This is a genomic window from Actinotalea alkalitolerans (assembly GCF_023369855.1).
Classification (GTDB): domain Bacteria; phylum Actinomycetota; class Actinomycetes; order Actinomycetales; family Cellulomonadaceae; genus Actinotalea.
Window position 1 is genome coordinate 169,703 of the sequence record NZ_JAMBPP010000005.1, and the last position, 55,233, is coordinate 224,935.

At 73.8% G+C, this 55,233-nt stretch carries 55 protein-coding genes and 3 riboswitches (2 of these 58 only partly in view); of the genes, 32 read left to right on the forward strand and 23 right to left on the reverse strand.

Annotation, left to right across the window (positions count from 1 at the left end; all coding sequences use genetic code 11):
• The 5 genes from M1R94_RS07750 to M1R94_RS07770 all read left to right on the forward strand — a co-directional run.
• On the forward strand, window positions 1-312 hold the 3' portion of the coding sequence (locus tag M1R94_RS07750; protein WP_249381097.1) for a chemotaxis protein CheX. It extends 159 nt beyond the left edge of the window; 312 of the gene's 471 nt are visible here — the last part of the coding sequence; its start codon lies beyond the left edge, outside the window; its stop codon occupies window positions 310-312.
• Between the two features lie 58 nt (window positions 313-370).
• A complete protein-coding gene (locus M1R94_RS07755; RefSeq protein WP_249381098.1) occupies window positions 371-733 on the forward strand; it encodes a response regulator in 363 nt (120 codons plus the stop codon).
• Entirely contained in the window at window positions 730-1,230 is a 501-nt protein-coding gene (locus M1R94_RS07760; RefSeq protein ID WP_249381099.1) for a hypothetical protein, read from the forward strand. The genes M1R94_RS07755 and M1R94_RS07760 overlap by 4 nt, the downstream gene beginning before the upstream one ends.
• 105 nt (window positions 1,231-1,335) lie before the next feature.
• Window positions 1,336-2,001, forward strand: a complete 666-nt coding sequence (locus M1R94_RS07765) for a SigE family RNA polymerase sigma factor (RefSeq protein ID WP_283253072.1) — start codon at window positions 1,336-1,338, stop codon at window positions 1,999-2,001.
• On the forward strand, window positions 1,988-3,022 hold the full coding sequence (locus M1R94_RS07770) for a hypothetical protein (protein WP_249381100.1): 1,035 nt from the start codon (window positions 1,988-1,990) through the stop codon (window positions 3,020-3,022). Before M1R94_RS07765 ends, M1R94_RS07770 begins: the two co-directional genes overlap by 14 nt.
• Window positions 3,023-3,033: 11 nt before the next feature.
• Here the strand turns inward: M1R94_RS07770 and M1R94_RS07775 are convergent, their stop codons facing one another.
• Complete coding sequence (locus tag M1R94_RS07775; RefSeq protein WP_249381101.1) at window positions 3,034-4,044, reverse strand: helix-turn-helix transcriptional regulator; 1,011 nt, start codon at window positions 4,042-4,044, stop codon at window positions 3,034-3,036.
• A 93-nt stretch (window positions 4,045-4,137) separates the two neighbouring features.
• On the opposite strand from M1R94_RS07775, the gene M1R94_RS07780 reads away from it, so the two are divergent.
• Entirely contained in the window at window positions 4,138-5,178 is a 1,041-nt protein-coding gene (locus M1R94_RS07780) for an ATP-binding cassette domain-containing protein (protein WP_249381102.1), read from the forward strand.
• Window positions 5,175-6,017: an ABC transporter permease gene (locus tag M1R94_RS07785; RefSeq protein WP_308199887.1), complete on the forward strand. Its 843-nt coding sequence runs from the start codon at window positions 5,175-5,177 to the stop codon at window positions 6,015-6,017. The genes M1R94_RS07780 and M1R94_RS07785 overlap by 4 nt, the downstream gene beginning before the upstream one ends.
• 3 nt (window positions 6,018-6,020) lie before the next feature.
• Here the strand turns inward: M1R94_RS07785 and M1R94_RS07790 are convergent, their stop codons facing one another.
• Window positions 6,021-6,659, reverse strand: a complete 639-nt coding sequence (locus M1R94_RS07790) for a M15 family metallopeptidase (protein WP_249381103.1) — start codon at window positions 6,657-6,659, stop codon at window positions 6,021-6,023.
• Window positions 6,660-6,817: 158 nt separating this feature from the next.
• A riboswitch (cyclic di-GMP riboswitch) is annotated at window positions 6,818-6,893 on the forward strand.
• A gap of 13 nt (window positions 6,894-6,906) precedes the next feature.
• On the opposite strand from M1R94_RS07790, the gene M1R94_RS07795 reads away from it, so the two are divergent.
• Complete coding sequence (locus M1R94_RS07795; protein ID WP_249381104.1) at window positions 6,907-7,080, forward strand: hypothetical protein; 174 nt, start codon at window positions 6,907-6,909, stop codon at window positions 7,078-7,080.
• 31 nt (window positions 7,081-7,111) lie between these two features.
• On the opposite strand, the gene M1R94_RS07800 is transcribed toward M1R94_RS07795, so the two are convergent.
• A complete protein-coding gene (locus tag M1R94_RS07800; protein ID WP_249381105.1) occupies window positions 7,112-8,917 on the reverse strand; it encodes a hypothetical protein in 1,806 nt (601 codons plus the stop codon).
• Between the two features lie 129 nt (window positions 8,918-9,046).
• Here M1R94_RS07800 and M1R94_RS07805 point away from each other — a divergent pair, with 129 nt between their 5' ends.
• Window positions 9,047-9,439: an SdpI family protein gene (locus tag M1R94_RS07805; RefSeq protein ID WP_249381106.1), complete on the forward strand. Its 393-nt coding sequence runs from the start codon at window positions 9,047-9,049 to the stop codon at window positions 9,437-9,439.
• 278 nt (window positions 9,440-9,717) lie between these two features.
• On the opposite strand, the gene M1R94_RS07810 is transcribed toward M1R94_RS07805, so the two are convergent.
• Window positions 9,718-10,155: a hypothetical protein gene (locus M1R94_RS07810; protein ID WP_249381107.1), complete on the reverse strand. Its 438-nt coding sequence runs from the start codon at window positions 10,153-10,155 to the stop codon at window positions 9,718-9,720.
• A gap of 48 nt (window positions 10,156-10,203) precedes the next feature.
• Here M1R94_RS07810 and M1R94_RS07815 point away from each other — a divergent pair, with 48 nt between their 5' ends.
• From M1R94_RS07815 to M1R94_RS07825, 3 genes are read left to right on the forward strand one after another with little or no spacing between them, the layout of a single operon-like run.
• Window positions 10,204-10,719, forward strand: a complete 516-nt coding sequence (locus M1R94_RS07815; protein WP_308199888.1) for a low molecular weight protein-tyrosine-phosphatase — start codon at window positions 10,204-10,206, stop codon at window positions 10,717-10,719.
• Between the two features lie 4 nt (window positions 10,720-10,723).
• Entirely contained in the window at window positions 10,724-11,920 is a 1,197-nt protein-coding gene (locus M1R94_RS07820; protein ID WP_249381108.1) for a pyridoxal phosphate-dependent aminotransferase, read from the forward strand.
• Entirely contained in the window at window positions 11,917-12,288 is a 372-nt protein-coding gene (locus M1R94_RS07825) for a DUF2200 domain-containing protein (RefSeq protein WP_249381109.1), read from the forward strand. Before M1R94_RS07820 ends, M1R94_RS07825 begins: the two co-directional genes overlap by 4 nt.
• A gap of 31 nt (window positions 12,289-12,319) precedes the next feature.
• Here the strand turns inward: M1R94_RS07825 and M1R94_RS07830 are convergent, their stop codons facing one another.
• On the reverse strand, window positions 12,320-12,937 hold the full coding sequence (locus M1R94_RS07830; RefSeq protein WP_249381110.1) for a LysE/ArgO family amino acid transporter: 618 nt from the start codon (window positions 12,935-12,937) through the stop codon (window positions 12,320-12,322).
• A gap of 71 nt (window positions 12,938-13,008) precedes the next feature.
• On the opposite strand from M1R94_RS07830, the gene M1R94_RS07835 reads away from it, so the two are divergent.
• The gene (locus tag M1R94_RS07835) at window positions 13,009-13,890 is read left to right on the forward strand and encodes a LysR family transcriptional regulator ArgP (RefSeq protein ID WP_249381111.1); all 882 of its coding nucleotides are present in this window, start codon (window positions 13,009-13,011) and stop codon (window positions 13,888-13,890) included.
• Here the strand turns inward: M1R94_RS07835 and M1R94_RS07840 are convergent.
• The 6 genes from M1R94_RS07840 to M1R94_RS07865 all read right to left on the reverse strand — a co-directional run bounded on the left by M1R94_RS07840 (window position 13,856) and on the right by M1R94_RS07865 (window position 17,579).
• The gene (locus M1R94_RS07840) at window positions 13,856-14,485 is read right to left on the reverse strand and encodes a class I SAM-dependent methyltransferase (protein WP_249381112.1); all 630 of its coding nucleotides are present in this window, start codon (window positions 14,483-14,485) and stop codon (window positions 13,856-13,858) included. The two genes, M1R94_RS07835 and M1R94_RS07840, sit on opposite strands and share 35 nt — an antisense overlap.
• Before the next feature lie 17 nt (window positions 14,486-14,502).
• Window positions 14,503-15,228, reverse strand: a complete 726-nt coding sequence (locus tag M1R94_RS07845; protein ID WP_249381113.1) for a nucleoside/nucleotide kinase family protein — start codon at window positions 15,226-15,228, stop codon at window positions 14,503-14,505.
• A complete protein-coding gene (locus M1R94_RS07850) occupies window positions 15,228-15,596 on the reverse strand; it encodes a hypothetical protein (protein ID WP_249381114.1) in 369 nt (122 codons plus the stop codon). Before M1R94_RS07850 ends, M1R94_RS07845 begins: the two co-directional genes overlap by 1 nt.
• Before the next feature lie 41 nt (window positions 15,597-15,637).
• On the reverse strand, window positions 15,638-16,522 hold the full coding sequence (locus M1R94_RS07855; protein ID WP_249381115.1) for a prenyltransferase/squalene oxidase repeat-containing protein: 885 nt from the start codon (window positions 16,520-16,522) through the stop codon (window positions 15,638-15,640).
• A gap of 122 nt (window positions 16,523-16,644) precedes the next feature.
• Window positions 16,645-16,941 carry a sulfurtransferase TusA family protein gene (locus M1R94_RS07860; RefSeq protein ID WP_249381116.1) on the reverse strand — a complete coding sequence of 99 codons (297 nt, stop codon included), beginning with the start codon at window positions 16,939-16,941 and terminating at the stop codon, window positions 16,645-16,647.
• A 32-nt stretch (window positions 16,942-16,973) separates the two neighbouring features.
• Window positions 16,974-17,579, reverse strand: a complete 606-nt coding sequence (locus M1R94_RS07865) for an aminotransferase class V-fold PLP-dependent enzyme (protein WP_374109444.1) — start codon at window positions 17,577-17,579, stop codon at window positions 16,974-16,976.
• 245 nt (window positions 17,580-17,824) lie between these two features.
• Between M1R94_RS07865 and M1R94_RS07870 the strand changes: the two genes are divergently transcribed.
• Both M1R94_RS07870 and M1R94_RS07875 read left to right on the forward strand, forming a co-directional pair.
• On the forward strand, window positions 17,825-19,198 hold the full coding sequence (locus M1R94_RS07870) for an ATP-binding protein (protein WP_249381118.1): 1,374 nt from the start codon (window positions 17,825-17,827) through the stop codon (window positions 19,196-19,198).
• A gap of 69 nt (window positions 19,199-19,267) precedes the next feature.
• A riboswitch (guanidine-III (ykkC-III) riboswitch) is annotated at window positions 19,268-19,330 on the forward strand.
• A 10-nt stretch (window positions 19,331-19,340) separates the two neighbouring features.
• Window positions 19,341-19,655: a DMT family transporter gene (locus M1R94_RS07875; protein ID WP_249381119.1), complete on the forward strand. Its 315-nt coding sequence runs from the start codon at window positions 19,341-19,343 to the stop codon at window positions 19,653-19,655.
• On the opposite strand, the gene M1R94_RS07880 is transcribed toward M1R94_RS07875, so the two are convergent.
• Window positions 19,639-21,129 (reverse strand): CoA transferase, encoded by a 1,491-nt coding sequence (locus M1R94_RS07880; RefSeq protein WP_249381120.1) that lies wholly within the window; start codon window positions 21,127-21,129, stop codon window positions 19,639-19,641. The two genes, M1R94_RS07875 and M1R94_RS07880, sit on opposite strands and share 17 nt — an antisense overlap.
• Window positions 21,130-21,249: 120 nt before the next feature.
• A riboswitch (glycine riboswitch) is annotated at window positions 21,250-21,347 on the forward strand.
• Window positions 21,348-21,553: 206 nt separating this feature from the next.
• Here M1R94_RS07880 and M1R94_RS07885 point away from each other — a divergent pair.
• The 6 genes from M1R94_RS07885 to M1R94_RS07910 all read left to right on the forward strand — a co-directional run bounded on the left by M1R94_RS07885 (window position 21,554) and on the right by M1R94_RS07910 (window position 27,927).
• A complete protein-coding gene (locus M1R94_RS07885) occupies window positions 21,554-24,571 on the forward strand; it encodes a beta-eliminating lyase-related protein (protein ID WP_283253074.1) in 3,018 nt (1,005 codons plus the stop codon).
• Complete coding sequence (gcvT, locus tag M1R94_RS07890) at window positions 24,568-25,776, forward strand: glycine cleavage system aminomethyltransferase GcvT (protein ID WP_249381121.1); 1,209 nt, start codon at window positions 24,568-24,570, stop codon at window positions 25,774-25,776. Before M1R94_RS07885 ends, gcvT begins: the two co-directional genes overlap by 4 nt.
• A 66-nt stretch (window positions 25,777-25,842) precedes the next feature.
• Window positions 25,843-26,214: a glycine cleavage system protein GcvH gene (gcvH, locus tag M1R94_RS07895; RefSeq protein ID WP_249381122.1), complete on the forward strand. Its 372-nt coding sequence runs from the start codon at window positions 25,843-25,845 to the stop codon at window positions 26,212-26,214.
• 281 nt (window positions 26,215-26,495) lie between these two features.
• Complete coding sequence (locus M1R94_RS07900) at window positions 26,496-26,729, forward strand: LuxR C-terminal-related transcriptional regulator (protein ID WP_249381123.1); 234 nt, start codon at window positions 26,496-26,498, stop codon at window positions 26,727-26,729.
• Between the two features lie 153 nt (window positions 26,730-26,882).
• Entirely contained in the window at window positions 26,883-27,416 is a 534-nt protein-coding gene (locus M1R94_RS07905; protein ID WP_249381124.1) for a GIY-YIG nuclease family protein, read from the forward strand.
• A 25-nt stretch (window positions 27,417-27,441) separates the two neighbouring features.
• The gene (locus M1R94_RS07910; protein WP_249381125.1) at window positions 27,442-27,927 is read left to right on the forward strand and encodes a (deoxy)nucleoside triphosphate pyrophosphohydrolase; all 486 of its coding nucleotides are present in this window, start codon (window positions 27,442-27,444) and stop codon (window positions 27,925-27,927) included.
• A gap of 184 nt (window positions 27,928-28,111) precedes the next feature.
• On the opposite strand, the gene M1R94_RS07915 is transcribed toward M1R94_RS07910, so the two are convergent.
• From M1R94_RS07915 to M1R94_RS07925, 3 genes are all read right to left on the reverse strand, one after another.
• On the reverse strand, window positions 28,112-28,315 hold the full coding sequence (locus tag M1R94_RS07915) for a heme biosynthesis protein HemY (RefSeq protein ID WP_249381126.1): 204 nt from the start codon (window positions 28,313-28,315) through the stop codon (window positions 28,112-28,114).
• 81 nt (window positions 28,316-28,396) lie between these two features.
• Window positions 28,397-28,963 (reverse strand): DNA-3-methyladenine glycosylase I, encoded by a 567-nt coding sequence (locus M1R94_RS07920; protein WP_249381127.1) that lies wholly within the window; start codon window positions 28,961-28,963, stop codon window positions 28,397-28,399.
• Window positions 28,960-29,790: a TetR/AcrR family transcriptional regulator gene (locus tag M1R94_RS07925; RefSeq protein ID WP_249381128.1), complete on the reverse strand. Its 831-nt coding sequence runs from the start codon at window positions 29,788-29,790 to the stop codon at window positions 28,960-28,962. The genes M1R94_RS07920 and M1R94_RS07925 overlap by 4 nt, the downstream gene beginning before the upstream one ends.
• 103 nt (window positions 29,791-29,893) lie before the next feature.
• Between M1R94_RS07925 and M1R94_RS07930 the strand changes: the two genes are divergently transcribed.
• Together M1R94_RS07930 and M1R94_RS07935 are read left to right on the forward strand one after the other, a co-directional pair.
• Window positions 29,894-30,808, forward strand: a complete 915-nt coding sequence (locus M1R94_RS07930; RefSeq protein WP_249381129.1) for an ATP-binding cassette domain-containing protein — start codon at window positions 29,894-29,896, stop codon at window positions 30,806-30,808.
• Window positions 30,805-31,572 carry an ABC transporter permease gene (locus M1R94_RS07935; protein ID WP_249381130.1) on the forward strand — a complete coding sequence of 256 codons (768 nt, stop codon included), beginning with the start codon at window positions 30,805-30,807 and terminating at the stop codon, window positions 31,570-31,572. Before M1R94_RS07930 ends, M1R94_RS07935 begins: the two co-directional genes overlap by 4 nt.
• Before the next feature lie 66 nt (window positions 31,573-31,638).
• On the opposite strand, the gene M1R94_RS07940 is transcribed toward M1R94_RS07935, so the two are convergent.
• From M1R94_RS07940 to M1R94_RS07950, 3 genes are all read right to left on the reverse strand, one after another.
• Entirely contained in the window at window positions 31,639-31,833 is a 195-nt protein-coding gene (locus M1R94_RS07940; RefSeq protein ID WP_249381131.1) for a hypothetical protein, read from the reverse strand.
• 74 nt (window positions 31,834-31,907) lie between these two features.
• Window positions 31,908-36,278, reverse strand: coding sequence for an ATP-dependent RNA helicase HrpA (gene hrpA, locus M1R94_RS07945; RefSeq protein WP_374109445.1), 4,371 nt, complete (start codon window positions 36,276-36,278; stop codon window positions 31,908-31,910).
• Window positions 36,279-36,501: 223 nt separating this feature from the next.
• The gene (locus M1R94_RS07950) at window positions 36,502-37,371 is read right to left on the reverse strand and encodes an SDR family oxidoreductase (protein ID WP_249381260.1); all 870 of its coding nucleotides are present in this window, start codon (window positions 37,369-37,371) and stop codon (window positions 36,502-36,504) included.
• Between the two features lie 188 nt (window positions 37,372-37,559).
• Between M1R94_RS07950 and M1R94_RS07955 the strand changes: the two genes are divergently transcribed.
• From M1R94_RS07955 to M1R94_RS07965, 3 genes are read left to right on the forward strand one after another with little or no spacing between them, the layout of a single operon-like run.
• Window positions 37,560-38,582, forward strand: coding sequence for a 3-oxoacyl-ACP synthase III (locus M1R94_RS07955; protein WP_249381132.1), 1,023 nt, complete (start codon window positions 37,560-37,562; stop codon window positions 38,580-38,582).
• The gene (locus M1R94_RS07960) at window positions 38,579-41,308 is read left to right on the forward strand and encodes an alpha/beta fold hydrolase (protein ID WP_249381133.1); all 2,730 of its coding nucleotides are present in this window, start codon (window positions 38,579-38,581) and stop codon (window positions 41,306-41,308) included. Before M1R94_RS07955 ends, M1R94_RS07960 begins: the two co-directional genes overlap by 4 nt.
• Entirely contained in the window at window positions 41,305-42,303 is a 999-nt protein-coding gene (locus M1R94_RS07965) for an NAD-dependent epimerase/dehydratase family protein (RefSeq protein WP_249381134.1), read from the forward strand. The genes M1R94_RS07960 and M1R94_RS07965 overlap by 4 nt, the downstream gene beginning before the upstream one ends.
• 35 nt (window positions 42,304-42,338) lie before the next feature.
• Here the strand turns inward: M1R94_RS07965 and M1R94_RS07970 are convergent, their stop codons facing one another.
• The 3 genes from M1R94_RS07970 to M1R94_RS07980 form a co-directional block, all read right to left on the reverse strand.
• On the reverse strand, window positions 42,339-43,094 hold the full coding sequence (locus M1R94_RS07970; RefSeq protein ID WP_249381135.1) for a hypothetical protein: 756 nt from the start codon (window positions 43,092-43,094) through the stop codon (window positions 42,339-42,341).
• The gene (locus tag M1R94_RS07975) at window positions 43,091-43,411 is read right to left on the reverse strand and encodes a PadR family transcriptional regulator (RefSeq protein WP_249381136.1); all 321 of its coding nucleotides are present in this window, start codon (window positions 43,409-43,411) and stop codon (window positions 43,091-43,093) included. The genes M1R94_RS07970 and M1R94_RS07975 overlap by 4 nt, the downstream gene beginning before the upstream one ends.
• 76 nt (window positions 43,412-43,487) lie before the next feature.
• A complete protein-coding gene (locus tag M1R94_RS07980) occupies window positions 43,488-44,267 on the reverse strand; it encodes an alpha/beta hydrolase (RefSeq protein ID WP_249381137.1) in 780 nt (259 codons plus the stop codon).
• A 366-nt stretch (window positions 44,268-44,633) separates the two neighbouring features.
• Here M1R94_RS07980 and M1R94_RS07985 point away from each other — a divergent pair, with 366 nt between their 5' ends.
• The 4 genes from M1R94_RS07985 to M1R94_RS08000 all read left to right on the forward strand — a co-directional run bounded on the left by M1R94_RS07985 (window position 44,634) and on the right by M1R94_RS08000 (window position 48,041).
• Window positions 44,634-45,482 (forward strand): universal stress protein, encoded by an 849-nt coding sequence (locus tag M1R94_RS07985; protein WP_249381138.1) that lies wholly within the window; start codon window positions 44,634-44,636, stop codon window positions 45,480-45,482.
• A 76-nt stretch (window positions 45,483-45,558) separates the two neighbouring features.
• On the forward strand, window positions 45,559-46,074 hold the full coding sequence (locus M1R94_RS07990) for an aminoacyl-tRNA deacylase (protein WP_374109446.1): 516 nt from the start codon (window positions 45,559-45,561) through the stop codon (window positions 46,072-46,074).
• A gap of 92 nt (window positions 46,075-46,166) precedes the next feature.
• Window positions 46,167-46,607, forward strand: a complete 441-nt coding sequence (locus M1R94_RS07995) for an STAS domain-containing protein (RefSeq protein WP_249381140.1) — start codon at window positions 46,167-46,169, stop codon at window positions 46,605-46,607.
• Between the two features lie 9 nt (window positions 46,608-46,616).
• Window positions 46,617-48,041 carry a serine hydrolase gene (locus M1R94_RS08000; protein ID WP_249381141.1) on the forward strand — a complete coding sequence of 475 codons (1,425 nt, stop codon included), beginning with the start codon at window positions 46,617-46,619 and terminating at the stop codon, window positions 48,039-48,041.
• Between the two features lie 16 nt (window positions 48,042-48,057).
• Here M1R94_RS08000 and M1R94_RS08005 read toward each other — a convergent pair whose 3' ends face one another.
• Complete coding sequence (locus tag M1R94_RS08005) at window positions 48,058-50,253, reverse strand: alpha/beta fold hydrolase (RefSeq protein WP_374109447.1); 2,196 nt, start codon at window positions 50,251-50,253, stop codon at window positions 48,058-48,060.
• Between the two features lie 214 nt (window positions 50,254-50,467).
• On the opposite strand from M1R94_RS08005, the gene M1R94_RS08010 reads away from it, so the two are divergent.
• Window positions 50,468-51,736 carry an exonuclease SbcCD subunit D gene (locus M1R94_RS08010; RefSeq protein WP_249381142.1) on the forward strand — a complete coding sequence of 423 codons (1,269 nt, stop codon included), beginning with the start codon at window positions 50,468-50,470 and terminating at the stop codon, window positions 51,734-51,736.
• Complete coding sequence (locus M1R94_RS08015; RefSeq protein ID WP_249381143.1) at window positions 51,736-54,768, forward strand: AAA family ATPase; 3,033 nt, start codon at window positions 51,736-51,738, stop codon at window positions 54,766-54,768. Before M1R94_RS08010 ends, M1R94_RS08015 begins: the two co-directional genes overlap by 1 nt.
• 21 nt (window positions 54,769-54,789) lie before the next feature.
• Here the strand turns inward: M1R94_RS08015 and M1R94_RS08020 are convergent, their stop codons facing one another.
• On the reverse strand, window positions 54,790-55,233 hold the 3' portion of the coding sequence (locus tag M1R94_RS08020) for a hypothetical protein (protein ID WP_249381144.1). Its footprint extends 81 nt past the window's final position; only the last 444 of its 525 coding nucleotides appear in the window; its start codon lies off the right edge, out of view; it ends in the stop codon at window positions 54,790-54,792.

Here is a 55,233-nt window from a genome sequence, read left to right on the forward strand (position 1 = left end):
GACGTCCACGGCGCGACGAACGGCCGGGTGCTGCTGAGCACCGAGCGCTCGACCGCCGACGACCTGGCCCGCGCGCTGCTGCAGATGGGGCCGACCGAGCCGGTCAGCGACGAGGACTTCGCCGACGCCCTGGGTGAGGTCGCGAACATCGTCGGCGGCAACGTCAAGGCGCTCGTCCCCGACCCCGGGGTGCTCACCCTGCCCCAGGTCACCCACGAGAGGCCGCACACCGACCCCGAGGCGCTCATCTACGAGCTGCCCCTGGACTGGCGCGGGTCCCTCGTCGTGATCGGCCTCTGGAGGCTCCTGTGAGCCAGGGCCAGTCGCTCAGCACGGTCAGTGAAGGCACAGCACGGGCAAGGTGGTACTGATGAGAGTCCTGGTCGCCGACGACAGCCGCGTGATGCGGCAGATCGTCATCCGCACCCTGCGTCAGGCGGGCTACGACTGGTGGGAGATCACCGAGGCCGCCGACGGCGCGGTCGCCCTGGACCTGGTGCGCTCCGAGCAGCCCGACCTGGTGCTCTCGGACTGGAACATGCCCGAGATGACGGGCATCGACCTGCTGCGCCGGATGCGCGCCGAGGGCATCGAGATCCCGTTCGGCTTCGTCACCTCGGAGGGTTCGAACGAGATGCGTGAGGCCGCCGACGCCGCGGGTGCCCTGTTCCTCATCGCGAAGCCCTTCACGGCCGAGGTCTTCAGCGACACCATCGACCCCTTCCTCGCATGAGCGCCCAGGTGACGCGGCCGACGCCGCTGCCCGCGGCCCTCGAGGTGCGTGAGCTGATCGAGGGGCTGCTCGGCCGGGACGTCGGCGGGACCGTCGGCACCGGTGCGGTCGACCCGGCCCAGCACCCGGGAGCGGTGGTGGGTGTGTACGTGGACAACCTGCTCAAGCTCAAGGCACTGGTGGTCCTGGACATGCCGCTCGCCGCGCACGTCGGCGCCGCGATCGCGCTCATCCCCGCCACGGGTTCCCGTGCCGCGGTCGAGGACGGTCTGCTCACCCCCGCGCTGTACGACAACACCGCCGAGGTCCTCAACGTGGCCGCGTCGCTGTTCAACGCCGACGGGGCGCCGCACCTGCGTCTCTACGAGGCCTATGCGCCCCGTGAGGCTCTGCCCCCGGACGTCGCGAAGTGGGTGCTGGCCTACGTCCAGCGCCTCGACCTCGAGCTCGAGATCTCCGGCTACGGCTCGGGGCGGGCGTCGGTCCTGGTCCTCTGACCGGTCCGGGGACGGGTCTGCGGGCTGCTCGCACCCGTCGCCGGTACGAGAGCACCTGCCGGGACTCAACCGGCGGGTGCTCTCGTGCGTGTACACATCATGAGCATGTCGATCACCGAGCACGGGTCACCGCCCGGCGGCACCGCCCCGGCCGACGGCGTCCTGCCGGTCGGCGTCGAGGCGGAGACCGTCACCGTCGACCTCGACCGACGCGGCGAGGCTGATCGCGAGTCGGAGTTCGCGGCCTTCATGGCCGGCTCGGCGCCGCAGCTCGCGCGGACGGCATGGCTGCTCTGCGGCGACGCGCACCTGGCGGACGAGCTCGTGCAGCAGGCGCTGGTGCGCACCTACCTGGCGTGGCCGCGTGCTCGTCAGGGCGACCCGTTGGCCTACGCACGACGCACCCTGGCGAACCTGCGCATCGACCTGTGGCGGCGGCGCCGTCGTGAGGTGCTGACGGCGCCGGCGGAGATGCCCGAGGGCGGTCACGCGTCGGGTGCCGACCGGCATGCCGAGCGTGACGAGCTGGTCCGCGCACTCGCGACCCTGAGCACGCGCCAGCGGCGGATCGTCGTCCTGCGGCACTTCGTCGGGATGACCGACGCCGAGGTGGCCGACGACCTCGGCGTGTCGGTGGGCACGGTCAAGTCGACGGCCTCGCGGGGCCTGGTGCGTCTGCGGACGGTGCTGGACGGCGAGAGAGCGGACGGGCGCCACGACGGCGACCACGCGGTGGGAACCACGAAGGGAGCGACCGATGGCGCGCGATGAGGACCTGGGGTCGTTGAGCACCTGGTTCGACGAGACCTCGGCCGAGGGTCGAGCGGCGGACGCCCTGGCGCAGGAGCGTCGTGCAGCGCAGGCGGAGGCCGAGGAGGACTTCGCCCGCGGTCTGCGGGAGAGGGTCGACCTGGTGGCGCCGCCGGTCCCGGTGCGTCTGGACCGGGTGGTGCCGCGCGCACGCCGTCGACGCGCCTTGGTGCGCGGGGTCGCGTCGTGCGCGGCGGCTGCTGCGGTGCTCGGGGGGGTCGCGGTGGTGCAGGCGCTCCCGTGGGAGTCGACGGCCGTGGCGCCCGCGTCCCAGGAGACCGAGGACCCGTCGCAGGGGGCGGCGACCGACGACGTCGCGGAAGAGGTCAGCACCGGCGAAGAGGCCGTCAGCGCCACGGGCGGCACGTTCTGGTACGTCCTGAGCGAGAGTCGCGACCCCGGGACCACGGATGCCCCGGAGGTCATGGAGTCGTGGTCGAGCCTCGACCAGCCCGGTCTCCTGGTCTGGGGCGGTGACCTGTCGACCGCTGCGGGGAAGGGTCCCTCAGACGTCGTCGGGCGGTTCCGCATCGACGGGGAGTGGGTCGACATGCTGCGCGAGCCCGAGCGGCTGCCCACCGACGCCGCGGGCCTGGGTGAGGTGCTGCGGGCCAGCGTCGAGCCGGACCGCCGCAGCGGGTCCGACGACGAGAAGGTCTTCGGCATGGCCCGGGACCTGATGACGGCGGGCGGGTTGGTCCCCGACGCGCTGCGCCGCGCGGCCTGGGAGGTGGCGACCGGTCTGCCGGGTGCGCAGATGGCTCCGGGCGAGGACTCCACCGGCCGGGCAGGTCAGGTCGTCGAGTACACGCAGGACGGCGCGCCCGTCAGGATCGTGTGGGACGAGGATGCGGCGCTGAAGCTCGAGGAGACGAGCGACGGGTGGACCTCGATCCTCCTGGAGCAGCGCTTCTCCACCGACCCGCTCCCGGTCGAGCCCACCCTGGAGAACGCCGGCTGCGCCCAGTGGTCCACCTGCTGAGCGGACGCCCGTCACCCTGGGTCGGTCGACGCCCGTCCGTAGCGTGCGGCGAGCCGTCGGGCGGCCTCGTGCAGCGGGGGCGGCCCGACGACGTCCAGGTCGCACCCGAACAGCCCGAACCAGGCGGCGAGCCCGTCCCACGACCAGGAAGCGGCGACCACCCGGCACCGGTCCTCGGCGAGGGGCTCGACCACGGCCTCGCGGCCGGCCCATCGGGCGATCGACTCGGCGGGGGCGTGCAGCACGGCTTCGCCGGTGCACGGCAGCGGGTCGTGGTGGGTGAAGCTCCGGGCGACGTAGGTCGCGACGTCGGGGTCGGGCAGGGTGCGGGGGGTGAACCGGGGGCCGGTCGGTGTGCGGGGAGTCATCCGGTCGACCCGGAAGGTGCGCCAGTCGGCACGGTCCAGGTCCCAGGCGACCAGGTACCACCGCCCGCGCCAGGTCACCAGGTGGTGGGGCTCGACCCGGCGTGGGGGACGCGGGGGCTGCTCGTCGGGCGGCGGGTCCTGGCCGGCCGCCGGTCCTGCGGACCCCGCGTAGTCGAACCGCAGCACCTCGCGGGCCCGGACGGCGCCGCCCACCGCGACGAGGCGCTCGCTGTCGACCGCCACGGCGTCGCGCCGGGTGCTCACCGAGGTGACCTGGAGGGCGTCGATCCGGGGTCGTAGCCGCGTGGGCATCACCTGGCGCACCGTGGCCAGGGCGCGCAGCGCGGCGTCGTCGACCCCGTCGACGCCGGTCGACGCGGTCTGGAGCACCACCGCCAGGGCCACGGCCTGCTCGTCGTCGAAGAGCAGCGGGGGCAGGTGCGTCCCGGCGTCGAGCCGGTAGCCGCCGTCGGGCCCCTTGGTGGCCAGCACCGGGTAGCCGAGCTCGCGCAGGCGGTCCACGTCCCGGCGCACCGTGCGGGGGGTGACCCCCAGACGGTCCGCGAGCACCGCCCCGGGCCAGTCCCGGCGCGCCTGGAGCAGGGACAGCAGCGTCAGCAACCTGCTCGACGGGTCGGTGCTCTCGGGGTGCATGCCTCCCAGGATGCCCCAGGTGGCGGACAGGATCTGACCTCTACCACCGACAGGCTCGGAGGGTCCGCAGCGACCACCCGAACTGGAGCACCCATGATCCGCACCCGACAGCTGACCAAGACCTTCGAGGTGAGTCGCACCGAGACGGTGCACGCCGTCCGCGACCTCGACCTCGACATCGCCCCCGGGGAGCTGGTCGCCGTGCTGGGCCCCAACGGCGCCGGCAAGACCACGACCCTGCGCATGCTCACCACCCTGATCCGGCCGACGGCGGGATCGGCGACCGTCGCCGGCCACGACGTCACCACGCACCCCGCGCAGGTGCGCCGCAGCATCGGCTACGTCGGGCAGGGCAACGGGGCGGGTCACACCCAGCGGGTGCTCGACGAGCTCGTCACCCAGGGCGTGGTCTACGGTCTGCCCCGCCGCACGGCCCGTGACCGCGCCCACGAGCTCGCCGACTCCCTGCACCTGACCGACCTGGCCCGGCGCAAGGTCAGCGACCTGTCCGGGGGACAACGTCGGCGGCTCGACGTCGCGCTGGGTCTGGTGCACGCACCACGGCTCCTCTTCCTCGACGAGCCCTCGACCGGACTGGACCCGCACAGCCGCGCGAACCTCTGGGAGCACATCCTGCGGCTGCGGCGCGAGCACGGGATGACCCTGGTGCTGACCACCCACTACCTCGACGAGGCCGACCAGATGGCCGAGCGCGTCGTGGTCGTCGACCACGGCCGGATCATCGCCGACGACACCGCCGACGCCCTCAAGCGCGACCTGGCCGGGGACCGCGTGCACGCCGAGGTCCCGCCCGGACCGCAGGCCGCGGCCGACGCCTCCCGGCTCGCCGAGGTCGTGGGCCGGCTGCCCGGGGCACGCGAGGTGCAGGTCGAGGGCCACACCGTCCAGGCGCGGGTGACCGACGGCCCTGCAGGGGTGGTGGAGCTGGTCCGCGCGGCCACCGCCGGGGGCCTGGACCTGGCCAGGGTCCAGGCCGTCCAGCCGACCCTCGACGACGTCTTCCTCGAGCTCACCGGTCGCAGCCTGCGGGAGCAGGCCGTCACCGACCCCCTCACCACCGACCCACTCACCACCCAGGGCGACGCACCCGTCGCCGGGAAGGACGCAGCATGACCGCCGAGACCACCCCCGTCGCCACCCGCAGGGGCGTCATGCCCGAGCCGACCACGCCCGACGCCCCGGACCGCAGGAGCTGGTTCGCCGACACCTGGACCGTGATGGTGCGTGAGCTGCGCCCCGTGGCCCGCGAACCCTTCAACCTCGTCTTCGGCCTCGTGCAGCCCCTGGTCTTCCTGGGGCTCTTCGGCCCGCTGCTCGCGGGCTCCCTGGGTGACACCGGTGTGCTGGGGCCCGACGTCTGGCAGTGGTTCGTCCCCGCGATCCTGGTGATGCTCACCCTGTTCGGGTCCTCGACCACGGGGGCGAACCTGCAGCTCGAGATGCAGACCGGCGCCCACGAGCGGCTGCTGGTCACACCCTTGCCGCGCTCCTCCCAGCTGGTCGGCCGCTCGCTCAAGGAGATGGTGCCGATCGTCGCGCAGGCGGTCGTCATCGTCCTGGTGATGCTGCCGTTCGGGTTCGCCCTGCACGGGACGGGCGCCGTGCTCGGCCTGCTGCTCCTGGGGGTGCTCGGGGTGGGCCTCGGCTCGTTGAGCTACACCCTGGCGCTCGCGGTGCGCTCGCAGGAGTGGATGTTCTGGGCCGTCCAGCAGACCGTGCTCTTCCCCGCGATGATCCTGTCCGGGATGCTGCTCCCGCTCGAGAACGGACCCGGCTGGATGCAGGTCGCGGCACGGGCCAACCCGGTCGCCTACGTCGTGGACGCCGAGCGGGCGCTCTTCGCCGGTGAGGTGTGGTCCTCGACGGTCGCGTGGGGCTGGGTCGCAGCCCTGCTGACCGCAGCGGTGGGGCTGGCGGCCGGGGTGCGGGCGATCTCCCGCAGCACCGACTGAGGATCAGCTCGTGGGGCGGTAGGTCCAGTGCCAGGGTTCGCGGGGGACGTCCTCGACGAAGCCGTAGTCCTTGGCGTTGGACCGCATCCACGCCTGCGCGGTGCTGTCGAGCTTGAGGTCAAGGGCGATGCCCCAGCCGTGGTTGCTCGTGCCGGGTGCGGCGGCGAGCCCACCCTGGGAGTACAGGCCCTTGCGCTTGACCAGGTCGACCTGGACGTCGAAGGGCCGGTAGGAGTCGGTGACACCGATGCTGACCCCGTCGCGGGCCGCCGCAGCCCTCATGGCCTCGAAGGACCGGGCCGCGGGAGCCCACAGCGAGTGCCCGCTGACCCCGTCGATGGGGCTCAGCGCATGCCCCGGGACGGTGCCGTTGCCGTACTGGACCAGCTCGAGGGGCACGCCCTTGGCGTTGACCTGACCGGCGCCGGACCCGGGGGCCGACGGGGCCGTCAGGGTCGCGGTGGACATGCCGCCGATCGACCCCTGGGCGGCGATCGCGTCGGTCAGGGCTGCGCCGAAGGTCGACGACGTGGACGCGGCAAGCGCGCTGACGGGTGCCACCACCGCAGGCTGGGGCGCCAACGAGGCGATGGTCGACTGGATCTGCAGGATCCTCTGGCTGATGCCGGCGATCGCCTCCACACGCACCACCTTCCGGCTCGGGATCTCACGCGTACCTGGCCTATCGGCCGGGCACGGTGGGGTGTGAGGTGCAGGCGGGTGAATTCGCTGAGCCGAACGGGTGGTGACGGCCCCGGATCCGGCCGCGTCGGCCCGGGGCGCGCCTAGTGTCGTGCTGTCAGCGAAAAGGGCAAACCCGTCCGTAAGGCGGGGACGCAAAGCCACGGGACCCTCAGGGTCAGCCGGGCCACCGAACGAAGGACTCCTCATGGGTGACCACGCAGTCGCGAAGTCGACGTACTCCAGCACCGACATCTTCGGTGCGAGCGCACCGTCGGCCCCCGTCCCGCCGCAGGTCCTGGCCCGCTGGGCCGCCCTGGCTGCCGAGCGTGCCTCGATGGCCTTCCTGCCGCACCAGGTCCCGACCCGCGCCGCGAGCTGACCTCCCCACCGGCGGTGCCGAGGACCTCAGGTCACTGGTAGCTGACGAAGTCGGGGACCGGTTGCACCTGGAAGGTCTGCTCGGGGGTCAGCATCGGGGTGTCCTCGTCGAGGAAGTTCTTCCATCCCCACCACACGCGGGGCGGGGCGTCGCGACGCAACGCGTTCCAGGTGTCGGCCTTGGCCGGCTGGCTGCCCTGACCGTCGGCGTGGATGAGCACCGCGAGCTCCTCGCGTGAGGTGTCGACCGAGGCGCGGTCGCTGATCATCCGCAGCGTGAACTGGTGCAGGATCAGCAGCTTCTGAGGCAGCTGGTTCTCCTTCGTCAGCTCGGCGAGGTAGTCCACGACGGTGTTGATCTCGGCGGCACCCACCGAACCGATCTGGCGCAGGTGCACCTGGTCGGGGGCGAGCCGCCACTCCGGGTCGAGGGCGAGCCCGACGTTCGGGTACAGCAGCAGCTGCTCGTACAGGCGCGCCTGGGTCAGGAAGTCGGTGCGCCCCGGCTGGAGGTCGATCACCACGTAGACCCCGGCCTCCTGCGCGGCCTCGACCCACGGCACGAACGTCTCGACCGGGAGCTTGTTCGAGTACGTCCCGTCCGCCCCGGCGTCGGCGGAGGCCACCGTCGCGATCATCTCGAAGGCGGGCACGACGACGTCGTCGGTCAGCGCCTGGTACTCCGCGGCGAGGGCCTGCGCGCGCGCGATGCTCGCGTCGACGTCCTGCTCGCCCAGCAGGCCCAGGGCCGGGAAGGTGGGCGTCCCGTAGAGAGCGACCATCCGACGTCCGGGGAAGAGCACCTGACCGCCGCCCGGGAGCTCGACACCGGTCGCGGCCGTCGCGGCCTTCCAGGCGAGGGACTGGCTGTGGCCGAAGGCGCTGGACAGGCCGATCACGGTGTCGGCGGAGATCCCGGCGAGGTCCTGGATCGTCGCGCTGTCCCGGCGGGGGTCGCCCGAGGGCGCCGTCAGCACGGGCAGGCCGACCGAGCGGGCCGTCGCGACGGCGGCGAGCTGCGTCTCCTCACCCGTGGTGAGGACCACGCCGCCCTCGACCGGCTCGGCGAGCTCGGTGAGCGGCACGGTGTTCTCGGGGTCTGTCGCGGTCGCGGCCGCGGTGTCGTCGGAGGCGCCGGTAGGCGACGGGGGCGGTGAGGGCTCGGCCGTGGGGCGCCCTGCGGTCGACCCGCCGAGCAGCACGGGGCGCCCGCGTTCGAGGGCCACGACCTCGGTGAGCACGTCGTCGGCGGGGGCGGGCTCGCCTGCGTCCGCTGCGTCGTCGTCCTCAGGTCGGTCGGTCGTCCCCGGTCCGGTGTCGGCCTCCCAGCCGAGCAGGTCCGCGAGCTGGTCGTCCTGCGCGGGGACCTCGACGACGTCCACGTCGCCCAGCCCGCCGACCGGGACGTCCCCGACGCTCAGGACCGTCAGGACCTCGAGCCGCTCGAGCTCGACCTCCGTCGGGTGCGGGGCTGAGGAGTCACCGTTCGGGTCGGGTGCGTCCCACAGGAGCATCGGTGCGCCCACGGCAACCGCGACCGACGCGGCCCGCCGCTGGGCGTCGACGTCGTCCGCGGGTGCGACCACCGCGAGCGGTGCGCTCAGGTAGAGGGCGGCGCTGGTGGCCGCGGCGAGCTCGACCGGGCCGTCCCCGGGGAGCACCACGGCGGGGTCATCGGGCAGGCGCACCTCGGCGACGTGGACGGTCGGCTCGGGAGTGGGCGTGGGGGACGGTGTCGCCCGCCCGCCGTCCGGGTCGCTGTCGGGCGTGCAGCCGAGCAGCAGACCACTGCCCAGCGCGAGGCACAGGGCTGCCGCCCGGAACGTCGTCGGTCGCATGGGGCCTCTCGGGTCGTCTCCCGTGGGGACGCGGGTGGTCGCGGCTCGGTGGGCGGTCGTCGGGCACGTCCACACTAGGGCTGAGCCGTGCCACCCGCACGACCGATCACGAGCAGGACGGGGAGCACCATGGACGAGCCGATCCCGCTGGCAGCCAGGATCCTCGTCGGGGTGTGCCTGCTCGGTGGCGCGTGGACCGTGCGGACCATCACGCGGCGCGCGGCCGACGGGCGCCTGGGCCGCAACCAGCTGGCTGGCCTGCGGACCACGGCCACCCTGCGCAGCGACGAGGCGTGGCGGGCCGGACACCGCGCGGGACTGCCGTCCAACGAGATCGGTGCGACCGGGCTCGCGCTCGCAGGTCTCGCGATCCTCGTGCTGCCCGACGGCGTGGCCCTGATCGCGGTCTCCCTGGGCGGCGCGGTCTGGGCCGTCGGCTGGTTGCTGCACGCGATGGTCCTGGCGAACCGCGCGGCCCGGGTTGTCGAGCCTGACCGGCCCGCGGCAGACGACGAGAAATAACCCCTTGGCAAGGCCGCGGATCGCGACGTAGCGTCTCTCGGACACGGGAAAGGAGGTGGTCCAGAACATGATTTCTTCTTGGACGCGTGAGGTGACTGCCCGCTAGTCGCCCGAGTGCATCGGACGGATTGCTCCGGTCCCGAGACCGCCACCGGCGGCAGCGAGACCCAGGCAGTCACCGCAGCCCGTGGGTGCCGTGAGTCGTCCGCACGGCACGCCGGTCACCCCGACCGGCAGCCCACGGGCTGTCGCACGCCCGGTCACCCCGGCACGCCCGGTCACCCCCGGCGGGCGAACGGTGCGACGACGGCCCGCCCGGTCGCGGCCGCGACGCCGACCATCGCCCCCAGCAGCGCGGCGATCTCCAGGCCCCCGGTCACCGCCCCGCCGATCGCACCCAGGACCACCCCGGCGACACCGAAGGTGAGCACGTGCAGCGCCTGGTGGCGGACCCGGCGCAACGACCAGCCGAGCACCCACGCGAGGGTGGGGCCGACCACCATGAAGCCCATGCCGGCCAGCGCGGCGATCGGTATCGCCAGCTGAAGGACCCCTTCGTCGGCCCCCGTGCCGGCGAGCGCCCCGGGCGGCGCGCCCGAGAGCACCGCGACGGTCAGGGCCAGGAACGTCACGGACGCCGCGAGGCACCCCACCAGGACCGCCGTGAGGCCGAAGCCGACCGCCCACGTGCTGCGGGGGGCGTCGTCGGCGGCCATCCCGCCACTGTAGGTCGGGGGCGTGGGGCGACAGGTCACAATGGTCCCGTGACAGCGACCTACCGTGTGATGACCGTGTGCACCGGAAACATCTGCCGATCGCCGATGGCCGAGGTGGTGCTGCGTGACCGCCTCGAGTCCGCGGGCCTGGGCGACGTCGTCGAGGTCGACTCGACCGGGATCAGCGACGAGGAGCACGGCAACCCGCTGGACCGGCGCGCACGGGCCGTGCTCGCCGCCCACGGGTACCCCACCCCCGACCACCACGCCCGTCAGGTCACCGCGGTGGACCTGGTCGCCCGGGACCTGGTGCTCGCGATGACCTCCGCGCACGCCCGTGCGCTGCGCACGCTGGCCCGCGGCGACCAGCGGGTGGCCGAGCGCATCCGCATGTTCCGCAGCTTCGACCCCGCAGCCCCCACCGACGGCCCCGAGCACGCGCTGGACGTCGACGACCCCTGGTACGGCGACCAGGCGGGCTTCGAGGTGACGCTCGCCGAGGTCGAGGCCGCCGCGGACGCGATCGTCGACCACGTGCGCAGCGCGCTCGAGGGCCGGGGATGAGCTGATGAAGGTCTCCCGCCGGTCCCAGGTCCCGCCGTTCGCGGTGATGGAGGTGCTCGCCGCGGCCAACGCCCGGCGGGACGCCGGAGAGTCGATCATCAACCTGTGCGCGGGGCAGCCGTCCTCAGGGGCCAGCGAGGTCGTGCGGGACCGGGCCACGGCGCTGCTGGCCTCGGGCGACCTGGGCTACACCGAGGCCGTCGGCGCCCCGGCGCTGCGCCGGGCCATCGCGGGTCACTACGCCCACTGGTACGGCGTCGACGTCGACCCGGCCCAGGTGGCGGTGGCCACCGGCTCGTCGGGCGCCTTCCTGCTGGCCTTCCTCGCGGCCTTCGACCCGGGCGACCGGGTGGCACTGGCCCGGCCCGGGTACCCCGCCTACAAGAACATCCTCACCTCGCTCGGCTGCGAGGTGGTCGAGCTGGCCTGCGGGCCGCAGACCCGTTACCAGCCCACGGTCCAGCAGCTCACCCAGGCGTACTACGAGGGCGGGCTCGACGGCGTGATCCTGGCCAGCCCCGCCAACCCGACCGGCACGATGGTCGAGCCGACCGAGCTCGAGGCGCTCGCAGCCTGGTGCGCGCAGTACGAGGTGCGCCTGATCAGCGACGAGATCTACCACGGCATCACCTACGACGGCGAGGTGCAGCAGGCCACCGCTGCGGGTCACGTCGGGCAGGGAGCCGTGGTGGTCTCGTCCTTCTCCAAGTACTGGGCGATGACGGGGTGGCGGCTGGGATGGCTCGTGCTGCCCCCTGACCTGGTGGCACCGGTCGACGCGCTCGCCGGGAACGTGGCGCTGTGCCCACCGGCCCTGGCGCAGCACGCGGCGGTGGTGGCCTTCAGCCCGCAGGGATACGCCGCGGCGGAGGCCGACGTCGCGCAGTACGAGGCGTCCCGGGCCCTGCTGCTCCGGCGGCTCCCCGAGCTCGGGTGGGGGCAGGTGGCCCCGCCCGACGGCGCGTTCTACCTCTACGCCGACATCTCCGCCTCGGGTCTGGACTCGGTGACCTGGTGCGCTCGACTGCTCGACGAGGCGGGCGTCGCCCTGACCCCCGGGACCGACTTCGACAGCGTCGACGGGCGGGAGTGGGTGCGGCTGTCCTTCGCCTCGGCCCCCGACCTGATCGACCAGGCGGTCGACCGCATCGTCGCGTGGCAGGCGACGATCACCCACCACGACCTGGGAGCCAGCCCATGACGCGGCACCGGATCTTCGGCATGAGCTTCGCCAGCATCTACCCGCTCTACCTGGCCAAGGTCGAGCGCAAGGGGCGAAGCAAGGACGAGGTGGACCAGGTCATCTCCTGGCTCACCGGCTACGACGCAGCCGGTCTGGAGGAGGCCATCAGCTCCGGGGTCGACCTGGAGACCTTCTTCGCCCAGGCCCCGGCGATGAACCCGAACACCTCGCTCCTCACCGGTGTGGTCTGCGGGATCCGGGTCGAGGAGATCCAGGACCCGCTGATGCAGCAGATCCGCTTCATGGACAAGCTCGTCGACGAGGTGGCTCGGGGCAAGAAGATGTCGTCGATCCTGCGGGGCGGCGGCGCCGTGGCCGCGACCTGAACCGCGTCCGTGACCTGAACGTCGCCGGTGCTCACAGGACGGCCACGACGAGGGACCCGGCCAGCGCGAACATGACCAGGGCGATGACGACGTCGAGCACCCGCCAGGCGCGGGGGGTGGCGAACACCGGGCGCAGCAGCGCCGCACCGTAGCCCAGGGCCGTGAACCACAGCGCGCTGCCGACGGCCGCGCCTGCGGCGAACCACCACTGCCGTCCGGGGTGGCTCTGCGCGATCGACCCGAGCAGCACCACGGTGTCGAGGTAGACGTGGGGGTTCAGCCAGGTCAGTGCCAGGGCCGTGCCGACGGCAGCGGCCATCGAGGCGGGTGGGGCCGTGGGCTCCGCGGTGAGGGCCTGCGGGCGCAGTGCCCGCCGCGCGGCCAGCAGGCCGTACCCGGTGAGGAACACGGCGCCGGCGACACGGACCACGTCCAGCAGGGCGGGTCGGCTCTCCACGACGGCGCCCGCTCCGGCCACACCGGTGGCGATGAGCGCGACGTCGGAGACCGCACACACCAGCACCACCGCGCCGACCCGCTGGCGGCGCAGTCCCTGGCGCAGCACGAAGGCGTTCTGCGAGCCGATCGCCACGATCAGCGACAGGCCGAGCCCGAGGCCGGAGAGGGCGGCAAGCAGATGGGGTTCCACCCGGCGACCGTATGACCCCCTCAGTCTGAAGTGAAGCGCATGTTTCTGATGAACCATTAGCATCACTGTTCATGGAGCTGGACGCGGGACAGCTGCGGGCGCTGAGCGCAGCGGTCTCCGAGGGGACCTTCGAGGCGGCAGCGCGGGCGCTGCACGTGACGCCCTCGGCGATCAGCCAGCGCCTGCGGGCCCTGGAGGTCGCGACCGGCCGGGTGCTCCTGGTGCGCAGCAAGCCGGTGCAGGTGACACCGTCAGGCGAGGTCGTCCTGCGTCTGGCCCGGCAGGTCGAGCTCCTGACCAGTGACACCCTCGCCGAGCTGGACGGCACCGCAGGGCGCGCGGTCCAGACGTTGCCCCTGGCCATCAACGCCGACTCCCTGGCCACCTGGGTGCTCCCGGCCCTGGCCTCGCTGACCGACACCTGCTTCGACATCCACCGCGACGACGAGGAGCACACCGCGGCACTCCTGCGCTCAGGCACGGTCGTGGCCGCGATCACCACCGACCCCGACCCGGTCGCCGGCTGCTCGGTCACCCGGCTCGGGACGATGCGGTACCGACCGATGGCCGCGACCGCCTTCGCCCGACGCTGGTTCCCCGACGGTCCCACGGCGCACGCGCTCGCCCATGCCCCGGTCGTGGTCTTCGACCGCAAGGACGACCTCCAGCACCGCTACCTGCGTGAGTGCGGGGCCGGGCCTGCACAGCCTCCGACCCACTACGTCCCGTCGTCCGCGGACTTCCTCACCGCCATCCGGCTGGGTCTGGGCTGGGGCATGCTCCCCGACCTGCAGAGCCACGCGGCCGAGGCCGACGGTCAGCTCGTCGAGGTCGACCCAGCCGGTGCGCTCGGTGTGACGCTGCACTGGCAGCAGTGGAGGCTGCGCTCCTCGTCGCTGGACCTCACCGCGGCCGCCGTCACCGCGGCCGCACGACAGCACCTGGCGCCGTGACCCCCGGCTTGCGCCACCGGACCAGGTACCGCCACATCGCCAGGCGTCGGTAGTCGCAGCCTGGGAGCGCGGCACGGGCCGACGCGCGTGCGTCGGACCACGTGCCCGAAGGCTCCGCCTTGGTCGTCGGCGGGTCCCAGGCCTGCATCCTGCGTGAGACCAGCCGGTGCGTGACCAGGTCACGGACCTCGTGCAGTCCGTCGCGCCAGCCCTCGGACCGCCCGTAGCCGAGCGCGAGCAGGACGCCGCCGGGGGCCAGGACCCGGGCGGCCTCGCCGAGTGCCCGCTCGGCCTCGACGTGGTGCAGCACCATGGTCATCGTCACCGCGTCGAAGGCGGCGTCGGCGAAGGGCAACGCCTCGGCCGTGGCGAGGACCGGGTGCTGAAGCCTCGAGGCGGCCGGCACCGTGCTCGCGTCGACGTCGAGGTCGATCACCCTTCGGTCCTCGCGTGCGACGAAGCGGCCGAACGTGCCGTCCCCGCAGCCGATGTCGAGGACCGAGCCTGTCGTCGGCAGGAGCGAGGCGAGCAGCGGGTAGTAGTGGGTGTTGTGGTTCCACCGCGTCGCGAACGGGTGCGATCGACCTCGCCTCACGCGCCTCACCGTACGGGTCATGAGGACTGCCGGTCAGGCGTTCCCGGTGGTCGAGGTGCCCGCTCGCGCAGGATCCTCGGGGCGGTCGGTGTGCTGTTGTCGACCACCAGGTGCGCGGCGTCGAGCGGTGCGGCGACCGAGCGGTACAGGGCCTGACCGGGCAGGTACTTGGTCCGGTAGCGCAGCAGCACGGACCGTTCGTCGCCGAAGACCGCGACGTCTCGGCGCAGCGCACGGTCGATCGTCACCTCCTCGGGGACATGCAGGTAGATCGCGAGGTCCCAGTGGTGGCGCAGCTCGGGCCGTAGAAGGAAGACGCCGTCGACGAGCATCGCGGCCTCGCGCGGGACGGCACTGCGTCGGACCGTGGGTCGATCGGTCCTGTGGTCGAACACCTTCGTGGTGACCTCTCGGGCGCCCGCAGCGAAGTGCTCGAGCAAGGTCTGCACACGTTCGAGGTCGAAGGTGTCCTCGTAGTAGGCCTCGGGGGAGAGCGCGCCCCGCACGGCCCGCTCGGCCGACGGCCGGTGGAAGTCGTCGACCGACGCACGGAGTGCGGCGCCCCCGATCCGGGAGGCGGCGTCGTCGGCCAGCGTGGTCTTCCCGGCGGCGTCCGGCCCGTCGACGGCCACCAGCACCCGTGGGCGCCTCGTGAGGAGGTTGCGCACGTCGTCGGCGATGCGGGAGACGAGATCCACGGGCTCCGGGTCCCGCGGTCGTCGGTGCTCGTCGGCGCTCGCCATCAGCGGTCGACCAGCGGAGGGTCGGCCCAGCTCTCCACGCCGAGATGGGTCTCGGCGCCCAAGACACCGACTCGCGTCAGCTGCTCGACAGCCACAGCGAGATGCTCGGTCGCGACCTGTGCCTGAGCCGACCGTTCCTCGTGCCCGTCGTCGTCGAGCCGGCGCGCCAGCGCCGCGCGGACCTGGGTCGCGGCGGCCAGCCCCAGGGCGAGCCCCCTGGCTGCCTCGTGGACCTCGGCCGGGTCGGGCGCCTCGGGTCGGGGGCTCCAGCTCTCCGTCGATCGGCGCAGCTCGTCGAGGCTGCTGATCGCCGAGCTGCTGCCCTGGCGCGTCGAGGCGTACGGCGACGGAGTCCTGGCACTGCCCATGGGAGATGGTCGCACCCCGGTTCCCGCAGCGGAGCGGCCCGTCAGGTCCACGTCAGGCCGAGCGCCTCGACCCGGCGGGTGATGGTCGCGCTGCGGCGTCGACGGTCGACCGGCTCGGTGCGGTAGACCGGGGCCACGCGTCGCGTGCCCAGCATCGGCCAGCCGCCGTCGGGGAGCCTCCACGAGCCGATGAGCTCGACGGCCTCAGCCATCGCCTCGGCCGGGACGTCGACGTCGACGGCCAGCTGCACCAGCTCGAGGAGGTCGATCGTGTAGTCGAGCGGGAAGGCAGGGACCACCCATCGGGTGCCCTCGGGGTCGGCCCTGGTCCGCCCGGCCAGCGCCATGACCGCCCCCGACCTGTTGAGCATGACCCGCCTGTCGACCAGCAGGTCATGCATCGCGTCCACGTGGGCCTCGCTGTCGACCGCGATGCCGGCGCGCCGGGCGGTCACCAGGGCCGAGACCGCCGGGACCAGTCCGAGCAGGCAGGTGGTGGCAGCCATGCACCCGCCGTACCGCGTGCGCAGGTACTCGCCCCACAGCGGGCCGGTGGGCTGGTGGTAGGTCACGCCGCCGTACGCGACGGGCTGGTGGCGCACGACCCACCGCAGCAACGGCAACGCTGCGTCTCCGCGACCCGCGCGCACCAGCAGGCGAGCGAGCATGCCCGTGTAGCACGGGACCACCGAGTCGCGGGTCCCGTGGATCGACCCGCCGCCGTCGACGATCGCGACCCGGGCCAGGAAGTCCAGCGCCCGTGCCAGGCACGGTGCGTCGTCCAGCCCGGCCTCCTGCACCGAACGCGCCGCGAAGATCGTGGGCACGATCCGGCCGGGTGCCGTGAGCTGGTGCCCCCACGAGCCGTCGTCCCGCTGCTGGCTCGTGAGCCGCTCGAGGTGGGTGCCTGCAGGATCGCCACCCATGTTCGCCCGCCCCCGCCCGGAGCCTGGAGCCGCACGCCTGTCGTGCGGGCCGCGTGGTCACCATCGTCCCAGCGGTCCCCCTGGTCCGCCGTGGGACCGTCGGCCCCGACCCCGACCCGCGCTCAGGCGGGAGACGGGCCAGGGTCGTGGGTGGTGTGCCAGGGCCTGTCGTCGAGGGTCGCCACCGCGGACGCAGCGATCCGGACGGCGTAGGTGGGGGCCCCGGTGTCGGACGTACGCCCGAAGTAGGTGTGCCCGGTCATCCGGCACCAGGCAGGGAGATCGATCGGCGCGACGGGGTCACGGGTCGTCAGATGCACGACGGTGCCGGCGGGCAGCCGGGCGGCATGGTTGCGCAGCAGGATGAGCAGACGGATGCACTCGAGGTCGCCGCCGTCCAGGTGATGCACGGGGTCCACAGCGCTCCGGCCGACCTCGACCACCGGATCGGTCACGCTCGAGCGGCCAGTCCGTCGAACGCGGCGACCAGCGCCGCCGCCGCCTCTTCCACGTGCTGCTCGGTGGTGTCACGCCCCAGCGAGAGCCGCACCGCGCCACGGGCCTCGACCGGGTCCAGCCCCATGGCGAGCACCGCTCCGGAGGGGGTGTGGACACCGGAGTGGCAGGCCGAGCCCGTCGCGGTGGCCACTGTCGGGCACGCGTCGAGCAGGTCCCACCCGGCGACCCTCGGGAAGGTGACCTCCCAGCCGCGGGAGGCCAGGTGCGCGAGGGGTTGAACGGTCGCCGGGTGCTCGACGGTCGAGGTCACGACCCGTCGCCGGTCGTCCGGTGCGACGGCTGCTGCACCGCGCAGGGCCAGGTTGTTCGACTCGGTGCCCCCCGAGGTGAAGACGACCTCGGCCGGCTCGGCCCCGATCAGGGCAGCCACCTGCGCGCGTGCGGTCGTCACCGCCTGGGCGGCACGCCGTCCGAGGTCGTGAGGGCTGGAGGGGTTCCCGAACGCCTCGGTGAGGTACGGCATCATCGCCGTGAGCACCTCAGGGGCGACCGGCGTGGTGGCGTTGTGGTCCAGGTAGATCACGTCGCGGTGGTTCACAGCCATCTCCTCAGGACGTCCTTCTCGAGCATGATCGTGCCCGCGTGGAGGAGCCGGCCACGACCGCTGACGCGGAGGCGGGCGGCATGTCCTCCAGGACCGTCCGCCGAACGTAGCGGGTGAAACCGTTCACCCAGGTTGCGCGGTGCGGCACCTGCGGCCGAAGGTGGGGGATGGAAGGGTCGGGGACGACAACGGGACGGGTCGTCAGGGGGCGCCTCGATGAACAGCTCTGACGGTCACGCATGACCGACCCCGACGCTGACGCACCCATGGTCGGTCGGGAGACGCTCACCCTTCCCGCCGAGCCCGCGAGCGCAGGCCTGGCACGAGCCCTGATCCGCAGGGTGCTGACCGCGGCAGGACGCGGCGAGCACCTCGACGCAGCCGAGCTCGCCTGCACCGAGCTGGTGACGAACGCCATCCTGCACGCCCACACCGACATCGAGATCACGGTCGAGGTGCGCGGCGACGTCCGGGTCGAGGTGCGCGACTCCAGCCTGCTGCTCCCCGCGCAGCTCAACTACGACGTCGAGGCCACCACGGGCAGAGGGCTCGCCCTGGTCGCCGCGCTCAGCGACGAGCACGGGATCACCGACGCGGGACCTGACGGCAAGACCGTGTGGTTCCGGCTCGGCGGCGACCAGCCGCGGCCCCAGGAGGACATCCTCTCGGCCTGGGACGACGGCGACTGGTTCGTCGACGAGCCGTCCGTGCCGGTCGTCGCCGACCAGGTGCGCACGGTCCGCCTGCTCGGGCTGCCCTCGAACCTGTGGCTCGCGGCCCGTCAGCACCACGACGCGCTGCTGCGTGAGTTCGTCCTGTACGCGGCGGTCCACGAGGTCGAGGACGTCGACGTGCACGCCGACGTCGTCTCGACGGACCTGGCCAGGTCGATCGTCTCGACCGCGGTGATCGCAGCCCTGCCCGAGGAGGAGCACGCCCCGGGGCGCCACGGGGACGCCGGCGACGGCCAGTCGTGGACCACCCTCCCGGTCGACCTCGACCTCGAGGTGCCGCCCTACCTGGGCCGGGCCTTCACCGCCAAGAAGGACACCCTGGACGTCGCCGAACGACTGGCACGCGGCGGCCACCTGCTGACCCGCCCGGGTCTCGCGGAGATCGTCGCGGTGCGCAACTGGGAGTGCGACCAGGTGGTCACCCAGCTCGCCGGTGCCCGGCCCGTGCCCTGGTCGGACGCACGGGAGTCCTACATGCCGCCCGAGGACACCGACGGGCTGTGGTTCCCGGTCGAGGACTTCGACGTCGCGGTCGTCCACACCACGTCCCGCGCGCTCGTCGCGGCCGACGACGCGAACCGCATCGTCGCAGTCAGCCGACGCTTCACCGAGGCCACCGGCTGGGAGCCCGAGGACGTGGTCGGTCGACGCGTCGCCTCGTTGATCCCGGTGCGCTTCCGCGAGTCTCACGTCGCGGCCTTCAGCAGGCATCTGAGCGCCCGGGACGGGAACGCACCCGACGTCCCGCACACGGTGCCCGTCCTGTGCCCGGGCGGCCGGGAGATCCTCTGCAGGTACCTGATCGAGCGCGCCCCGGATGGTTCGGGCCGGCCCGTGTACCTCGCCTGGATCGAACCCCTCGAGCCCTCACCGGTCTGACGACCTGCTGCCCCGGCCCGGGCGGTCGCCCGGGCCTTGCCGTCGTCGGCGTCCGTTGAGAGGCTGTCCGCAGAGCCCCACGGGCTCCCGGACGAGCGGTGCCGTACCCGGTGTGCGACAAGACGGCGCCAGAGGAGACCTGATGTCCTGGCTCGTGCTCGTCCTGTCCGGCATGCTCGAAGCGGTGTGGGCCACCGCCCTGGGCCGGTCCGACGGCCTGACCCGCCCCGTCCCGACCGCCGTCTTCCTCGTGGCCCTCGCCTCGAGCATGGCCGGCCTGGCCTACGCGATGCGTGAGCTGCCCGTCGGCACCTCGTACGTGGTGTGGGTGGGCATCGGCGCGGTCCTGACCGTCGTGTACGCGATGGTCACCGGGCTCGAGGCCGTCTCGGTGGTCAAGGTGCTGCTGCTGCTCGGCATCGTCGGCTGCATCGTGGGGCTCAAGATCGTCCACTGAGACGGGGCCGGTCAGCGAACCTCGCGGGGTCGCTGCCGTAGGTGGTGGTCGAGGCCCAGCCGGGGGCGAGGTCGGTCAGCCGGCCGGGAGGCGCGACCACCTCGACCGGGGAGGCGGCGCCGGGCACCGCGCACAGGTGCTCGCCGACCGACGCCTCGGCGTCGTCGCCCCGGAGCGCCCCGCCACCCTGACGGCCGGGTGGCCCGGCCGGTGCCGGGTCGGTCCCGGCACCGGTGAGCCACTGTGCGGTCGCCGCGAGGGAGAGGTGCGCGTGGGTCGGCATCCCGCCGTGCACGGTCCGCGCCGTGGCGAGCATCGCGGCGGCGGCGGCCAGGTAGCCGGTCGCGTGGTCCAGGGCCTGCGCCGGCAACGTCCCCGGGGCACCGTCGCCGTCGCCCTCGACCGCGGCGATGCCCGTCGAGCACTGGACGAGGGAGTCGAACCCGCGCCGGGCACGCCACGGACCCACGTGGCCCCAGGCGGAGACCGCGACGACGTTCAGGTGCGGGTGCCTCATGGCGAGCGCGTCCCCGCCGAGCCCGAAGGCGTCCAGCGCTCCGGGCCGGTAGCCGTGCACCAGCACGTCCGCCGCCGACAGCAGCTCGTGCAGGGTGTCGCACCCGTGCGGGTCGGTCAGGTCGAGCAGGGTGCTGCGCTTCCCCACCAGCGTGTCGGTCAGCTGCGCGGGCAGCTCGGGCAGGCGTGGGCTGTCGACCCGCAGCACGTCGGCGCCCCACGCTGCCAAGGTCCGGGTGGCCACCGGGCCGGCGATCACCCGGGTGAGGTCGAGCACCCGCACCCCCTGGGCCGCCCGCAGGCCGTCACCCCCGCGCGGAGCGGTGGTCGTGGCGCCGTCGTCGGCCCGGGGCTGTCCCGCGCGGTCCGGGACGCGACGGTCGACCAGGGGCAGGCCCGCCACGGCACGGCCCTGGGGGTGGGCGGCCCACTCCTCGGGGCGTCGGACGGCCGCTCCCACCCCGCCGTGCGCGGCGAGGGCGTCCTCGAGGTCCGGACCCGACCAGCGCGCGACGGCCTGGGCGACGGCGTCGGGCAGACCCTCGCAGCCGAGCACCTCCAGGGCGCGCTCCCGGTGCCAGGGGTAGTTGGTGTGCAGCCGGAGCCAGCCTTCCCGCGTGCGCCAGAAGCGGGACAGCGGAGCGAAGGGCTCACCTCCGGTGCCCGGTCCGTGGGCGTACCGCTCGCTGCGGGCTGCGAGCGCCACGTGCCCGACGTCGACCGTGACGGGTCCCGACGGCGTGCCTCGTCGTGCCTGGTCGAGGGTCGCCGCGGCGAGCGTCGCGGCGCCCACCGCGGCGACCATCATCGGCAGGGTGCGGTGACGCCCGGGGAGCAGGCCCGCGGACGGTCCGGTGGGGCGCAGGGTGCGGGGGGCGTCAGGGGCACCACCCAGGGACCGCCACGCGTGGCGCAGCAGCGCATCGGTGACCGGGTCGATCCGCGGGGGTCGGACCATGGCAGCTTCCTTCGCGTGCGTGCGGCCGGGGGTGGTCACCCGGACGCTAGGCAGCCACCCGCTCGGCGTCAACGCCCGGGCGGTCTAGGCTGAGCCCGACGAACAACAGAACATGCTGCTCGAACCGCGGCGGGAGAGTCCTCCCCGCACGTCGGCGAGGCGCCGAAGGAGCAAGCCCTCCCCGGGAATCTCTCAGGCCCACGTACCGCCGTGGCGAAGCAACTCTGGAAAGCGGTCGTCCTTCGCGGGCGACCTACCGACGGTGCAAGTCGGCGCGCCCCGATGCCCCCGCGAGGGCATGGCCCCCAGGCCACAGGCGGACCGGCAAAACTCTCAGGTCGCCTGCCCCCGGGCCGGTGGATGACAGAGCGGGGAGGCCCCTGACCCCGTCCGGCGCGCGCCGGGCACGCACATCGGAGCCCCGTTGACCCAGACCGATCTCAGCCCCAGCCCCGGAACCCCGGACCCTGCCGCCTCCTCATCGGTGGCCTCGTCGCGCACCTCGGCCGCCGAGGGGTTCGTGGACCGTCACGTGGGGCCCCGCGACGGCGAGCTGCGCCGCATGCTCGAGCGCGTCCACGCCGACTCCCTGGACCAGCTGATCGACGAGGCAGTGCCGACCTCGATCCGGATGACCGGCACGCTGGACCTTCCCGCTGCCCGCTCCGAGTCCGAGGTGCTGGACGACCTGCGTGCCCTGGCCGCCCGCAACACCGTGCTGACCTCGATGATCGGGCTGGGCTACCACGGGACCGTCACACCGCCGGTGATCCGACGCAACCTGCTCGAGAACCCGGCCTGGTACACCGCGTACACCCCTTACCAGCCGGAGATCAGCCAGGGCCGGCTCGAGGCGCTGCTGAACTTCCAGACCGTGGTGATCGACCTCACGGGCCTGCCGGTGGCGGGCGCCTCGCTGCTCGACGAGGCGACCGCGGTGACCGAGGCCGTGCTGCTCATGCGCCGCGCGGTCAAGGGCCGACCCGAGGGGGTGGTGGTCGTCGACGCCGACTGCCTGCCGCAGACCCTGGCCGTGGTGCAGGGCCGGGCCGAGGCGATCGGCCTGCCGCTGGTCGTGGCCGACCTCACCGACGGGCTGCCCGCCGACCTCGCCGAGACGGACGTCGTCGGCGTCGTCGTGCAGCAGCCGGGTGCCTCCGGTGCGCTGCGTGACGTGGACCCCCTGGTCGAGCAGGCCCACGCCCGGGGTGCGCTGGTCACGGTCGCGGCCGACCTGCTCTCGCTCACCCTGGTGACACCTCCCGGGGAGGTCGGCGCGGACATCGCGGTCGGGTCGGCGCAACGCTTCGGCGTCCCGATGTTCTACGGCGGACCGCACGCAGCGTTCATGTCGGTGCGCTCGGGGCTCGAGCGGATGCTCCCCGGGCGGCTGGTGGGGGTCAGCACCGACGCCGACGGCGCCCCGGCCTACCGCCTGGCCCTGCAGACCCGTGAGCAGCACATCCGCCGGGAGAAGGCCACCAGCAACATCTGCACCGCGCAGGCCCTGCTCGCCGTGGTCGCCTCGATGTACGCGGTGCACCACGGTCCCGACGGGCTGCGCGCGATCGCCGAGCGGGTCCACGCCCACGCCGTGAGGCTCGCCCAGGGTCTGCGGGCGGCCGGTGTCGAGGTGGTGCACGACCAGTTCTTCGACACCGTGCTCGTGCGCCTCCCCGGCCGGGCTGCCCAGGCTGTCGCCGCCGCCCTCGCGTCCGGCATCAACCTGCGCCAGGTCGACCACGACCACATCTCCGTCACCACCGACGAGACCACCACCGACGCTCACCTCGACCTCGTCCACGCAGCCCTGACCCGTCCCGCCCCCGCCCCCGCCCCCGCCCCCGCGAACCAGACCCGTCCCCGAGATGGGGCTCTCCGTCGCTTACCCGCCGAGGAAAGCGACGGAAAGCCCGATCTCGGCGAGCGGGCGGGTGCGGGCCTGGGCGAGCGGGCGGGTGCGGGCGGGTTCGAGTGGGTGGGGGGGCTGCGGCGGACGAGCGGCTACCTGGGGCACCCGACGTTCCACCGGTACCGGTCCGAGACGGCGCTGGTGCGGTACATGCGGCGACTGGCCGACAAGGACCTCGCGCTGGACCGGACGATGATCCCGCTCGGCTCGTGCACCATGAAGCTCAACGCCGCGGTCGAGATGGAGCCGATCTCGTGGCCGGGCTTCGCCGACCTGCACCCCTTCGTCCCGGCCGACCAGGCCCGCGGCTACGCCGAGCTCATCGACCAGCTCGAGTCCTGGCTCGCGGAGATCACCGGGTACGCGGCGGTCAGCGTGCAGCCGAACGCCGGGTCCCAGGGGGAGCTCGCCGGCCTGCTCGCGATCCGCGGGTACCACCGGGCCAACGGTCAGGGCGGGCGCACGGTGTGCCTCATCCCGGCCTCGGCCCACGGCACCAACGCGGCCTCGGCGGTCCTGGCCGGGATGCGGGTCGTGGTCGTCCGGACCGCGGCCGACGGCGAGGTGGACCTCGCGGACCTGCGCGCCCGGCTCGAGGAGCACGCGGACGACGTCGCGGCCATCATGATCACCTACCCCTCGACCCACGGGGTCTACGAGGAGCACGTGCGCGAGGTGTGCGTCCTGGTGCACGCCGCGGGCGGCCAGGTCTACATCGACGGCGCGAACCTCAACGCCCTGGTCGGCCTGGCCCAGCCCGGCGAGCTGGGCGGTGACGTGTCGCACCTCAACCTGCACAAGACCTTCTGCATCCCGCACGGTGGCGGTGGGCCCGGCGTCGGGCCGGTCGCGGTCGCCGAGCACCTGGTGCCCTTCCTGCCCGGGGCCGGCGCGACACCGGTCAGCTCTGCGCCGCACGGCTCGGCGGGCATCCTGCCGATCTCCTGGGCGTACGTGGCGCTGATGGGGGCCGAGGGGCTGCGTCGGGCGACCGAGGTCGCGGTGCTGGGGGCCAACTACGTCGCCGCCCGCCTGACCGAGCACTTCCCGGTGCTCTACACCGGCCCGGGTGGGCACGTGGCCCACGAGTGCATCCTGGACCTGCGTCCCCTCACCGCGGCGACCGGCATCACCGCGGAGGACGTCGCCAAGCGGCTGATCGACTACGGCTTCCACGCCCCGACGCTGTCCTTCCCGGTGGCCGGGACCCTCATGGTCGAGCCGACCGAGTCCGAGGACCTGGGCGAGCTCGACCGGTTCTGCGAGGCGATGATCGCCATCCGCGGGGAGATCGCCGAGGTCGAGGCCGGCCGGTGGACCGCCGCGACGTCCCCGCTGCGCAACGCCCCGCACACCGCGGCCTCGGTCGTGGTGGAGGACTGGGACCGTCCGTACAGCCGCGAGACCGCTGCCTTCCCGGTGCCGGGGCTGCGTGGGCAGAAGTACTGGCCACCGGTGCGCCGCATCGACCAGGCTGCGGGTGACCGCAACCTGGTGTGCGCCTGCCCGCCGATCGAGGAGTACGCATGAGCGACCAGCCCACGGTGACCGGGCCCGCCGAGGACGACGGCGGGACGGACGTCGGCCCGCACCTGTCGCCGCTGCACGACGAGCACGTCGCCCTCGGTGCCACGATCGTCGGTTTCGCCGGGTGGGCCATGCCGCTGCGGTACACCTCCGACCTCGAGGAGCACCGGGCGGTGCGGCAGGCCGCCGGGCTGTTCGACCTGTCGCACATGGCCGAGATCCGCCTGGCCGGCCCGGACGCCGCTGACGCGCTGGACCTGGCCCTGGTGGGCGCGATCTCGACCCTCGCGGTGGGGCGTGCCCGGTACTCGATGCTGTGCACCCCGCAGGGTGGGGTCGTGGACGACCTGATCGTCTACCGCACCGGGGACCAGGAGTTCCTGGTCGTGGCCAACGCCGCGAACCACCGGACCGTCGTCGACGAGCTCGAGCGACGCTGTGCCGGGCCAGGGGTGGTGAGCACGGACGAGTCGATGACGACGGCCCTGGTCGCGATCCAGGGTCCGGTCGCGCAGGACGTCCTGACCGCCCTGGTCCCCGACCCCGACGAGCGGGACCGCGTCGCCGCGCTGCGCTACTACGCGTGCCAGCCGACGACGGTGCGGGCCGAGGGGCGCGACGTGCACGCGCTGGTCGCGCGGACCGGGTACACCGGTGAGGACGGCTTCGAGCTGTACGTCGACCCCGCTGACGCCCCCGCCCTGTGGCGGGCGCTGCTGGTCCAGGGACGCCCGGCCGGGCTGGTCCCCGCGGGGCTGGCCTGCCGCGACAGCCTGCGCCTGGAGGCCGGCATGCCGTTGTACGGCCACGAGCTGGACCGCACGACGACGCCGTTCGACGCCGGGCTCGGGCGGATCGTCGCCCTGGGCAAGTCCGACGACGACGGCGCCCCGCTGCCCTTCGTCGGCCGTGAGGCGCTCGCGGCCCGTGCGGAGGCAGAGCCCACCCGGACCCTCGTCGGGCTCGAGGGCCTGTCCCGCCGGGCCGCGCGGCAGGGCTACCCGGTGCTCGCGGGGCCGGGGGGCGCGGTCGTCGGGGAGGTCACGTCGGGCGCGCCGTCGCCGACGCTGGGCCACCCGGTGGCGATGGCCTACGTGGTCCCCGAGGTGGGTGCGCCGGGGACCGAGCTCGTCGTGGACGTGCGTGGGCGGGCCGAGCCCGTGCGCGTGGTGCCCCTTCCCTTCTACCGTCGTCCCAGCAGTACCTGAGCTCCCTGTGCCCGACCCGTCCGTCACCACCGTCCGCCGCTGCCACCGCCGTCCCGAGGAGTCACCGTGAGTGCCGTCCCGTCCGAGCTGAAGTACACCGCCGAGCACGAGTGGCTCACCGACTCCGAGCCCGCCACCGTGGGCATCACCGCGAACGCAGCCGACGCCCTGGGCGACGTCGTGTACCTCGAGCTGCCGGCGGTGGGTGACGCGGTCACCGCGGGTCAGGTGTGCGGGGAGATCGAGTCCACCAAGTCCGTCTCGGAGATCTACTCGCCGGTGAGCGGCACGGTCACGGAGATCAACGGCGGTGCCGTCGACGACCCGTCCCTGGTCAACAGCGACCCGTACGGCGAGGGTTGGCTGTTCCGGGTCGACGTCACGTCGGCGGGCCCGCTGCTCAGCGCCCAGGAGTACAGCGACCTCGTCGGGGGATGAGCCGGCGTCGTCGGGGGGCCGGTGACCGGGTTCGCGCTACGCCGTTCGGGTGAACCTCACGCGAACGGGTGAACGGCACCCGACACAGGCTTGATCGTGAGATCAAGCCTGTGACCTGCGTTAACGCTCACAGACCCGCTCGCCTAGCGAGCCCCTGTCGCGGGCGCAACGCGACGTCGCACGATTCGGGGGTGAAATCCGCGTCATGGCGGGTGAAGTCGACGCTCTCTCCAGGTGTACCCGCACAGCGGCACCCCCCGCCGCCTCTCCTGGAGGTCACCATGACCGTCGACACAGCTTTCCTCCCGACGCAGCGCACCGTCGAGCCGCTGACCCGTCGTGAGCGCGTCATCCTGTCGAACCTCGACGAGGACGTCACCCTCGAGGAGATCGCCAGCAAGCTCTTCGTGACCCGCAACACCGTGAAGTCCCAGGTGCGCAGCGTCTACCGCAAGCTCGGTGTCTCGACCCGCGCTGACGCGGTCGAGTGCGCGCGCCGCATCGGGCTTCGCTGACCCCTGCTTCCCCGCCCCCGTCCCGTGGCGCGCGTCACGCCCGGACGGGTGACCGGCACGGTTCGGCCCGCAGGTCGGGAAGGTATGGTCAGGGTTCGCCGAACCCAGGCCGTCGAGGCCCTCCCGAGGCAGGTGTGCGTGGACCGTCCGGCTGTGCCGCAGTCCTCGGACGAGCACTGGGCACCAGACCACGTGCTCCTGGCGCGCCGGCCGCTGACCTACGCCGGACAGCTGCTCGTGCTGCGTGAGCACGACGGGCGCCCGATCGAGTACGCACCCCTGGCAGGCATGGCTGCCGTGGAGGCGCGGTACCCGGTCTGGGCGCTGGGGCCCTTCGGCTACGTCGAGCCCGAGCGTGACCTCCCCCGGACACCGGCGGTCTTCGCCCTGCTCCAGTCAGGGGTGGTGCGCTACGTGGGCGCGACCCGCGACGTCGCACGCACCTTCAGCTCGCGGCGCGGGCTGGGCACCATCTCCCGGCGGGACTGCCAGCTCTCCCGCCGTGAGGAGCACTGCCGGCTCAACCGGCTCGTCGTGGCCGAGGCCCGTGCGGGGCGCACCGTGGACCTCTACCTGATGGGTGTGGGCAAGCGTGGACCGGCCTCCGCGCGTGGTCTGGAGCAGGCCGAGCAGATCGCCGCGGAGATCCGCGAGAGCGTCACCGGCTCCTGGCACCTCCCCCGCTGAACCCTCGGTTTGGCACAATCGTCGGATGTCCCGTCCTGAGCGTCCTGTGACCGTGGTCGCCGCTGCGCTCGTGGACGACCTCCACGCCCCCCGTCTGCTGCTCGCCGCTCGCCGGCACAAGCCCACCAGGCTCGCGGGTCGGTGGGAGTTCCCCGGCGGCAAGGTCGACCCGGGTGAGACCCCCGAGCGGGCGCTGCACCGCGAGATCGCCGAGGAGCTCGGTGTGCGGATCGCTCTCGGTGACGAGATCACCGCGCCGGGCGGGGGGCCGTGGCCCATCTCGTCGAGGTACGTGCTGCGTGTGTGGACCGCGACCGTCCGTGAGGGCCGGCCCCACCCGCTGGTCGAGCACGACGAGCTGCGCTGGCTGGGGCCGGGGGAGTGGTTCGACGTCGCGTGGCTGGACGCCGACGTCCCGATCGTCGGGGCGCTCCTGGCCGGTCGTCGGTCCCCTGCGGCTGCCCCGCGCGTACCGTCGGAGCATGGCCACGAGCCGGACCCGGTCCACTGAGGAGTCCGTCGGCGACGACACCGTCCGACGGCGGACCGGCCGTCCCCGTGACGAGTGGCACTCGCTGCTCGACGAGGCCGAGGCCTCGGGCTGCGGGCGGGCGACCAGGACGTCGCCGGCACGTGACCGGTGTTGCCGTGCTGCGGTGCCGGGTCCCCGTGCTGCGGGCCGCGCGCGACGGTCCTCAGGGCCCGACGTTGCGGAGCAACCACTCGTGATCGGTGTCGCGGCCCATGGTCGGGTCGGGCACGGCCTCGGCGTCGATCGTGGCGATCGTCTGCTCGACCGGGACCCGCTCGGGCAGCACCCGGTACCGGTCCGCCGAGGCCGTGGGCCCGGGGTCAGTCGGGAGCCCGGTGACCTCTGTCGACCCGATGTCCTCGCTCATGACTGCCACCTCGGCTCGGGCGTCCGCCGGCGGCGTTCGCGTGCGGTCATCATGGCCTTCGCGGCGCCCCGGGGAGAACCCTCAGCCCTGGTCGGCGCCGACCACCGGGCAGCCCGCGAGGTGGTCGTCGACCAGGCCGCAGGCCTGCATGGCCGCGTAGGCGGTGGTCGGGCCGACGAAGCGGAACCCGACCGACCTGAGCTCACGGGCCAGCGCGCGGGACTCCTCGGTCTGGGCGGGCACCTCGGCGAACGTGGTCGCCCGGGGCCGGCGTACCCGGTCGGCGGGGGCGTGGGCCCACACCAGGTCGGTGAGCGTACGGCCCTGGGCGTGCAGGTCGAGCACCGCCCGGGCGTTGGCGACGGTGGCCAGGATCTTCGCGCGGTTCCGCACGATGCCCGCGTCGGCCAGGAGCCGGGCGACGTCGTGGTCCCCGTACTCGGCCACCACGGCCGGCTCGAAGTCCGCGAACGCGGCGCGGAAGGCGGGTCGTTTGCGCAGGATGGTGATCCAGGCGAGCCCGGACTGGAAGGCTTCGAGGCTGAACCGCTCGTACAGCTCACGGTCCCCGCGCACCTCCAGGCCCCACTCGGTGTCGTGGTACTCCTCGTAGAGCGGAGTCCCGTCACCGAAGCAGCGGCCGGTCATGCGTCGCCCCGTCCGTCCTGCGGTGGACGCTGGGCCGCGGCCCGGTCGATCAGCGCCGCGATGCCGTCGAGCAGCAGGTCCAGCCCGATGCTGGTGTCGTAGGGCTCGTCCGGGTCGTCGTCGAAGGCGCCGGACGCGACGGCCGCGACGACGTGCGGGTGGTCGTCGGCGTCGGCCAGGAGGCGCAGGAGCGTGGCGTAGTCGACCAGTGCCGGGTGCTCGGGCGCGCGCGACCCGGTGCGTTCCTGGGCTCGCTCCTGGTCGGCGATCGCTGCCAGCACCTGACCCTCGCTGAGCATGTGCAGGGAGAGGGCCCCGACGACCGAGGTCCTCGTCCCGGGGTCGAGCGGCGTGTCGTCCAGCGCTCTGAGCCCGGCCTCGAGCCAGGCGAGGCTGTGCGGGCCCAGGGGCGGGCTGGCGGTCGCACGGGTGATCCAGGGGTGCGCGGTGAGGGCGGCGATCTGCGCGTGGGCCCAGCCCTCGAGGGCGACCCGCCACTCGGTTCCGGCTGCGTGCGGCGGCGGTGGCCATCCGACGGCGACGTCTGCCATCACCGCGAGCAGCTCGTCCTTGCTCGAGACGTAGCGGTACAGGGCCATCGTGGTCACGCCGAGCGCCGCCGCGACGCGAGCCATCGAGACCGCGGCCAGCCCTTCGGCGTCGGCGAGCGCGATCGCCGCGTCCGCGATCCGGTCCAGGGTCAGCCCTGGTCGTGGCCCGCGTCGTCCGGGCGCCTGGCTGCGCCACAGGACGGCGAGCTCGCGGGGGAGCTCGGCGGTGGTGTCCGGCTCGCTGTCGACGGGCGCGGGCGGGTCGTGCGTGGCCATCGTGCACCTCCGTGGGAAGCCTATCTGTCTACGGGGTAGACAGAACCGTGGACGGCATACACACTGGATGTATGGCGTACACAGAAACAACGTGGGTCGCGCGATGAGCCCCCGCCCCGAGGCAGCGATCCACGCCACCGACCTGCGGATGTCCTACGGCACCACCAGGGTGCTCGAGGGCATCGACCTCGACGTCCGGCCCGGCGAGGTCTTCGCGATGCTCGGGCCCAACGGCGCCGGGAAGACCACCACCATCAGCATCCTCACCACCCTGCTCCGCCCGACCCACGGGTCGGCGACCATCGCCGGGTTCGACGTCGCCCGCGAACCTCGGCGGGTGCGCGAGGTGATCAGCCTGACCGGGCAGTTCGCCGCCGTCGACAGCAAGCTCACCGGCCGCGAGAACCTGCTGCTGATGGCGAGGCTGCACCACCTGCCTCGACGGAGCGTGCGGGGCCGCGCCGACGAGCTGCTCGAGCGCTTCGACCTCGTGGCAGCTGCCGACCGCCTGGTCGGGACCTACTCGGGCGGCATGCGGCGCAGGCTCGACCTGGCGATCAGCCTCGTCGCACGGCCCCAGGTGCTCTTCCTCGACGAACCGACCACCGGCCTGGACCCGCGATCCCGGCAGACCGTGTGGGACCTGGTGCGGGAGGTCGCCGACGACGGGACCACGACCTTCCTGACCACCCAGTACCTCGAGGAAGCAGACCGGCTCGCCGACCGCATCGCCGTCATCGACGAGGGGCGCGTCGTGGCCGAGGGCACGGCGAGCCAGCTCAAGAGCGGGCTCGGGGAGGCCTTCGTCGAGCTCGTCCTGGCGGACGCGACGCAGACCAGGATCCCCACCGACGGCAGCATCGAGCACGTCGGCGAGGTGCTGGCGAACATCCGACGCCAGGGTCTGGACGTGCAGCGCTGGCAGGTGCGTGAGCCCACGCTCGACGAGGTGTTCCTCGCACTCACCGGCCACCGTGCCGCCCCCACCACCGACGTGATCGCCGGGGCACGACGATGAGCGCGACGAACCTGGCCCTGCGGGACACCTCCACGATGATCGGGCGCAGCGTCCGACGCAGCACCCGCGAGATCGACACCCTGCTGCTCTCGATCCTGCTCCCCGTGATGGTCATGGCGTTGTTCGTGTACGTCTTCGGCGGGGCGATCACCCCGGAGGGCGGCTACGTCGACTACGTGGTGCCCGGGGTGATCCTGCTGTGCGCCGGCTACGGCGCTGCGCAGACCGCGGTGGCGGTGGCCGGTGACATGGCCGAGGGCATCGTCGACCGGTTCCGCACGCTGCCGATCCTGCCCTCGTCGGTGCTCGTCGGGCACGTCGTGGCGAGCCTGGCGCGCAACACCGTCTCGACCGTGTGCGTCGTGGGAGTGGCCTACGCGGTCGGGTTCCGGCCGACGGCCGGTTCCCTCGAGTGGCTCGCAGCCGCAGGAGTGGTCCTGCTGTTCGTGCTCGGGTTCTCGTGGCTGTCGGTCTGCGTCGGGCTGGTCGCCGGCAGCGCCGAGTCGGCGAGCGGGTTCACCTTCTTCGTGCTCTTCCTGCCCTACGTCTCGAGCGCCTTCGTGCCGACCGAGACGATGCCTCGGGCGCTCCACGCGTTCGCCGAGCACCAGCCGGTCACGCCGGTCATCGAGACCCTGCGCGGCCTGCTGATGGGGACCCCGAACGACGCGGCCTGGCTTGCCGTGGCCTGGTGCGCAGGTTTGGCGGTGGTCGGTGCGGTCGGGGCCGCGGTCCTCTTCGGCCGGCGGGGACGGGCGCGGTGAGCCGTCAGGGCGGGCCCACCGGCAGGCGCGGTCGGTCGCGGTGCGGACAGGGGTGCGGTGCCCGGCTCAGAGGCCGGTTCGACGGCGCAGGGCGAGCTGGGGAGAGGTGCTCTGCGAGGGAGCGGCGCCGGGGGCGGATGGCTCGACGGGGACGGCCAGCAGGCCTGTGTGGACGGCGCCGAGGACCTCGGGATCCGGTGCGGCGATCGGCGCGCTGAGCGCGGCCCGGGCCTGGGCGACTTCCGTAGTCGTGTCCGTCATGGCCCCAAATGTACGGTGCGACCGGGTGCCCGCGGGAGTCCTTGCCGGGACCGGGGTCGTCCGGCGGGCAGAAATCACCCGTCCAGCGCCGTCCGGATCCGCTTGGCCGAGACCGGGTGCGCCGTCCCGAGCTGCTGGGCGAACAGGCTGACCCGGAGCTCCTCGAGCATCCAGCGGACCTCGGTCAGCCGGGCCCGGCGCGCGGGGTCGTGCGTACCGGCGCGAGCGGCGGCGAGGGCGGTGTCGTAGGCCTCCTCGAGCTCGTGCACCTGCCACGCCAGGCCCTCGTCGCGCTGCGGGCTCTCGGCGGCCTTGGCGAGCCGGTGCCGGGCTGCCCGCAGGTAGCGGACCAGGTGGGGCATCCGGGCGGCGCCCACCTCGAGCACGAACCCGTCGTGGACGAGCCGGACGAGCTGGTCGCGGACGTCGGTCACGGTGTTGAGCAGGGCCATCGTCGCGGAGTCCCGGACGGCGCCCTCGACCTCACGGGCCGCGGCGAGCACGGCGGCGACGTCGGTGGCCACCCGGTGGGTGCGGTCCTCGAGGGCGTCCCGGACGACCGCCCGCAGCGCGGTGTAGGTCTGCTCGTCGCGGACCTCTCCCGCGGCGTGCTCGCTGACCAGGGCGTCGACCGCGGCGCGCTGGAGGTCGAGCACCAGGGAGTCGGTGCTGCGGTACGGGGAGGCGGCGAGGGTCAGCGACTGCGTGCCGGACCAGCGGCTGGTGATCCGGCCCGTGGCCAGGGCGAGCTCGGTCAGCAGCAGCTCGCGGACCCCCTCGGCGTGCCGGCCGGCCTGGGAGGCGTCGGCCAGCACCCGCAGCGAGACGACGGGCCGCGAGGGCCGGCCCTTGGCAGGTGGGGGTCCGGGCTCGACCACCAGGGCCGGGTACCCCTGCACGGTCATCCCCCCGACGGCGGTGGTCACCACCAGCGGGATCCGCCCGTCCTCCAGGTCGGTGGGCCACCCGGTCAGCCCTTCCTGCTCGAGTGCCGTGCCCGCGTTCGTGGCGGCTGCGGCGACCTGCGGCCCGGGTGCGGGGGTCGCGGCCCGGGCAGCCGAGGACCCGGGGCCGACGTCACCCCTCGGCGCGCCCGACAGCACCGCTCCCGCGACCCCTCCCGCCCCGGCCTCACCCGTCTCGCGGACGGCGGCCCGGACGGCGTCGCGCACCGCCGAGCGGACGGCGTTCTGCGACTGCGCCGCGAGCCGTCGCTGCAGGGCGACCAGGTCGGTGCTCTCGTCGAGCAGCACGCTCGAGGGGCCGCGTTCCTCGTGCACCCGGAAGGTCATCCGCAGGTGGGCGGGCAGGCGGTCGTCGGCCCACGCGTCCGAGGGCACCTCGACGTCACGCAGCGCGCGGACCGCGCGGGCGAAGGCGTCGTGGAAGGAGTCGGCCATGTCCGCGGCACGCACGGTGTCCTGCCACCCGGGGAGGTTCGCGCGGATCCAGGCGACGACCTCACGGGCGACGTCGGGGGCCGGGACGAGCTGGACGCGCACCGGCTTGGGCAGGCTGCGGACGGTCGCGGTCACGAGCTCCTCGAGCAGGCCGGGCACCAGCCAGTCGAAGCCCTCGGGGCGCACCCGGTTGAGCACCTGCACGGGGATGTGGACGGTGACGCCGTCGGCCTCCTGCCCGGGCTGGAACTGGTAGGTCAGCGGCAGCTCGAGGTCGCCCTGGGGCCACGCCGTGGGGAACTGCGAGGGGTCGACGTCCGGGGCGTCCTCGGCCACGAGCATGCCCAGGGTGAAGGTCAGCAGGTCGGGCTCTCGGCGCCGTGCAGTCTTCCACCAGGTGTCGAAGTGCCGCGCGGAGACCACGTCGGCCGGCAGGCGCTCGTCGTAGAAGGCGAACAGGGCGTCGTCGTCGACCACCAGGCCACGCCGCCGGGCCCGGTGCTCGATCTGCTCGGCCTCCTCGAGCAGCGCCCGGTTGTCGTGGAAGAAGGCGTGGTGGGTGGTCCACTCGCCCTGCACCAGGGCGTGCCGGATGAACAGCTCGCGGGCGTGCTCGGGGTCGACCTTGGAGAACAGCACCTTGCGCTGGGCGACGATCGGCACGCCGTAGAGCAGCACCTTCTCCAGGGCCGTCGCGGCGCCCTGCTTGGTCGACCACGCCGGCTCGGAGTAGCTGCGGCGCACCAGGTGCGGGGCGAGCTCCTCGGCCCACTCGGGCTGGATGCGCGCCACGTCGCGGGCCCACAGCCGGGAGGTCTCGACCAGCTCACCGGCCATGATCCAGGCCGGTGGTTTCTTCGACAGCGGCGAGCCCGGGAAGATCGCGAACCGCGCGCCCCGCGCCCCCAGGTACTCGTTGCGCGAGACCTTCTTCATCGGCCGGCCGCCCTTGGCCGACGGCGCTCCCCGCCCGCCGACCTTGACCTCGGTGACCTCCTGCATGCCCAGGTGGCTGAGCAGGCCCGCGAGCAGGGCCTGGTGGATCCGGTCGGCGTCCCAGCCCAGACGCAGGTCCACCTTCTCGGGGGCGCCGTCGCGCACCAGCGCCTCGGCGGCGGCCTCCTCGGCGTTGAGCGCGCGGGCCCCGGGCGCGGACCGCCGCACGGTGCCCGACGCCGGCCCGCTCGAGACCGTCGCGCGGGCCGAGGGCGGGCGCACCGTGATCCCGAGCGGCTTGGCCATCTCCTTGAGCTGCGCGACGACGTCCTGCCACTCGCGCAGCCGCAGGTAGTTGAGGTGCTCGGCCCGGCACATGCGGCGGAACGCGCTGCCCGAGAGCTCGCGCTGCTGGTCCTTGATGTGGTGCCACAGGTTCAGGTACGTCAGGAAGTCCGACGTCGGGTCGGCGAAGCGGGCGTGGGACTGGTCGGCCTGGGCGCGCTGCTCGACCGGGCGCTCGCGGGGGTCCTGGATGGACAGCGCCGCGGCGATGACCATCACCTCCCGGGCCACGTCCCGGCGCCCGCCCTCGACGATCATCCGGGCCAGCCGGGGGTCCATCGGCAGCAGCGCGAGCGAGCGGCCGACCTCGGTCAGCCGGGTGCCCTCGGGCCCGGTCTCCAGGGCGCCGAGCTCGGTGAGCAGCTGGACCCCGTCGCGGATCGAGCGCACGTCGGGCGGCTCGACGAACGGGAAGCGGGCGACGTCGTCGGGGGTCTGCGCGACCCCCACGGCGACCATCTGCAGGATCACCGAGGCCAGCGAGGTCCGCAGGATCTCCGGCTCGGTGAACTCGGGGCGTGAGGCGAAGTCCTCCGGCGAGTACAACCGGATGGCGATGCCGTCCGCGACCCGCCCGCACCGCCCGGACCGCTGGTTGGCGCTGGCCTGGCTGATCGGCTCGATCGGCAGCCGCTGCACCTTGGTGGCCTTGGAGAACCGCGAGATCCGGGCGGTGCCGGGGTCGATCACGTAGCGCACGCCCGGCACGGTCAGCGAGGTCTCGGCGACGTTGGTGGCCAGCACCACGCGGCGCGAGCCGTGCTGCTGGAACACCCGGTGCTGCTCGGCGGCCGAGAGTCGCGAGTACAGCGGCAGCAGCTCGACCGACTGCGGGGTCAGCGGCTGCCCAGCACCGACCGCCCGCGCACCGAGGTGCCCGCGCAGGGCCTCCTCGGCGTCGCGGATCTCCCGCTCGCCGGACAGGAACACCAGGATGTCCCCGGGGCCCTCGACGGTCAGCTCGTCGACCGCCTCGCAGATCGCGGTCATCAGGTCGCGCTCCTCGCCGCGCGCCTTCGCCGAACGGGTGTCGAGCTCGTCGTCGGCCGGTGCGGGCTCGGGCGACAGCGGCCGGTAGCGCAGCTCGACCGGGTAGGTGCGTCCGGTGACCTCGACCACCGGGGCCGGCACGCCCTCGGGGTGCTCGGGGGTCGGCGGACCGGCGAAGTGGCGGGCGAACCGCTGGGAGTCGATCGTCGCCGAGGTGATGATCAGCTTGAGGTCGGGGCGCTGGGGCAGCAGCCGGGTCAGGTACCCGAGCAGGAAGTCGATGTTCAGGGACCGCTCGTGCGCCTCGTCGATGATGAGCGTGTCGTAGGCCAGCAGCTGCGGGTCGCGCTGGATCTGCGCGAGCAGGATCCCGTCGGTCATCACCTTGACCAGGGTGTCCTCCGAGGACTGGTCGGTGAACCGCACCTGGTAGCCCACGATGCTGCCCAGCGCCCCCGGACCGCCGGTGATCTCCTCGCTGATCCGCTCGGCCACGGTGCGCGCCGCGATCCGCCGGGGCTGCGTGTGGCCGATCTGCCCGTCGCGCCCACGGCCGAGCTCGAGCACGATCTTGGGCAGCTGCGTCGTCTTCCCCGAGCCGGTCTCCCCGGCCAGTATCACCACCTGGTGGTCACGGATCGCCGCCGAGATCTCCTCACGGCGCGCCGAGACGGGCAGCTGCTCGGGATAGGTGATCGGGGGTACGACCACGGCGTGGCGCGCGGTGGCCCGCCGGGTGCGGCGCGCGGTGTCCCGGGCCGGGGGTCGGGTCACGGGGCTGGCGTCGGTGCCCCCCGCGGCACCGGTGCCCCCCGCGGCACCGGTCGTCGTGCCCGGGGCCTGGTCCGTGCGGGGACCGCGGGGCCTGCCACGGCCGCGGCCGCGCGCGCCGGACCGGCGCCGGGAACCCGACGTCGGCTGCTGGTCCTGCGCTCCGGCACTCACGAGCGACCATTGTCGCCGACGCCGCGGGTGGGCGCTCTCCCTTTCCGGGCCGTCACCCCCGGGCGGCGGGGTGCGTCGCCTGGAGGTGCTCGCGCAGCGACATCGGCCGGCGGCCGGTCACCGCCTCGACGTGGCCGGTGACCGCGGCGAGCTCACCGGTGGCGATGGCCGTGTAGGTCGACACCCACGCGGCGACCTGCCAGTCGGGTGCGCCGTAGTCGGCTCGGGAGTCGAAGGCCTCCTCGAGGGTCTCGTGGTGGTAGGTCAGGGCGCTCCCGGTCACCTCGTTGACCGTCCGGGCGACCTCCGCGAGGGTCAGCGCCTCGGGGCCGGTCAGGTCGTAGGTCACGTCCCGGTGGCGGTCGGGCTCGGCGAGCACCGCGGTCGCCACCCGGGCGACGTCGACTCGGGCGACCGCCCCGACCACCCCGTCACGGGCCGGACCCCGGATCACGCCGTCGGGACCCGCCAGCTCGGGCAGCACGTCGAGGTACAGGCTGTTGCGCAGGAAGGTGTGGTGCACGCCGGTGTCGCGGATGTGCTGCTCGGTCGCCCAGTGGTCACGGGCCAGCAGGAACGTCGCGTCGGGCGCAGCGCCGAGGAACGAGGTGTAGACGACGTGCTCGACACCGGCCTCGGCGGCCGCGTCGAGGAACGCCCGGTGCTGCCGGGCCCGGTCCTCGCTCTCGGCGGCCGAGACCATGAGCAGCAGCCGGACGCCGGTGAGCGCGATGACCGCCGCGGTCCGGTCGTCGTAGGGGGCCTCGAAGACGGTCGCACCGGGCAGGTCGGGGGCGCGGTCGTTCGAGCGCACCAGCAGGCGCTGCTCGACCCCGGTGGCGGCCAGGTCGCGTGCCACGAGCCCTCCCACGTGACCGGTGGCCCCCGTGACGGCGATGGGTGCAGCGGGTCGCGACGTCATCATGGTCCCCTCCTCGGGCGCGGACCGGCCGCGCCGACTCCCCCCGTGATCAGCATCCTGCCCCCGGACCGGGGCATCCGCACCCGCCGCGGGCGCGGGTGCGTGGCGGGGATGGCAGGATTGCCGGGAGTCCGTGCAGGTCCGGAGCCCGCCCGAGAGGGGTCGGAACCGCCCGAGAGGGGTGCGCAGTGAACGGCAACGCCACGTCGGTGCATCGCAACGTCGCGCTGCTGTCCCTCGCGACGACCATGGCGGACCGGGTCACCACCTCGGCGGACATCGACAGCCGGCTGCGTCCGGTGCTCAAGCGGCTGCGGCTGCCCAGCGGTCTGCTCCAGCGTGTCGCAGGGGTTCACGAGCGCCGCAACTGGGCCGACGGCCAGACCTTCGACGGTGCTGCGATCGCCGCAGGGGAGAAGGCCCTCGCCGAGGCCGGGGTGGACCGCAGCGAGATCGGGCTGCTGATCAACACCTCGGTGACCCGCAAGCACCTCGAGCCCTCGGTCGCGGTGCGCATCCACCACGGGCTGGGCCTGCCGTCGTCGGCGATCAACTTCGACCTCGCGAACGCCTGCCTCGGGTTCATCAACGGGATGAGCCTGGCCGCACAGCTCATCGACTCGGGTCAGGTCCGCTACGCGATCATCATCAACGGCGAGGACGCCGACGAGATCCAGGACAACACGATCGACCGGCTGCACCGCGAGGGCATCACCCGCAGCGACTTCATGAGCGAGTTCGCGACCCTGACCCTGGGCTCGGGCGCGGCGGCCGCGGTGCTCGGCCCGGCTGACGCCCATCCCGCGGGCCACCGCATCCTGGGTGGGGTGACCCGTGCGGCCACCCAGTTCAACGAGCTGTGCGTGGGCAGCGTCAGCGGGATGGTCACCGACGCCAAGGCCCTCCTCAAGGGCGGCATGGAGCTCGTGCTGTCCGCCTGGAAGGAGGCCATGGGCGACTGGAGCTGGGGCTCGATGGACCGCTACATCGTCCACCAGGTCTCCGACGTGCACACCGACGCCCTGGTCAAGGCCGTCGGGCTGGACCGCCGCAAGGTCCCGGTGACCTACCCGCACTACGGCAACGTCGGCCCCGCCTCGATCCCCATCACCCTCGCGCAGGAGGCCTCGACCCTCGAGCCGGGGCACCGGGTGCTGCTCATGGGCGTGGGCTCGGGCATCAACACCGCGATGATGGAGATCGCCTGGTGACACCTCGCCTGCCGGGTGCGGCCTGGGCAACGGCGCCGGCCGAGCTGCCCCCGCGCGGGCTGGCGGGCCTGGACCACTCCTTCTCGCGGGTGGTGACCGTCCCGCAGCACGGGGGCGGCGCGACCACCCACAGCTGGCACCTGCTCGACAACCAGGACCATCTGGCCGACCTGGGCGTCGCGCCCGTCGGGACCGTCCTGTGCGTGCACGGCAACCCGACGTGGTCCTACCTGTGGCGTCGGCTGGTCCGCGCCGCGACGGACGCCGCCGCGGCGGGCGGGCCGGCGTGGCGCGTGGTGGCGGTCGACCAGCTCGACATGGGGTTCTCGGCGCGCACCGGTTCCCCCCGCCCGCTCGCACGGCGGATCCGCGACCTCGGCGACCTGACCGACGGCCTGGGGCTGTCGGGCCCGGTGGTGACCCTCGGGCACGACTGGGGCGGGGTGGTGTCCCTCGGCTGGGCCGTGGACCACCCCGAGCTGCTCGCGGGCGTCGCGCTGCTCAACACCGCGGTGCACCAGCCCGAGGACGTCCCGATCCCCGCCCCGCTGCGGGTCGCCCTGCGGCCGGGCGTGCTGGGCCGGGTGACCGTGAGCACCCCGGCGTTCCTCGAGACCACCCTGGCCCTGGCCCGTCCCGCTCTGGACCCGGCGGTCAAGGACGGCTACCGCGCGCCCTACCGTGAGGCCTCCCGCCGGGGTGGCATCGGTGGCTTCGTGGCCGACATCCCCGCCGGTCCCGACCACCCCAGCCACGCCGAGCTGCGACGCGTCGCGCAGGGGGTCCGTGGCCTGGACGTCCCGGCCCTGCTGCTGTGGGGTCCCCGCGACCCGATCTTCGGCGACCGCTACCTCGACGACCTCGTCGACCGGCTGCCCCGCGCCGACGTGCACCGCTTCGAGACCGCGGGCCACCTGGTCGCCGAGGACGTCGACTACGCCACCGCCACCCTCACCTGGCTGCACGAACGGGAGGTGGGCACGACCTCGCAGGTCCTGGCAGGAGGCACCCCCGCAGGTGCGCCGCCCGACGGCGACCCGCCCCCCGCCGTCCCGTACCGGCCCCTCTGGCACCACCTCGAGGCGCAGCACGAGAGCACTGCGACGGCGCTGGTCGAGATGGCACCCCCGTCGGGCCCCGCGCCGCGGGTGGTCAGCTGGCGACTGCTCTCGCGGCGGGTCCACGAGCTCGCGGCCGGTCTGCGCACCATCGGCGTGCGCCCCGGTGACCGGGTCTCGTTGCTCGTGCCGCCCGGGGCGGACCTCACCGCGGTGCTCTACGCGTGCCTGCGGATCGGTGCGGTCGTCGTGGTCGTCGACGCCGGCCTGGGGCTGCGCGGCCTGACCCGTGCCGTCCGGGGCGCGTGGCCCGACCACGTGATCGGTGCCCTGCCGGGCCTGACCGCGGCGCGCGCCCTCGGCTGGCCCGGCCAGCGCATCTCGACCGTCCCGCTGCCCGGCCCCGCTGCGCGGGCGCTGGGAGTCTCGTTCTCGCTGGCGGACCTGTCCGACCTGGGACAGGCGGCGCTGCTGTCGCAGGGTGGTGGGCTGCCCGCCGAGCCGTCGGCGTCCGACACCGCAGCGGTGCTCTTCACCTCGGGGTCGACCGGGCCCGCCAAGGGCGTCGTCTACACCCACGCGCAGCTCGCGGCGGTGTGCGAGGCGCTGTGCGCGCAGTACGAGATCGGGCCCGGGACGGGACTGGTCGCGGGGTTCGCCCCGTTCGCCCTGCTGGCCCCGGCGCTGGGTGCCCGCTCGGTGACCCCCGCGATGGACGTGACCTCACCCAAGACCCTCACCGCCTCGTCGGTGGCGGCTGCGGCGGCCGCGGTCGACGCCACGGTGCTGTTCCTGTCGCCGGCAGCCCTGGCCAACGTGGTCGCCACGGCCGGGGCGCTCACCCGGGCCGACCACGAGGCGCTCGCGGGGGTGCGCACCTTCCTGTCCGCGGGCGCCCCGGTGCCCGAGCGGCTGCTCGCCGAGGCCGCCCGGCTGATGCCGTACGCCGAGCCGCACACCCCCTACGGCATGACCGAGGGGCTGCTGATGACCGACATCACCCTCGCCGGCATCCGCGCGGCCACCACGGGACCCGGGTCGGACGACGGTCCGGGCGGGGTGTGCGTGGGTGTGCCCACCGCGACCACCCGGGTCCGGGTCAGCGCCCTGGACGGGCAGGGGCGTGCGGTCGGCGCTCCCGGCACGACCCCGCACGTGACGGGGGAGATCGTCGTCTCCGCCCCGCACCTCAAGGACCACTACGACCGGCTGCACCTGACCGACCGGGTCAGCCGGCACGGCCTGGCCGGTGATCGTTGGCACCGCACCGGTGACGTCGGCCACCTCGACGACCACGGACGTCTGTGGGTCGAGGGACGTCTCGCGCACGTGATGGTCACGGCCGACGGCGTGGTGACCCCCGTCGGTCTCGAGCAGCGCGTGGAGACCGTGCCCGGGGTGGTGCGGGCCGCCGTCGTCGGTGTCGGGCCCCGGGGCACCCAGCAGCTCGTCGTCGTGGCCGAGACGGACCCGGTGGCGCGGCGGGTCGCGCTCGCGGTCCCCTCGGTGGCCTCGGCGGTCCGGGCTGCTGCGGGCGCCCCGGTCGCGGCGGTGCTCGTGGTGCCCCGGTTGCCCACGGACGTGCGGCACAACTCCAAGATCGACCGGGCGCACCTGTCGGGGTGGGCCGGGCAGGTCCTGGCCGGCGGTCGGGTGCGGCAGCCGTGAGGGTCCTGGTCACCGGTGCGAGCGGCCTGCTCGGGAGGGCCGTGGTCGAGCAGGTGCGTGGGGCCGGGCACGAGGTCCGCACGTTCCAGCGTCGCCCGAGCGGGCTCCGGGGGGTCCAGGACGTCCGGGGGTCGATCACCGTGCCGGCCGACGTCGAGCGTGCGGTGGTGGGCACCGACGCCGTGGTGCACCTCGCGGCGAAGGTCTCGCTCGCGGGGGACCCCGCCGACTTCGCCCGGGTCAACGTCGGCGGCACGGCCAACCTGCTCGCCGCGGCCCTGCGGCACGACGTCGCACGGTTCGTCCAGGTCTCCTCGCCGTCGGTGGCCCACACGGGGCTGTCGATCATGGGGGACGGTGCGCTCCCGGCTGACCCGGTGCACGCCCGGGGCGACTACGCGCGCTCCAAGGCCGAGGCCGAGCTGCTGGCCCTGGGGGCCGACTCCGCCTCGCTGCCGGTCGTCGCGGTGCGCCCGCACATCGTGTGGGGCCCGGGGGACACCCAGCTCGTGGCCCGGATCGTCGAGCGGGCGCGTGCGGGCCGGCTGCCGCTGCTCGGCCACGGGACGGCGCTGATCGACACCACCTACGTCGACAACGCGGCGTCGGCGATCGCCGCGGCCCTCGAGCGGCTGGGCGAGACCGATGCTGACGGCCGACCGGGGGGCGCGGTCCACGGACGGGCCTACGTGGTCACCAACGGTGAGCCGCGGCCGGTTGCCGAGATGATCGCCGGGATCTGCGCCGCGATGGGGGTTCCCGCGCCCCGGTGGCGGGTCCCGGCCGCGCTCGCGCGGGGTGCGGGTGGCGCGGTCGAGACCCTCTGGAGGCTGCGGCCCGGTGCGGACGAGCCGCCGATGACCCGCTTCCTGGCCGAGCAGCTCTCGACCGCGCACTGGTTCGACCAGCGACGCACGCGGGCCGACCTGCGCTGGCAGCCCACCGTCAGCCTCGACGACGGCCTGGCTCGGCTCGCCGCGAGCGCCCGCGGCTGAGCACGGCCGCGTCGGCGGGCACGCGGCCGGTGTGCTCAGTCAGGTGCGGGCTCGACGCCCCGTCGTCGCCGCGACCAGGCCACGACCGCCAGTGCGCCCACGGTCGTCGCCACCGGGAGCAGGGTCATCATCGTGGGCAGCTGCCACAGCGCGGGGACGATGGCGTCCCGAGAGGCGGCGCCGAGCTCGACGGTGCACGACGTGGTCCACCTGTCGATCTCCTCGCAGCGGCCCGGCCCCAGCACGACGTGGAACCCGCTCCGCGTCGAGACGAGCATCATCAGCGCCGCGGTCACCAGGGCAGGGACGAGACGTGCCCGGCGGGCCAGCGCCGCGGTGCCGGCACCCGCCACCGCCGCGGCGACGAGCGTGCCGATCCCGATCACGACGGTGTCCGCGACGATGTCGGTCACCGAGGGAAGGGAGGGGTGCAAGGCGTCGTAGGACATGACGTCCGTGCCGAACGGAGCGGGGACGAGCGCGGTCAGCAGCGTCCAGGCCACGAACCCGGTCAGCCCGAGCAGCCACATGAGCGGACGGTGCACCAGGCCGTGCCACGCCAGCACCGGCACGGCCAGCAGCGCCTGGCGTCGCCACCAGTGCCGGGCCGCGCGCTCCCCCTGCGCGCTCGCGACCCCGGCACGACCCTCGGTGAGGTCCCCGAGGAGCGCGTCCTGGTCGGACGCGAGGCCCGCGACGACCAGCTCGAGCGCCTGGTCGGTCGCGCCGGTACGACCGGCGGAGTCCGCGGGGGTGGTCGCGTGCCCCACGTCGTGGGCCCGGGCGCTCATGCCTGACCCCACAGGGGTGCGCTGCCCCACCGTCGGTCGGCGCACTCGCGCTCAGCCGCGAGCAGCTCTTTCGCGGCCGCCGTGAGGCGGTACTCCCGCCGTGAGCGGCCGCCGCGCACCGGCAGGGGTTCGGTGGCGTGCGACGTCAGCAGGCCCTTGGCCTCGAGCCGCGAGAGCGTCGTGTAGGCCGCCCCGACCGACATCTCACGTCCCCGTGCTCTGCTGACCTCCTCGCGCACGAGCAGCCCGTACGCCGCGCCGTCGTGCCGGGCGACCGCGAGCAGCACGTCGACCTCCAGACCGCCGGGTGCCCTCATGTCTCCCACTGTGTAGAACAAATGGTCCGGCGTCAAGCACCCGTGCCTGCAGCCGACCCTCGGCGGGGCACGTCCTTCAGAGCGCCAGCGTCCGGGCGAGCCAGTCCAGGGCCCACTGGGCCACGTTCTCGGTGTCCTGCATCAGGGCGTGGTCCGCGCCGCGGACGATCTCCAGGCGCGACCCCTCGGGGAGCAGCGGCAGGCCGACGCGCGACCGGGTCAGCAGCTCGTTCTCCTCGCCGTCGACCAGGGCGCCCCCGTGGACGAGGAGCACCGGGCAGGTGACCGCCCCCAGCAGCGCCGCCTGCCCGACGTCGGAGAAGTCCGCGAGGGTCTGGGTGCTGATGACGTTGTGCTCACGGGCGGTCGGCCCGTCGTCGAGCACCCGGGTGCGGCCGGTGCGCAGCAGCTCGGTCCAGTGATCGGGGCCCAGCACCTCGCGCCAGGGGTGGTTGATCGGTCCGGTGATCGCCCCGGTGAGGACCATCGCCACGACGTGCGCGGAGTGGGTGCGCAGGCAGACCAGCGAGCCGAGGCTGTGCCCGTGCAGCACCACCAGCCCGAAGCCCGCCTGCACCACGTGACCGATGGCCGCGTGCAGGTCCTCGACCTCGTGGGCGACCGTCACCACGTCGTCGTCGGAGGAGCCGCAGCCCGAGAAGTCGAAGGTCAACGTCGCGTGGCCGGCCTCGCGGTAGGCGGCCGCGAGGCGGTCGTTGCGACCGCGCGAGGACCGCTCGCCCAGGAACCCGTGGGCGAACACCACGGCGAGCCCCGAGGGCGGCTCGAGGGTCGGGGGCGTGAAGGTGCCCGACAGGTGCACGCCACGGGGCGTCGCGATCACGACCTCAGGCATGACCCCACGCTAGGGCGCTGCGATGTCGCGCGCATGAACGCCACGTTCCAACCGCAGCGCCGGGGTGCTACCCACCCACCCCACCTCGCTCACGCGAAGTCGCACCTTCGCACCGAGGACGCACTGGCGAACGTGCGTCCTGCGTGCAGATGTGCGACCTCGACGGAGCCGCGTGAACCGGGGGCGGAGGTGCACCGGACTCGTGAGGGCGATGCTGCCTCCGTGGTGGGCTGTGGGGCGAAGGACGAAGGTCCTGTACGCGTCGCTGCTCGCAGGTGAACGGTGAGAGGACAGCAGGACCGCCGTCGGCACGACCCTCCCGTCCCGCCTGGCCGTGCCCAGGGCGAACCCGGGAGGAGAACGGCCATGACCGCACCCGTCGTCGTCGGGGTCGAAGGCACCCCGTCGAGCCATGACGCCCTCGTCTGGGCCGCGCTCGCAGCGCGCGCCCGGCACTGCCCCCTGGAGATCGTCAACGCGGTCGGGGTCCCCTACGCGGACTACGACGTGTCGTTCGACGAGGCCGTCGAGCAGCACGCGAGGAGCCTGCTGCGCACCGAGGCCGAGCGGGCCCTCGAGGCCGCACCGGGTCTCGAGGTCCGGACCGAGGTGGACCGTGAGACCCCCGCCCGCGCCCTGACCGCCAGGTCGGAGACTGCCGCCCTGGTCGTGGTCGGCTCCCACCGGATGAGCCTGGCCGAGCGGGTGCTCTCCGGCTCGCGCTCGTACCAGGTGGCCGCCGGTTCACGGTGCCCGGTCGCTGTCGTGCCGGCCCTGCCAGGACCCGGGACGAGTGGCGTCGTCGTGGGTGTGGACGGGTCGCCGGACGGCGTGGCGGCCGTGGCGCTCGCCGCCGCCGAGGCCGACCGGACCGGGACCGACCTGCACGTCGTGCGCGCCTGGCAGGAACCCGCGGTCTACGTCTCGGCCGAGTACCTCGTCGGGGGCTTCGACGAGCAGCTCGCCGAGAACGAGCGGATGCTGATCGGCGAGAGCGTCGCCGGCCTGGCCGAGAAGTACCCCGACCTGGTGGTCCACCAGCACCTGGTCCGGGAGCAGCCGGCCACGGCACTGCTCGCCGCGGCCGCCGACGCCCGGCTCCTGGTGGTCGGCTCGCGCGGGCGGCACGGGGTGGTGCGGATGCTCCTGGGGTCGGTGAGCCACACGGTCGTGATCCACGCGCCGTGCCCGGTGCTGGTCGTTCGCACGAGCTGAGATCACGCGGATGGTCGGCGGGCCCGGCGCCCGCCGACCGTCTCGCGCAGTGGCGATGTCGGCGGACGGTGTGAGGATGTCTCCTGTGAATGATCAGGACGGCGTCCTCGACGGCGAGGCGCGGGCCGTCGCGGCCCTCGACGCGAGCGGGCTGCGCTACCGGCTCGTCCGGCACGGACCGGTCCGGACCCTCCAGGAGGCGGCCGCGGCCCGCAAGCTGACCCCGTCGCAGGTGGTCAAGACCCTGGTGGTCCGCCGCGGGGAGGACGACTACCTGTTCGTCCTGGTCCCCGGCGGGCGCACCATCTCCTGGCCCAAGCTCCGTGAGGTGCTCGGCGTCTCGCGGCTCTCGATGCCCGACGCCGCGGTCGCCCTGGCCGTGACCGGCTACGAGCGGGGCACCATCACCCCTTTCGGAGCCGCCCACGCCTGGCCGGTCGTCGCCGACGCCCGCGTGGCCGGCCGAGCGATGTCGATCGGGGCGGGGGCGCACGGGACGTCCGCAACGGTGGACGGCAGCCGCATGGTGCTGGCCCTGGGCGCGACCGTCGCGGACGTCACCGACGAGGAGCCGTCCGAACCGACCGCCTGACGCCACCGGCGGATCCCGCCACCGTGGAACACCACGAGGCGCTCGGACGTCCTACCCAGGGGGCGTTCGGCCCACCGACGATGAGAGGTGCTGTGACGCACGACGACGATCTGCCTGACGACGGCAACCGGGGTGCCGACGGCATCTCGGTGGCCGACGAGGGCGACGGCACCCTGGTGACCCTCTGGGGCGAGGTCGACGCCTCGCTGCGCGAGCAGGCCAGCGCCTCGATGATCGAGGTGGCCCGCCGCGGCGGGCCGGTCGTCATCGACGCCTCGCGGGTGCGTTTCATCGACTCGACCGGGATCGCCTTCGTGATCCAGCTGCACCGCCTGGGCGACGAGGGTGCGCAGCTGTGCACCCTGCGCAACCCGCCCCACCACGTGCTCGACCTGCTCGAGATGGTCGGGCTCCAGGGTCACCTCCGCATCGAGCGGACCGACGAGGCCCTGGCGGCGTCCAGCGGCCCGGCGACCGGCCGCTCCGCGTCCGGCGACGCAGCCCTGGCCGACCTGGCACCGACAGTGGCCTAGCGAGGCGGCGTGGGGGGACGTCGGGAGGTCGTGCACCGTGCGGTCGGCCACGTGGCCGTCGCAGGGCTGGTGCTCGCCGCAGGGGCGCTCGTGGCCTGCACGCCCGCCCCGCAGGACGCACCTGCCTCGACCGAGGAGCCGTCCCCGCCCGGCGAGGACTCCTCGCCGCAGCCCGTCGACATGCCCGGCCACGCCGCCGGGCGGCAGGCCGCATGGGTGATCGAGCAGCTCGAGGCCGACAGCGGCAGCCCGGTCCCCGAGGCCGCCGAGCGTTTCGCGGACCTCTTCCTCGAGGAGATCCCGGCGGACCAGCTCCCTGCGGTGCTCGACCAGGTGCGGGCCCTAGGCCCCTGGGTGCCCACAGCCGTCACCGGGGACGCGAGCAGCCTCGAGGTGCTCCTCGAAGGACCCGCGAGCAGCCTCCTCATGCAGCTCGCGGTGGACGAGGACGAGCGCATCATCGGTCTCTTCTTCGGCGAGCCTCCCCCACCACGCGACCCGGCGACCTCCTGGGAGGGTCTCCTCGACGAGGTCGACGACCTGCCCGGCGAGACCTCGCTGCTCGTCGCGACCGTCGCGCACGACGGCACCTGCGTCGCACTCGACGGCCTTCCCGCGGGCAGCGCGGCCGGTGAGCAGCTGCCCGTCGGCTCGATCATCAAGCTCTACGTCCTGGGCGCCGTGGTCGATGCGGTGGGCCGTGGTGACCTGGCCTGGGACGAGCGGCTGACGCTCACCGACGACCTGCGCTCGCTGCCCTCGGGAGAGCTCCAGGACGCACCGACCGGCACCACGGTCACGGTCGAGGAGGCTGCCCGGGCGATGATCGCCATCAGCGACAACACCGCCACGGACCTCCTGGTGGACGCCGTCGGCCGCGAGCAGGTCGAGCAGGCGCTGACCGACCTGGGGCACGCCGACCCCGGTGCGAACATCCCGCTCGCCACCACGCGTGAGCTCTTCCAGCTGGGCTGGGGAGGTGGAGCGGCACTGCGCGAGGAGTGGCGCGACGCCGGCACCGACGCGCGCCGTGCCCTGCTGGACGGCCTCCCGGGCGGTGAGATCGACATCGACCTCGCCGAGATCGGCCAGGTCGCGGCCTGGACCCACGACGTGGACTGGTTCGCGACCGCCGACGACCTCTGCGCGGCGCACGTGGGCCTCGCCGAGCGGGCCGAGACCTCCCACGGCGCCGTCCTGCGCGAGATCCTCGCGGCCAACCCGGGCCTGGGTGAGGAGGCTCAGGAGTGGGCCTACGTGGCCTTCAAGGGCGGCAGCTCGGTGGGCACGATGGCCGGCGCCTGGTACGCCGAGCCCGACGGCGGTGCGGCGACCGTCGTGGTGCTGCAGACCGCGGCCGTGGACCCCCGGCAGGCCCTGCCGGGGGTCACGATGGTCGGGATCGCCGAGGACGCCCTGCGGCTGTCCCGCTGAGTCCGGACCGGTGCGCTCAGCCCAGCGTCTCGGGCAGCGTCGGCGTTCCGGCACCCAGGACGTGCTCGGCGAGGAAGCCGTTGACCACCTGGTACCAGACCTTCGCGTGCTGCGGGGTCAGGATCCAGTGGTTCTCGTCAGGGAAGTACAGGAAGCGGTGCGGCGTGCGGCCCTCGTCGTCGGCGGCCAGCTGCGAGGCGGCGAGCAGCTCGTACCAGAGCCGCAGGCCCTCGCCGATCGGCACCCGGTAGTCCTTGTCGCCGTGGACCACGAGCATCGGGGTGCGGATCTCGCCCACGTTGCGGTGCGGGGAGTAGCGCTCGGCCATCTCGGCGGTCATCTCGCGCGCCCAGTAGAAGGAGGCGTCGGTCGTGGGGCCGAACTGGTCCAGGGCCCACAGGCTCGCGTGCGTGACGACGGCCTGGAAGCGGTCGGTCTGACCCGCTACCCAGTTCGCCATGTAGCCACCGAACGAGCCACCCATCGCTGCCGTGCGGGTCTCGTCGATGTCCTCGCGTGCCACGGTCGCGTCGGTGATCGCCATCAGGTCGGTGTAGGGCTCGGCGCCCCAGCGACCCCAGCCGCGCTGCACGAAGTCCTGGCCGTAGCCGGTCGACAGGGCCGGGTCGGGCAGCAGGACGGCGTACCCCTGGGCGACCATCAGCCACGGGTTCCAGCGCCACGACCAGGTGTTCCACGAGCCCAGCGGGCCACCGTGGATCCACAGCAGCAGGGGAGCGGGGTCCTCGGGGCCCGAGCCGTCGGGCAGGGCGAGCCAGCCGCGGACCTCGGTCGCCTCGTCGCCCTCGCCCACCGTGGTGCGCACCTCGGTGAGCATGCCGGGCAGCGTGGGCGGCGGCGCCGGTGCGCGGAGCACCGTGACCGTCCCCCGCGGGCGGTTCTCGACGGCGGTGAGCTGGACCCGGACCGGGTGCGCCGGCGCGAGGTAGGAGCTGCGCAGGGCGTAGACGACGCTCGCGTCGGGTGCGACCTGGAGGTCGGAGTACGCCGAGTCGTCGTGGGTGAGCTGCTCGATGGTGTCGGTGGCCAGGTCGATCGCGAAGACCGGTGCGCGACCGTCCTGGTCGGCGGTCACCAGCAGGCCCGAGCCGTCCGGGAGCCACTGGGCGCCGGTGGCCCAGCGGTCCCAGCCGGCGACGAGCTGCCGCGGTGCGGCGGTACCGGTCTGGGTGCCCAGCGGCAGCAGGTGCAGGGTGCGGCGGGGCGCCTGGTCGGGGGTCGAGACGGACTCGCGGACGTAGACCACCGCGGTGCCGTCGGGGGAGATCGCGGGCGAGCCGAGGTCGGCGTCGGGGTCGTCGACCAGCACGGTCCGCTGCTGGGTGTCGATGTCGAGCAGCACCAGGGCCGTGCGGTACGCGCCCTTGGCCTGCGGGAGCCGCCAGGTCGAGACCACGAAGGACCCGTCGGGGCTGAAGTCGTACTCGGCCTCACGCAGCGCGTGGCCGGGCTCGGGGGCCAGGTCACGGACCTTGAGGTGCTCGATGCTGAGCCCGGCGACCTCGACCGACCGGGCCAGGTCGTCGCGCGCCTCGAAGTGCCAGCCCAGCAGGTGCGGTGAGTCGGGGCCCAGGTCGTGGTCCCAGTACCGCACGGGGTAGCCGTCGTGCAGGATCGCGTTGACCTTGGTGTCCTTGCGCAGCTTGCGCAGGGTCTCGTCGTGCGCGCCGTCCTTGGCGCTGGGCAGCATGTCCGTCGCGAAGACCACGGCGGGGGAGGAGTGCGCCGTCCGGACGCCGCGGACCCCTCCGGGGCAGGTCGCGACGATGCGCGCCTCGCCGCCACCGGCCGGGAGCACCCACAGGGCCGGCTGGTCGGAGCCCTTGTCGGCGTCGTCGGCAGCGTCGGCGTTGGGCCGCGAGGAGGTGAAGAGGAGGTCGCCGTCGGGGGTGAACGCCGCGCCCGACTCACCCTGCGCGCTGCGCGTCAGCCGGCGCGCGGGCCGGGCCCGGGTCGGGTAGACCTCCCAGAGCGCGGTGTGCACCTTGGTGGCGTCGTGGTTCAGCGTCGCGACCTGGGTGACCAGCCGGGAGCCGTCGGGGGACAGCACCAGGCCCGACATCCGTGGCAGGGCGACATACTCGTCGAGGTCGTGGAAGGCCGTCAGCAACGGTGGGAACGCGCCGTCGCCCACCGAGTCGGTGGTCTGGACGAGACGGAGTCCGGGACCTGGCTCGTTCGTGGACGGCATCGTGACCTCCTGGTCGTGCGTGCAGAGCTCTGGACCGGCGCAGCGCGGAGCGATGTGTCGGCGAATGGTGTATCGGCGCGCAGGACGGCGTCTTGATCTCCGGCGGCAGATCTCACCCGGGATCCTGCCACTGATCGGACCGGTTCCGGGCAGGACCCCGGCCTGTCCCGCGGGTCGCCGGGGGATGTCGGTGCGCTGGGCTACCGTCGCGGCCATGCGGATCCTGCACACGAGCGACTGGCACCTGGGTCGCACGCTGCACGGGGTCGACCTGCTCACCCACCAGGCCGCGTACCTCGACCACCTGGTCGAGGTGGTGCGCGCGGAGGCCGTCGACGCGGTCGTGGTCGCCGGGGACGTGTACGACCGCGCCGTCCCGCCGGTCGAGGCCGTGACGATGCTCGGCGAGGCCCTGACCAGGATCTCCGAGCACGCCCCGGTGGTCGTCACCCCGGGCAACCACGACTCGGCGATCCGGCTCGGCTTCGGGGCCTCGCTGATGCGGGACGGCGTGCACCTGCGGGCCAGGGTCGCCGACGTCGGCCGCCCGGTCGAGCTCGTGGACCCCACCGACGGTGCGCCGGTGCTGGTCTACGCGCTGCCCTACCTGGACCCCGACGCGGTACGTCGCGAGCTCGCCGACGGCGACGGCGCGCAGGACCGCGCCGCCGACGACGACCGCGGGGCGCTGCTGCCGGGCTCGTCGGTGCCCCTGCTGCCGCGCTCCCACGAGGCGGTGATGTCCGCGGCGATGCGCCGGGTGCGCCGCGACCTCGGGTCGCGTCAGGCCGCGTCCGGCACGCGCCTGCGCAGCGTCGTCATGGCTCATGCGTTCGTCGTGGGCGGCCAGGCCTCGGACTCCGAGCGTGACATCCGGGTCGGTGGGGTGGACTCGGTGCGCGCCGGGGTCTTCGAGGGTGTCGACTACGTCGCCCTGGGACACCTGCACGGCCGGCAGCGGCTGACCTTCCCCGCGCGGCCCGATGCGCAGATCCTTGGTCGCCCGACGCCGGAGCTGCACTACTCGGGTTCGCCGCTGGCCTACTCCTTCTCGGAGAAGAACCACCGCAAGGCCTCGCTGCTGGTCGCGCTCGGGCCGGACGGTGACGTGACGGTCGATGCCGTCGAGGCCCCTGTGCCGCGTCGGCTCGCCGAGGTCGAGGGCACCCTCGAGGACCTGCTGGGTCCCGCGGGTGAGCCGCACCTGGACCACTGGGTGCGGGTGGTCGTGACCGACCACGCCCGGCCGGCCGACCTCTACGCCCGGGTCAAGGACCGCTTCGCGCACGCCCTGACGGTCGAGCACCGGCCCGCCGACCGCGCCGAGCGACGGCACGCCGCGGTGGTGACCTCCGCGAGCGACCCCCGGCAGGTCGCCGCGGAATTCGTCGAGCACGTGACGGGTGCGGCGCCCACCCCCGAGGAGCTCGACGTGCTGCGTCGCGCCTACGAGCACGTGCTGGCCGGGGAGCGCAGCGCCTGATGCACCTGCACCGGTTGGTCCTGCAGGCCGTGGGGCCGTTCGCGGGTGAGCACACCATCGACTTCGCCGAGCTCGGCGCCTCAGGGATCTTCCTGCTCGAGGGGCCTACCGGTGCGGGGAAGTCGACGCTGATCGACGCGATCGTCTTCGCGCTCTACGGCAAGGTCGCCTCGAAGGACGCGAGCGAGGAGCGGTTGCGTTCGGGGCACGCCGCGGCCGAGGTCGAGACCTTCGTGGACCTCGTCGTCGAGGTCGGCTCGGGCGTGTACCGGGTGCGGCGCACCCCGGCCTACGAACGGCCCAAGCAGCGCGGCCAGGGCACCACCAAGCAGCAGGCAGGCGTCAGGCTCTGGCGGCTGACCAGCCCTGACCGGCCCGAGGACGGCGAGCTGATGAGCGCCCGCCTGGACGAGGCCGGGGCCGAGCTGCAACGCCTGGTCGGGCTCGACCGTGCGCAGTTCGTGCAGACGATCGTGCTTCCGCAGGGAGAGTTCGCAGGCTTCCTGCGGGCCAACCCCGAGGACCGCCGCGGGCTGCTCCAGAAGGTGTTCGGCACCGAGGTCTACGAGCAGATGCAGGAGCGTCTGGCCCGGCTGCGGGTCGACGCCGAGCGGGCGATCACGGCCGCTCGGGCCGCGGTGGCCGACGCCACGTCCCGGTTCGTCGGTGCTGCCGATCTCGACGAGGACCAGGCCCGCGAGGTGCGGGTCGAGGTCGAGCGGCTCGTGGGTGAGGGCACCGGTCTGCTGGACCGCGTGGCCGAGCACGTGCGTCGCACGCGTGCCGAGGCCCAGGAGGCGGCGAGCGCGGCGAACATCGCCGAGCAACGGTGTGCGGCGACCCGACAGGCGCTGGACGACGCGAAGGAGCTCGCCGCGGCCGTGAGTCGACGCGACACCCTGCGGGCCGAGCTCGGGCGGCTCAGCGGGTCGGCCGCCGAGCACGCGCAGAGCCTCGCCCGACGGGACGCCGCGCACCAGGCGGCCGTGGTGGCACCCCTGCTGCGCGCTGTCGAGAAGGCCCGGACCACCGTCGCTCGCGCGGAGGCGGCGCTCGACGAGGCCCGGACGCACGCCCCCGGCGACCTTCGTGCCCGGGTGGTCGAGAGGCCCGTCGGCGAGGCGAGGTCCACGCTGGTCGCCGAGCACGAGGAGTGCGCAGCCCTGGGGGCGACGCTGCTGCGCCTCGTCGAGCTCGAGCAGACGCTGGACCGACGCCGGCACGACCTCGCGGCCCTGCACGCCGCGGTCGAAGACCGCCTCGTCGAGCGTGACCGCCTCCACGCCGAGCTCACCGCCCGGCCCGGTGCCCGCGAGCTGCTCGCCGCCGAGGTCGCGCGGGCCGCCACCGTCGCGGCCGGCCTCGACGGCGCCGAGCACCGGGCGACGGCGGCTGAGCAGCAGCTCGCCGCGGCCGAGGAGGTCGCCGCGTTGACCGTCCGGCTCGAGCACGCCGAGGACCGTCTCGCGAGCGCCGCCGCCCGTGCCCGCGAGACCGTGGCCGCCGAGTCGGCCGTGCGGGCCGCCCGGATCGCAGGCATCGCCGGGGAGCTCGCCGCCGGCCTCGTCGACGGGCAACCCTGTGCGGTCTGCGGGGCGACGGAGCACCCACGGCCCGCGCAGCAGGGCCCGGACCATGTCGACGCCGACCGCGTCGAGGCGGCCGAGGTCGAACGGGTCGCTGCCGAGAAGGCGCTCGCGGAGGCCTCAGCGGGTGCGGCGACCCTGCGTGAGCGGCTGGACCACCGTCGTCGCGCGACCGGAGGGCTGGACCAGGAGGCCGCGAAGATCCTGCTGCTCGCCGCGCAGGACGACGTCCGGACGGCGGTCTCGGCGATCGACCGGCACACCCGGCTCGAGCAGGACCTGGTGGGTCACGACGCCGCCACCGTGGCCCTCGAGGCCCGGATCTCGACCCTGACCTCGACGATCGCGGGGGACCAGTCGCGGCTCACCGCGCATCGGGAGCACCTCGGGTCCGACGTGCAGGAGGTCGAGGCGGCCCGGCAGGAAGCCTCCTCGGTCCAGGCCCGACGCGCCGACGTGCTCGAGCGGGGACGCCTGACCCGGACGTGGCTCGACACCCTCGACGCCGCAGGTGCCGCGCGCACCCACCACGCCGAGCGCTCGGCCGAGCTCGTCTCCGGGCTGTCCGAGACCTCGTTCGCGACCATCGACGAAGCCCGCGCCGCGCAGCTCGACGGCCCGGCCCTCGGAGCGCTGGACCAGCGGATCCGCGAGTACCAGGACGCACTGGCCCAGGTGACCGCCGGGCTCGCCGAGGAGCGCATCGCCGCACTGCCCGCCCACGTCGACGTCGACGTCGATGCCGCTCGAGCCGCGCACCTGGCCGCTGACGCGCACGCCACCGCCTGCACCGGTGAGGCCGCCCGTCTGCGGCACCGGGCGTCGTCGTCGGGCACCGCCGGGCAGGAGGTCGAGCGAGCCGTCGCGGCCTGGGCGCGGGCGCAGCAGGAGGCCGGCCCCGTGGTCCGGATGGCCAACCTCGCCGCGGCGAACGGCGGGGACAACGCGCACCAGCTGACCCTGGCGACGTACGTGCTGGCTCGGCGCTTCGAGGACGTCGTCGCAGCGGCCAACGACCGGCTCGTGGTCATGTCGGGCGGTCGCTACGAGCTGGTCCGCAGCGAGGAGCGCGAGGCGGTGCTGGCGCGCAAGAGGGGCCTGGCGATGAAGGTCGTCGACCACGAGACCGAGTCCGAGCGGGACCCCCGCACGCTGTCCGGTGGCGAGACCTTCTACGTCTCGCTGTGCCTGGCCCTGGGCCTGGCCGACGTCGTCACCGCCGAGGCCGGGGGCATCGACCTCGGCACCCTGTTCGTCGACGAGGGTTTCGGCTCGCTGGACCCCGAGACCCTCGAGACCGTGCTCGGTGAACTCGGCCGGCTGCGTGACGGCGGACGCGTGGTCGGGGTCGTCTCGCACGTCGAGGCGCTCAAGCAGTCCATCGCCGAGCGCATCGAGGTCCGCCGCCTCGAGGACGGCTCGAGCACGTTGACCGTCCGGGCCTGAGCCTCTCCGGCGGAGGCCTCGCTACCAGGACCAGCCCCGCGAGGCGAGCTCGATCTCCTCACGGAACCGCTCGGGCTCGGTGCGTGGTGCGGTCGCCTCGAGCTCGACCCCCGCCAGTCGGCACGCCTCGTCGAGCAGGTCGTCGTAGGCGGCCTGGGTGGCCTGGATCCGCTTGCCGCGGGCCCACGCCCGCTGGTCGGCCTCGAGGGCCAGCAGCTGGGTCGCGAGGAACCCCAGCCGCACCTGCAACGACAACGCGGCGAAGGGGTCGGGCTCGGGGGGTGGTGAGGGGCGACGGGTCAGGTGGAGCCGTCGACGCACCGCGGCCGCTCTCGTCGCGAGGGCCCTGGTCCGACAGCTCAGCCGCGCGCGCCATCGCGGCGGGGGCCCGGGCTCGGGGAACAGGAGCATCGCCAGCAGTCCGAAGGCCACCGTCGGAAGAGCGATCCAGAACAGACCCATCAT

Coding starts and splice junctions, on each gene's coding strand:
- M1R94_RS07805 (WP_249381106.1), top strand. CDS start 9,047: ATGGACGAGCCGATCCCGCTGGCAGCCAGGATCCTCGTCGGGGTGTGC.
- M1R94_RS07800 (WP_249381105.1), bottom strand. CDS start 8,917: ATGCGACCGACGACGTTCCGGGCGGCAGCCCTGTGCCTCGCGCTGGGC.
- M1R94_RS07930 (WP_249381129.1), top strand. CDS start 29,894: ATGAGCCCCCGCCCCGAGGCAGCGATCCACGCCACCGACCTGCGGATG.
- M1R94_RS07780 (WP_249381102.1), top strand. CDS start 4,138: ATGATCCGCACCCGACAGCTGACCAAGACCTTCGAGGTGAGTCGCACC.
- M1R94_RS08010 (WP_249381142.1), top strand. CDS start 50,468: ATGCGGATCCTGCACACGAGCGACTGGCACCTGGGTCGCACGCTGCAC.
- M1R94_RS07795 (WP_249381104.1), top strand. CDS start 6,907: ATGGGTGACCACGCAGTCGCGAAGTCGACGTACTCCAGCACCGACATC.
- M1R94_RS07850 (WP_249381114.1), bottom strand. CDS start 15,596: ATGGGCAGTGCCAGGACTCCGTCGCCGTACGCCTCGACGCGCCAGGGC.
- M1R94_RS07870 (WP_249381118.1), top strand. CDS start 17,825: ATGACCGACCCCGACGCTGACGCACCCATGGTCGGTCGGGAGACGCTC.
- M1R94_RS07775 (WP_249381101.1), bottom strand. CDS start 4,044: ATGCACCCCGAGAGCACCGACCCGTCGAGCAGGTTGCTGACGCTGCTG.
- M1R94_RS07820 (WP_249381108.1), top strand. CDS start 10,724: ATGAAGGTCTCCCGCCGGTCCCAGGTCCCGCCGTTCGCGGTGATGGAG.
- M1R94_RS07915 (WP_249381126.1), bottom strand. CDS start 28,315: ATGAGCGAGGACATCGGGTCGACAGAGGTCACCGGGCTCCCGACTGAC.
- M1R94_RS07855 (WP_249381115.1), bottom strand. CDS start 16,522: ATGGGTGGCGATCCTGCAGGCACCCACCTCGAGCGGCTCACGAGCCAG.
- M1R94_RS08005 (WP_374109447.1), bottom strand. CDS start 50,253: ATGCCGTCCACGAACGAGCCAGGTCCCGGACTCCGTCTCGTCCAGACC.
- M1R94_RS07755 (WP_249381098.1), top strand. CDS start 371: ATGAGAGTCCTGGTCGCCGACGACAGCCGCGTGATGCGGCAGATCGTC.
- M1R94_RS07940 (WP_249381131.1), bottom strand. CDS start 31,833: ATGACGGACACGACTACGGAAGTCGCCCAGGCCCGGGCCGCGCTCAGC.
- M1R94_RS07910 (WP_249381125.1), top strand. CDS start 27,442: ATGTCCCGTCCTGAGCGTCCTGTGACCGTGGTCGCCGCTGCGCTCGTG.
- M1R94_RS07990 (WP_374109446.1), top strand. CDS start 45,559: ATGTCTCCTGTGAATGATCAGGACGGCGTCCTCGACGGCGAGGCGCGG.
- M1R94_RS07970 (WP_249381135.1), bottom strand. CDS start 43,094: ATGAGCGCCCGGGCCCACGACGTGGGGCACGCGACCACCCCCGCGGAC.
- M1R94_RS07925 (WP_249381128.1), bottom strand. CDS start 29,790: ATGGCCACGCACGACCCGCCCGCGCCCGTCGACAGCGAGCCGGACACC.
- M1R94_RS07900 (WP_249381123.1), top strand. CDS start 26,496: ATGACCGTCGACACAGCTTTCCTCCCGACGCAGCGCACCGTCGAGCCG.
- M1R94_RS07875 (WP_249381119.1), top strand. CDS start 19,341: ATGTCCTGGCTCGTGCTCGTCCTGTCCGGCATGCTCGAAGCGGTGTGG.
- M1R94_RS07950 (WP_249381260.1), bottom strand. CDS start 37,371: ATGACGTCGCGACCCGCTGCACCCATCGCCGTCACGGGGGCCACCGGT.
- M1R94_RS07810 (WP_249381107.1), bottom strand. CDS start 10,155: ATGGCCGCCGACGACGCCCCCCGCAGCACGTGGGCGGTCGGCTTCGGC.
- M1R94_RS08015 (WP_249381143.1), top strand. CDS start 51,736: ATGCACCTGCACCGGTTGGTCCTGCAGGCCGTGGGGCCGTTCGCGGGT.
- M1R94_RS07985 (WP_249381138.1), top strand. CDS start 44,634: ATGACCGCACCCGTCGTCGTCGGGGTCGAAGGCACCCCGTCGAGCCAT.
- M1R94_RS07760 (WP_249381099.1), top strand. CDS start 730: ATGAGCGCCCAGGTGACGCGGCCGACGCCGCTGCCCGCGGCCCTCGAG.
- M1R94_RS07980 (WP_249381137.1), bottom strand. CDS start 44,267: ATGCCTGAGGTCGTGATCGCGACGCCCCGTGGCGTGCACCTGTCGGGC.
- gcvT (WP_249381121.1), top strand. CDS start 24,568: ATGAGCGACCAGCCCACGGTGACCGGGCCCGCCGAGGACGACGGCGGG.
- M1R94_RS07765 (WP_283253072.1), top strand. CDS start 1,336: ATGTCGATCACCGAGCACGGGTCACCGCCCGGCGGCACCGCCCCGGCC.
- M1R94_RS07770 (WP_249381100.1), top strand. CDS start 1,988: ATGGCGCGCGATGAGGACCTGGGGTCGTTGAGCACCTGGTTCGACGAG.
- M1R94_RS07835 (WP_249381111.1), top strand. CDS start 13,009: ATGGAGCTGGACGCGGGACAGCTGCGGGCGCTGAGCGCAGCGGTCTCC.
- M1R94_RS07845 (WP_249381113.1), bottom strand. CDS start 15,228: ATGGCGAGCGCCGACGAGCACCGACGACCGCGGGACCCGGAGCCCGTG.
- M1R94_RS07880 (WP_249381120.1), bottom strand. CDS start 21,129: ATGGTCCGACCCCCGCGGATCGACCCGGTCACCGATGCGCTGCTGCGC.
- M1R94_RS07920 (WP_249381127.1), bottom strand. CDS start 28,963: ATGACCGGCCGCTGCTTCGGTGACGGGACTCCGCTCTACGAGGAGTAC.
- M1R94_RS07975 (WP_249381136.1), bottom strand. CDS start 43,411: ATGAGGGCACCCGGCGGTCTGGAGGTCGACGTGCTGCTCGCGGTCGCC.
- M1R94_RS07825 (WP_249381109.1), top strand. CDS start 11,917: ATGACGCGGCACCGGATCTTCGGCATGAGCTTCGCCAGCATCTACCCG.
- M1R94_RS07785 (WP_308199887.1), top strand. CDS start 5,175: ATGACCGCCGAGACCACCCCCGTCGCCACCCGCAGGGGCGTCATGCCC.
- M1R94_RS07935 (WP_249381130.1), top strand. CDS start 30,805: ATGAGCGCGACGAACCTGGCCCTGCGGGACACCTCCACGATGATCGGG.